Genomic DNA, 54,942 nt, shown 5'->3' with positions numbered 1-54,942 from the left:
GGAAAGCCTCTTTTCGGCCGTGGCGGCGTGACAGGTCGTGCCCTGGGCCTGCGCCTGGAATGCCAGGGTGGCAAGGCACAGGGTCAACACGGTGGCAAAGGTTTTCATCGAAGGGAGCGTGGGGGTCATGGCCTCTCCTGCCGGTGGAACAACAAGCAGCACTTTAACGGAGCCGCAGCCCGTCAGGCGACAGACGGAACACGCCCACCGCCTCGATCAGCCGGTCCGCCTGCTGCCGGAGGCTTTCGGAAGCGGCCGAGTTCTCCTCCACCAGCGCCGCGTTCTGCTGGGTGACGCGGTCCAGCTGCGCCACGGCGTCGCCAATCTGCGCGATGCCACCAGCCTGCTCGTCGCTGGCGGCGCTGATTTCGTTGATGAGCTGGGTGACACGGTGCACTTGCTCTACCATGGCCCGCACGCTGGTCCCGGCCTCTGCCACCAGGCTGGCACCCGCGTCCACCCGTTCGACGCTCAGACCGATGAGGTCCTTGATTTCCCGGGCGGCGGCGGCGCTGCGCTGGGCCAGGGCCCGCACCTCGGCAGCCACCACGGCAAAGCCGCGCCCCTGCTCGCCCGCCCGCGCCGCCTCCACCGCAGCGTTCAACGCGAGGATGTTGGTCTGGAACGCTATGCCGTCGATCACGCCAATGATGTCGGCGATCTTCTGCGAACTGCCCGCAATGTCGTGCATCGTGTTTACCACGCGCTCCACCACCTCGGCACCGCTGCTTGCCGCCTCGCTGGCCTGGGTGGCCATGCGGCTGGCCTCGCGGGCGGTGGCCACGTTCTGCCTCACGGCGGCGGTCAGTTCCTCCATCGAGGCAGCCGTTTCCTCCAGGCTGGACGCCTGCGCCTCGGTACGCTGCGACAAATCCGCCGTGCCTGCCGCTATCTGCCCCGATCCCGCAGCCACGCCCTCTGCGCCCTGGCGCACGCGCGTCACCACCGACGCCAAGCCATCGCTCATGGTCTGCAAGGCCTGCAGCAAGGCCGCAGCCTCGTCACGCCCCCGTACCTCCATGCGCCGGGTCAGGTCGCCGGCCGCCACGGCGCGTGCCAGTTCCACGGCCGCGCGCAACGGTCGCCCGATGGAACGGGTGATCAGCCACGCCAGCATGGCGCCCAGTACCAGCGCCAGCGCCGCGGCCCCCAACAGGGCCGCAACCATGCTGGCGTGCATGTCCCGGGTGCGTCCGAACTCCTCGGCGGCCCCGCTCACCTGCAGGCGCACCAGTTGCTGGATGGCCTCTTGCACCTTGGGTGCGGTGGGGCTGATACGGCCAAGGTAAAGATCCATGGTGTCATCGAAGCGCCCGCCCTTCATGGCCTCGGCCGCGGGGAGGATGGCCTCGCGCAAGTACTGATCCTTCAGCGTGGCGAAACCGTCTGCCAAGAGGGTCTCTTCCGTTGTCAGGCGTGTCTGGCGGTAGCGCCCCCACAGCGTGTCGATAGCCTCCAGGTTGCGCTGCAACTCCGCCGTGCGCTTTTCCACGTTGGCGTTGCCCGGGTCCAGCAGCATGTCCATCACCAGCACCCGGTTGCGCTGCACCAGGTAGTTCATGTCACCCAGCAGCCCCAGCGGCACGGTACGGTCCTCGTACACCGCGCGGGTGGCTTCGAAAAAACGCTGCGTGCCGCCCAGGCCAACTGCGGCCATGAGCACCATCAGCAGCAACACCACGCCAAAAGCACCGGCCAGGCGAGTACCTATGCGGACGTTCTGTAGCAGACGCATCTGTGCAAATCCAGGAAAGCGGCCCGCCGGTGCCCCCGCCCTCTCGGAAGCCCCCCTGCCACATCTGCGACGAATCTATGGCTTGCCGGTGACAAAGATGTGACAAACACCAGAATCATGTGATCTGTGCAACACAAGGAACTCGTCCAGTCACACGCCATCCAACCCTCCTGCGCGCGGATGACCGTGCGACACAACACCAGCCAAGGAGAGCCCCCATGTCCTCCACGCCAACGTCTCGCCGCCGCTGCATTGCCCTGGGTACCGCCTGGGTGGCTGGCTTGTCCGCGCCCGCCTGGCTCACGCCCGCGCTGGCACAGGGGCGTGTTCTGCGCCCCACCCCACCGCAGACGGAAGGTCCGTTCTACCCGGTTACCCTGCCTGCCGACACCGACTTCGACCTGATGCGCAACAACAGCCAGACCGATGCGCGGGGCAAGGCCGCCTGGGTGGAAGGCATCGTCACCGACACCGCGGGCGTGCCCGTTTCCGGCGCGGTGGTCGAAATCTGGCAATGCGACCACGCCGGGCATTACCACCACCCCGGCGACGGGGGGCGCGCCGACCCGGCGTTCCAGGGCTTTGGCCGAGTGACGGTAGGCCGCGACGGGCGCTACCGCTTCCGCACTCTCAAGCCCGTTCCCTACACGGGGCGCACCCCGCACATTCACGTCAAGGTCAAGCTCGACCGCATGGAACTGCTGACCACCCAGCTCTACGTGGCGGGCGAGCCGGGCAACGAACGCGACTTCCTCTGGCGCCGCCTGAACGAGCAGGACCGGCAGGCGCTGACCGTCCCCTTCCGCCAGTCCACCGACGGCCTGCGCGCCGAGTTCCCCATCGTCGTGCAGGCCTGATGGATTCGCTCACACAGATTGCGCTGGGCGCGGCTGTCGGCGTGGCCGTCATGGGGCGGCGCACCGCCGTGTGGAAGTCCGCGCTCTGGGGGGCGGTGGCGGGTACCCTGCCAGACCTTGACGCCTTCATCGACCAAGGCGACGCCATCCTGAACATGACGCGCCACCGGGCCGAAAGCCACGCGCTGTTCTACCTGACGCTGGCGGCGCCCGCCCTGGCCTGGCTGGTTTCGCGCCTGCACGGTGAAGCTGCCCTGTTCCGGCGCTGGTGGCTGGCGCTGTGGCTGGTGCTCGTCACCCACCCGCTGCTCGACACCATGACGGTGTACGGCACACAGTTGCTGCAACCCTTCAGCAGCCACCCGTTCGGCGTGGGCAGTGTCTTCATCATCGATCCGCTCTACACCTTGCCGCTCGTGGTGGGTGTGGTGGCGGCGCTGTCGCGCGCGGCGGGCAAGGGCCTGCGCTGGAACATGGCCGGGCTCGCCCTGAGCACGCTGTACCTGGGCTGGAGCGTGCTCGCACAGCAACACGTCGAGCGGCTGGCACAGGCTTCCCTTGCCGCGTCGGGCATCCAGGCGCAAGGCCTGCTCGTCACACCCGCGCCTTTCAACACGGTGCTGTGGCGGCTGGTGGCCGTCACCCCCACCCACTACCACGAGGCCTACCGTTCGCTGCTCGATGGCGACGCCCCCATCACCTGGCGTGCGCACGAACGCGGCGCCGGGTTGATCGAGGCGCATGCCAGCAACACCCACGTGGAACGCGTGGCCCGGTTCAGCCACGGCTTCTTCAGCCTGGGCAACCAGCAAGGGCGCCTGACGGTCACTGACCTGCGGATGGGGCAGGAGCCCTATTACACCTTCCGCTTTGACGTGGGGCCGCTGCCCAGCACGGCTCCCGTCCGCCCGGTCAGCCTGCCCGGCTCACAGGCGCATGCCCCCTTGCAACTGCGTGAACGCCCCGATCTGGCGAGTGCCTTGCCCTGGCTCTGGTCGCGCCTGCTGGGGCGGCACGACGATCCCCTGCCCGTGCGCCGGCAGGAGACCGTCGGCGCCGCCAACCTCACGCCCCGCCCGTTGCCTTGAACAGGGCCACGCGGGCCTGCAGCAGCGCGTAACGCGTCTGCACCAGGGCTTGTTCGGCGGCAAACTGGCTGCGCTGTGCGTCCAGCACCTCCAGTTGGCTGGCCACGCCCTGGCGCTCACGCAAGGTCGCCAGCCGCAGGCGCTCCGTCTCGGCCCGCACCAGTGCCTGTTGCGACGCCAGCTGCGCCGCCAGCGTGTCGCGCCCGGCCAGCGCGTCATTCACCTCGCGGAACGCCGTCTGGATGGCTTTCTCGTATTGCGCCAGCGTGATCTCGCGCTCGGCCTGGGCCGACGCCAGGTTGGCCCGGTTGGCCCCGGCATCAAAGATCGTCAACAAGGCCTGGGGTGCCAGCGTCCAGCCCCAGCTGCCACTCTTGAACAGGCCCGACAGCTCGCTGCTGGCCGACCCCACGCTGGCGGTGAGCGCAATGCGGGGGAAGAACGCCGCGCGCGCCGCGCCGATCTGCGCGTTGGCTGCGGCCAGCTTCTGCTCCGCCGCACGGATGTCCGGCCGCTCCAGCAGCACGCGCGACGGCAGGCCCACCGGCACCTCGGCCACCGCGTCACCGGCAGCCGTTCGCGCCGGTGTCAGCTGCGCTTCGGCCAGGGGCTGGTCCAGCGGCTGCCCCACCAGCAGCGTCAAGGCGTTCAAGTCCTGGGCGCGCTGGCGCTGCTGCTGCGCCAGGGTCACGCGGGCAGACTCCACCAGCGACTCGGCCTGCCGCAGGTCCAGCGCCGACGCCGTGCCCGCCTCAAAGCGCAGCCGCGTCAGGCGCAAGGATTCCTCGCGGGTCGCCAGCGTCTGCTGCGTCAGCCGCAGCAGTGCATCGCTGCTCTGCAGGCTCAGCCAGCCCGACGCCACACCCGCCACCAGGCCAATGCGCGTGCTGCGCAACGCCTCTTCAGAGGCCAGGTACTGCGCCCGTGCGGACTCCTGCAAGCTGGCGAGGCGGCCGAAGAAGTCAATCTCCCAGCCCGTCACCTGCAAACCAGCGGTGTAGGTGCTCTTGATCGGCTCGTCCTCGCCCGTGGTGACTCGGCTGCCCGTCACGCCCGCCGCCACCGTGGGCAAGCGCGCGGCTTCACGTATGCGGTGCTGCGCGCGCAGTTGTTCCACTTGCAACGCGGCAATGCGCGCGTCGCGGTTGTTGTCCAGCGCTTTCTGCACCAGGGCACGCAGGGCCGGGTCGGCCACAAAATCCTCCCAGGCCAACGGCGCCGTCTGGGCGCCCGCCTCACCGCCCGCCCAGGCGGCGGGCATGGGGGTGTCAGGCCGTTGGTAAGGCTGGAACTGCGAGCAACCGGCCAGCACACCAGCAGCCAACAAGGCAGCAAGCGCGGTACGCGTGGGGATCAATTTCATACGTTCACTCGTCATGGCTGTGGACTCCCAGGTGCTCGGCATCGGCGCGATGCACGGCCTGCTGGCGTGCACTGCCCTTGAACAGGCTGCGCACCACCACAAAAAACACCGGCACAAACACCACGGCCAGAACCGTGCCCGTGAGCATGCCGCCAATCACCCCCGTACCAATGGCACGCTGGCTGGCAGAACCCGCACCGCTCGAAATCGCCAGCGGCACCACACCCGCGGTGAAGGCCAGCGACGTCATCACGATCGGACGGAAGCGCAGGTGCGCGGCCTCCAGCGCTGCGGCCACAAGCGTCTTGCCCTGGGCCTGCAGGTCCTTGGCGAATTCGATGATCAGGATGGCGTTCTTCGCCGACAGGCCAATGATCGTGATCAGGCCCACCTGGAAGTACACGTCGTTGGCGTAGTTGCGCAGCCAGGTGGCCAGCAGCACGCCGACCACACCCAGCGGCACCACCAGAATCACCGCCAGCGGAATCGTCCAGCTCTCGTACAGCGCGGCCAGGCACAGGAACACCGCGAGGATGGCAAAGCCGTACACCACAAAGGCCTTGGCACCGGCCAGTTTTTCCTCGCGCGACTGGCCCGTCCACTCAAAGCCGAAGCCCTGCGGCAGCTGGGCTGCGAGCTTTTCCATCTCGGCCATGGCGTCACCCGTGCTGTAGCCGGGCGCGGCGCCGCCGCTGATGCGCATGGCCGGGTAGCCGTTGTAGCGCACGGTCTGCACCGGCCCCACCACCCAGCGCGTGCTGGCAAAGGCAGACATCGGCACGGCCTGCCCCCGGCTGTTCAGCACCGTCAGGCGCAGCAGGTCTTCAGGCTGCATGCGCGCAGGTGCATCGGCCTGTACCACCACGCGCTGCAGGCGCCCGGCGTTGGGGAAGTCGTTCACGTATGCCGAGCCCAGCGCCGTGGCCAGCACACTGGTCACACTGTCAAAGCTCACGCCCAGCGCTGCCGCGCGTTCCCGGTCAACGTCCAGCTGCAGCTGCGGCGCGTCCTCCAGACCATCCGGGCGCACCTGCGTGAGCACCGGGCTCTTGGATGCCATGCCCAGCAACTGGTTGCGCGCGGCCAGCAGAGCGTCGTGCCCCAGCCCGCCACGGTCCTGCAACCGGAAGGTGAAGCCCGATGCTGCGCCCAGCTCAGGGATGGGTGGCGGGCTCAGTGGGAAGATGAACGCGTCGCGCACGCCAGACAAGGCACCAAACGCCCGGCCCGCCAGCGCCTGGGCACTGCTGCCCTCGCCGGTGCGCTCCGACCAGTCCTTGAGAGTGACGAACGCCAGTGCGGCGTTCTGCCCCTGCCCGGAGAAGCTGAAGCCCAGCACACCCACCATGCTCTGCACTTCAGGCTGGTTGAGCATGAAGCCTTCCACCTGCTCCATCACCGAGCGGGTGCGCTCCTGCGTGGCACCCGGCGGCAACTGCACGTTCACCAGCAGCGTGCCCTGGTCCTCGTTGGGCAGGAAGGATGCAGGCAGCCGCTGATACACCACCACCGCCGCACCCACCACGGCCAAATAGACCACCAGGGTTCGCGCCGCACGAGGCAGCAGCCGTGCCAGCCAACTTTCATAGCCCTTCGCCGTGCGCGTGAATCCACGGTTGAACCAGCCAAAGAAGCCCGTCTTCGCATGGTGGTGCCCCGCCTCCACCGGCTTGAGCAAGGAGGCGCACAGCGCGGGCGTCAGCGACAGCGCGAAGAACGCCGAGAACGCGATCGACACCCCCATCACCGCCGCGAACTGGCGGTAGATGTTGCCCACCGCGCCAGTGAAGAAAGCCAGCGGCACGAACACCGAGATCAGCACCACGGTGATGCCGACGATGGCGCCCGAGATCTGCCCCATCGCCTTGCGCGTGGCTTCACGCGGCGGCAGGCCTTCCTCGCTCATGATGCGTTCGACGTTCTCTACCACCACGATGGCGTCGTCCACCACGATGCCGATCACCAGCACCATGCCGAACATGGTCAGAACGTTGATGGAGAAACCCAGCGCCAGCAGCACTCCGAACGTGCCCAACAGTGCGATTGGCACCACGATGGTCGGGATCACCGTGTAGCGCCAGTTCTGCAGGAACAGCAGCATCACCAGGAACACCAGCAGCACCGCTTCGCCCAGAGTCTCTGCCACCTGCTGGATAGAAATCTTCACGAAACGCGAACTGTCGTAGGGAATGGTCCACTTCACGCCGCTGGGGAAATAGCGCTCCAGCTCCTGCATCTTGGCGCGCACTGCGGTGGCCGTGGCCAGGGCGTTGCCGCTGGGCGAAAGCTGCACGCCAATGCCGGTGGCGGGCTGTCCGTTCAGGCGCGCGCTGGTGGCGTAGGTCTGCCCGCCCAGCTCAATGCGGGCCACGTCCTTCAGGCGCACGGTGGAACCATCGGTGTTGGCGCGCAGCAGCAACTGCCCGAAAGCCTCCACAGTACCCAGCTGCCCTTGCACCACCACCGTGGCAGAAATGCCCTGCCCCGCAATGTTTGGCAGCGCTCCGATCTCACCCGCCGACACCTGCGCGTTCTGCGCACGGATGGCGGCGGTCACGTCCGCGGCGCTCAAGCCGAAGCCTTGCAGCTTGGCCGGGTCGATCCACACGCGCATGGCGCGCTCAGTACCAAACAGCTGGGCCTGGCCCACACCGGGCAGGCGCTGCAGTTCAGGCAGCACGTTTCGCGACGCATAGTCACCCAGCGCCACCGGGTCCCAGGCCGGGTCGTCCGACGACAGCAGTGCGAACAGCAGGAAGTTGTTGCGTGCCTTGTCCACGCGCACGCCCTGCTGCGTCACGGCCGCAGGCAAACGCGGCGTGGCGCGGCTCAGGCGGTTCTGCACGTCCACCTGGGCCAGGTCGTCGTTGGTGCCCGGCTCGAAGCTCAGCGTCAGCGAACCCGTGCCGTTGGACTGCGCCACCGACTCCATGTAGATCAAACCCGGCGAGCCGTTCATCTCGCGTTCGATGACGGACAGCACGCTGTCCTCCAGCACCTGCGCCGAGGCGCCTGGGTAGGCTGCGTTGATGACGATGGACGGTGGCGCCACCGGCGGGTACTGCGACACCGGCAACTGGGTGATGGACACCACCCCCAGGACCATCACGAACAGCGCGATCACCCATGCGAAGATGGGGCGGTCAATGAAGAACTTGGCCATGCCTTGCCCCTCAGCTGCCCTGGCCCGGCGCCTGCCACGGCACGGCCTTCACGGGGGCATCGCCACGCAGCTTCTGGAAGCCGTCCACCATCACCTGCTCCCCGGCCTTGAGGCCGTCCAGCACCACCCAGTGCCCACCCTGCTGTCCACCGAGTTTCACGGGGCGCGGCGCCACCTTGCCTTCGGCATCCACCACCATCACGCTGTCGCCCTTGGGCGAACGGGTGACCGCCTGTTGCGGCAGGGTGATGGCCTGCGCGGCCTCGGCCTGCACCAGGCGCACCCGCACGTACAGTCCGGGCAGGAGCTTTCCGCCGGGGTTGGGCACCTCGGCACGCAGGGTCACCTGGCCACTGGTGCTGTCGACCGTCAGGTCGGCAAACAGCAGCTTGCCCGTCTGCGGATGCTCGCTGCCGTCTTCCAGCATCACCTTCACGGCAGCGCCGTTGCCGCGCTTTTGCAACTGCCCGGCCTCCACGGCCCGCGCCAGCTTCATGGCCTCAATGGCAGACTGGGTGAAGTTCACGTACAGCGGGTCCACCTGCTGCACCACCGCCAAAGGCGTGGCATCGCCCTGCCCCACCAGTGCGCCCTCTGTGACCAATGCCCGGCCAATGCGTCCCGCGATGGGGGAGGCGACGTCCGCATATGCCCGGTTGATGCCTGCCGTCTGCACAGCAGCACGCGCCACGGCCACGTCAGCTTCGGCCTGTTTCACCGCCATCTCGGCGTTGACGAAATCCTGCTGGCTCACGGCCCGCTCCGCCACCAGGGGGCGGTAACGCTCCAGCGTGGCCTTGGCCTGCGCCAGCGCAGCTTCCGCCTTGGCCTGCTGTCCGCGTGCGCTGGCCAGCGTGGCCTCGTAAGGGGCCGGGTCGATGCGGAACAGCGCTTGGCCCGCCTTCACGTCGCTGCCCTCGCGGAACAGCCGCTCCTGCAGAATGCCCGTGGCACGCGCACGCACCTGGGCCACACGCGACGCCTCCAGCCGGCCGGGCAGCTCCGTCACCAACTCCACCACGCCGGGCTGCACGGTCACCACCCCGACCTCGGCGGGGGGCATACCCCCGCCCGGGGCAGCCGGTGCCTGCCCGCCTTTGCCGCACGCGGCAAGAAGGGCTGCGCCCATCAAGGCGGTCAAAAACCAAGCTGCCCGCGACGGAGCGCGGGCAGCAGCGGATACGGAAGAAGATCTCTGCAGAACGTCAGGCAAAGCCATGGACCACCTCGATGAGGGCTGAAAAGCCAAAAAGAAACACGCCAAAGGCGCGACGGTTCATAATATACATACATTTTTGAATGTATGTTGACCAAATGGTCATGTTTACGCGTCATTTACACAACAGTCATGGTCAGACGAACCAAAGCCGAAGCCGAACAGACCCGCCACAAGCTGCTGGATGCCGCCGAACAGTTGTTCCTGCAGCGGGGGGTGTCACGCACCTCGCTCAACGACATCGCCACCGCCGCAGGCACCACGCGCGGCGCCATCTACTGGCACTTCCAGGACAAGGCCGACCTTTTCAACGCCATGATGGAGCGCGTCACACTGCCGCTGGAGCAGGCGCTGCAGTCGGCCGCACAACCGGGCACGGACGCACAGCCGCCCCTCAAGGCCTTGCTCGGCACCCTCATGCTCGCGCTGCGCGCCACGGTGCACGACCCGCAGACCCGCCGCGTCTTTGAAATCGCCACGCACAAAGTCGAGTACGTCGACGAACTCCATGCCGTGGCGCAGCGCCGCAACGAATGCATCCGCGACCTGCTGCTGATGACCGAACAGGCTTTGACGCTATGCTCGGCCAGACAAGGCATCACGCTGCCCATGCCCGCACGCACCGCCGCGCTGGGCCTGCACATGCTGGTGGACGGCCTGATCAACAACTGGCTGATGGACCCACAGGCGTTTGACCTGGAGGAAGTCGGTGAGCAGACGCTGCACAACTACCTGCGCGGCCTGGGTCTGGTGGAACACACATGAGCGAACACACGCAAACCTTGCCAGCGGCCGTGCCGCACACCCCTTTCGAAGACGCACAGGGCCTCTTGATCGGCCCGCTATTCGTCGCACTGGCCGTGCTGATGTTCCGCGAGGCCAGCCTGCTCACGGGCGGCACCACGGGGCTGGCCTTCCTGCTGCATTACCAGACCACCTGGCCGCTGGGGGTGGTCCTGTTCGCCATCAACCTGCCCTTCTATGTGTTCGGCCTGCGTTCACTCGGCACCACCTTCACGGTCAAGACCTTCGGCGCGGTGGCACTGCTGTCCATCTACGTGGAACTGCTGCCCAGGTGGGTAGGCTTCGACACGCTCAACCCGGTGTTCGCCGCCATCATGGCCGGGCTGCTGGCGGGCACAGGCATTCTGGTGCTCATACGCCATGGGGCCAGCCTGGGCGGCGTGGGCATCTTGGCCATCTACCTGCAAAAGCGCAAGCAGTGGCGGGCGGGCACCATACAGATGGTGGTGGACGCCGGCATCCTCATGCTGGCCTGGTGGGTCACCACGCCGATGCAGGTGCTTCTGTCGCTGCTGGGCGCGGCTGCGTTGAACCTTGTCATCGCCGTCAACCACCGCAGCGGGCGCTACTTTGGCGTGTGACTCACGCTGCCGTGCATGGCATTCGCGGCGCTAGGCCTAGAATCGTGGCACTCGCCCAAGGGGGGAGTGATTCCATCAACCATCAGGAAAGCAACCACATGGCAACAGCTAAGAAGGCCGCGCCTGCCAAGGCCGCCAAGACCGTGACCAAGAAGCCTGCCGCCAAGGCGGCGCCGAAAACTGCCGTCAAGGCAGCCGCAGCACCGGCTGTGGTCAAACCCGTCAAGGAAGTGTTCAGCAAATCCGCCCTGATCACCCATGTGGCCGCCCAGGCTGGCGTGGAACCCAAGGCCGCCAAGGCCGTCCTCGCTGCGCTGGACGCCGCCATCCTCGGGTCGGTGAACAAGAAGGGCGCGGGCGAGTTCACGCTGCCCGGCCTGCTGAAGATCGGTGTGCAGAAGGTGCCTGCCAAGAAGGCCCGCAAAGGCATCGACCCCTTCACCAAGCAGGAGCGCACGTTCGCAGCCAAACCCGCGTCGGTGAAGATCAAGGTCCGTGCGCTGAAGAAGCTGAAGGACGCCGCGCTGTAATCCGGCCCGGCGCTGCACACCGCCATGAAGTCGTTAGCCGGCCTGGGTCGCCTGGTCTACTCCACCGAAGGTGGACGCATGTGCCCAGGCTGTCGGCAACCCGTGGCGCAATGCAGCTGCCGCGAAGCCACGCCACCGCCTTCGGGTGACGGCGTGGTTCGCGTGCACCGGGAAACCAAGGGGCGAGGCGGCAAGGCCGTCACCGTCATCAAGGGCGTGCCCGCCGATGCCGCACAGGCACTGGCGCAGCAGCTCAAGGTCCGTTGCGGCAGCGGCGGCACCCTCAAGCAGGGGCAGATCGAAATCCAGGGCGATCACTGCGACCTGGTGCTGACCACACTCCAGCAGGCCGGCTACCGCGTCAAGCGCGCTGGGGGCGCGCAGTCTTCATGACGCCGCAATGCAACACCAGTTGCGCGAGCAACGCGAGCAGGGAATAGGCCAGCATCAGCCACGCCAGGTTGGCAGCGTTGTCGTGCGGCACCAGTCCGACGGAATAGCCCCCCAGGGCCCCCAGCATCTGCTGCATCAGGCCCGCCACGGCGGCGGCAGAGCCTGCCAGTGCAGGCACCACGCCCACAATGCCCGCCAGCGTCGAAGGCACCATCAGCCCGTGCCCCGCGCCAATGAACAGCAAGGGCAGCGCGAACGCCCATGAGGTCTCGATCCCGGCCAGCGCCAGACCGAGCATCAGCAACACGCCCGTGAGCGTGACCGCCTGCCCCCAGGCCATGATGCCGCGCTCACCCAGGCGCTGCACCAAGCGGCTGGCCATGAAGCTGCCCGCGATGTAGGAGACCGTCATGCACGCCACATACCAGCCCACCTGCGCGGGCCCCACACCGTAACCGGCCAGGACGATGGGTGCACCGCTGAAGAAGGCATAGAGCGTGGCGTAGGTGAAGGCCAGAATGCCCACGTACAGCAGGAAGGCAGGCTCGCGCGCCAGCCTGGCGTAGGAGCGGCCCATGTCCTGGAGCCAATGCGTCTGCGCCGGAGGACGCGCGGGCTGGGACGGCAGCCCCTGCCAAGCAAGAACCATGAGGCACAGGGACAGTATGGCCGCCAGCACAAAGTTGGCCTGCCAGCCCACCAGCTCGTGCAGTTGCCCGCCGATCAGCGTCGCCAGCGGGGGCGACATGCCCATCGCCATGCCCACGTAGGCCATGGTCCGCGTTCTGTCGGCGCCCTGGAAGAGATCCTGCACCATCGCGCGGCCCACCACCATTCCGGCAGAAGCGCCTCCGCCCTGCAGAACCCGCGCCAGGATCAAGGCAGTCATGTCGGATGCCAGTGCCGCCAGCACCGAGCCCGCACAGGCCAGCGCCAGCCCCGCCATCAGCACCCGCTTGCGGCCAAACCGGTCGGACCAGGGGCCGTAGAGCAGCTGCATGCAGCCAAAGGCCACCACGTAACCGCCGAACGTCAGCTGGACGCGCGACTGATCCTCCTGGAAGATCGCACCCCATTCCTGCATGGAGGGCAGGCACAGCGACATCACCAGCATGCCAAAGGCGATCTGGCCCAGCAGATTCAGCAGCAGCGAGGTGCCTGGCCCCGCTTGCCTGTGCGCAGCACTCATTGTTCAAAGGCCCTGTCGAGATGGTTCATGGGTTGCGGCAAGGACACGATTCAGACCGCCAGAGTTTACGTTCCGGGTGCCACGCCAGCGGGCCGGACTCAGACGTCCCCCTGGGTATGCACGGAAGGCACGTCGGCCGCCGGCATATCCTCCTGGCGACCCAGCGACAGGTAATGACAGATGCGCCAGATGTGGTTGGCCGTGCGCTCCAGCCAGCGGAAGGTGTCGGTGCGCCGCAGCGCACTGGCGGCGCTTTGCGGGCCGGAGACGGACTCCTCCAGCAGTTCGTGCCTGACCTGGCGCGACAGGCTGGCCAGCGTCACCGCGTCGAGTTCGATCTCCGCCAGCGCCCCACCCAGGGTCCGCCCTCTCAGGCCCTGACGCGCCAGCTCCAGAATATGGAAGCTGTTGTCCAAGGCCCAGTGGTAACACGTTTCCGTCAGGTCTATGCCGGCCTCCTGTATGTCCTTCAGGCGGCTGCGCAGGCGCAGCAGATGGTCGATGGCATGGAGCTGGGCAATCCTCTGCCCCGTCATGGCACCGTCACCGCCCGGCATCTCGATGCGGCTGACATACGCATAGGCATCGTCCAGGTCGCGCACGGCCTGTGCCAGCCGCGTTTCATGCGTGTCCGTGGAAACGCCCGCCAGCATCTCGCCGTAAACGTCCAGAAGCCGCAGCGCTACATGCTCCAGCGCTCTTTGCGACGCCTCCAGTGCCACGGACGGTATGGCCAGCATGGACCGGTCCAGCCTCTGGGTGGCCACCGCTTCACGCTCAGGCAACAGGCGCTCCACTGCCTGCGCGAACGGCTGCACAAAGGGCAGGAACAGCATCACGCCAACGGCGATGAACAAGGTGTGGAACGCAGCCAGGCTGGTGGCGCCGGCGTCCAACCCGCCATACACCCCCAGCCAGCCGATCACCACGAAGAAAAGCGGCAAGAGCGCAATCGCCACCAAACCCGCCGTCAGGTTGAAAAGCACATAGGCCAGTGCCGTGCGCTGCGCATGGATGGTGCCGCCGATGGCCGCCAGCGCCCCCGTCACCGTGGTGCCTATCGCCGCGCCCACCACCAACGCAGCCGCCTGGTCAAAGTTGATGGTTTCGGTGTGCAGTGCCGTCAACGTGGTCGCAATGGCGGCGGTGGACGACTGCAGCACCGCGGTCAAAGCCAGGCCAATCAGCATGGTGATCCAGCGCGCGGCGTAGCCGCCATCGGGCAACGCCGCCAGGCTGAACACGCTCGCTACACCCCGCATGCCCTCCTGCAAGGTGTTCAGGCCCAGGAACATCATCCCGAAACCCGCTGCCGCCACGCCCAGCGCCCCCCACCGGCCCTTCACAAGCAGCTTGAGCAACGCGCCTGCGCCTATCAACGGCAGGGTGTAGAAACCCAGGTTCACCTTCAGGCCCAGGCCCGCGACGATCCAGCCTGTGGCCGTGTTGCCAAGGCTCGCGCCAATCACCACGCCAATCGCCTGGGTGAAGGTGATGAGGCCTGCACTGACAAAACCGATCAGCGTTACCGTGGTGGCGGAGGAAGACTGCACCACCATCGTGGCCAGGGTGCCGGATAAGATCGCCTTGGATGGTGTTCCGGTGAACCGCGCCAGCGCCTGTTTCATCACGTCACCGCCGAAGGCAACCAGCCCGTCCGACAGCATCATCATGCCGATCAGGAACAGGCCCAAGCCGCCAACGAATGGGAAAACGATCTCTAGCATGATGGAAAAGCCTACCCGGCACCGGCCTTGCAACAGGCGTTGCAAGCCAATGTATCAGAACACCCCAGACACACCCGCCCACCCGCAGGAGTTCAGACCGTGAGCCGAGAGCCACGTCCTTTCCATGACAAGGTCGTCGTCGTCACAGGCGCCAGCCGCGGCATCGGGCGAGCCATCGCAACGGCTTTTGCCAGCGAAGGCGCCCGCGTGGTGCTCGTCGCCAGCACAGCGGCACACCTGTCGGACGCCGCCGACGCCATCGCAAAGGGCGGGGCGCGTCCTCCCGTCACCTGCGCCACGGACTTGCGCACCGAAGGCGGCTGCAACGCCGTTGCCGCGCTCGTCGAAGACACCTTCGGGCGCTGCGACATCCTCGTGAACTCGGCTGGCGCCACGCGGGCAGGCGCCTTTCTTCAGCTGGACGATGCGACCTGGTCAGACGGCTTCGCACTGAAGTTCTTCGGGTGCGTTCGCCTGTGCCGCCTGCTCTGGCCCATGCTTGCTGCGGCCCAGGGTCATGTGGTCAACATCATCGGTGGTGCCGCACGCACGCCAGACCCTGAGTTTCTGATCGGCGGGTCGGTCAACGCCGCCATGCACAACTTCACCAAGGGCCTGGCTGGGCTGGGCAAGCGCGACGGCGTGAACGTCAACGCCATCCTGCCGGGCTTGACGGAAACCGAGCGCGTTACACAGCTCTTTGAACAGCGCGCCCAGGCGACAGGCAGTACCGTGGCCGACGTTCGCAGCGCATTGATAGCCCGTGACGGCTTGACGCGCCTGGCCACACCCGAGGACGTGGCCGCACTGACCTTGTTCCTGTGCGGCCCTGCAGCCAGGCACATCCAGGGCACGGCCATTGCCTGTGACGGGGGCGCCACACCCGGGCTGTACTGAATCAGCTCAGGGAAGAATCAAATCAAACCCAAGCCACCAAGAGCAGCCCCCGCAGCCAAGACCCACAGCAGGTGAACAGAAGTTCGCCACAAAACCAATGTTGCGACGGTCACCACCAAGCCCGCCACGACCAAGTTTCCAGAAGACAGATTTGGTTCCAGCAGCAACCAGGCCGTCGCGGCCAGCAATGCGACCACCAGCGGTGTCAACCCCGCCTTGAATGCCCGCACGCCCGCACGGTTTCGGTTTTTCTGGGCCCACCGAGTGGCAACAAGCGTCAACAACGAGCTGGGAATCACGATACCCAGCAAACAAAGTGCGGCCCCCAGCGCTCCCAGATAAATACCCCCTGCGTTGATGCCGACATTCCACCCCATCAGCGCAACAAACAGCACATTGGGGCCAGGGGCTATTTGGGCCAGCGCAACAGATGACGTGAACTGCTGGTTGGTCAGCCACCCCTGCTGAACCACGAGATACCTGTGCATGTCGGGCACAACGCTGATTCCTCCGCCAACAGCCAATAGAGAAAGAGCCCCGAAGTGCAGGAACAGCCCGATCCAGTCATTCAAACCGAGTTCGGTCATTCGCCAACCCTTTCAACCGTCAGCGCAGCAGTGATGCGGAAGTACGTCCAAACACACGACAGACCGCCGACGACCAGCAACACCCAAAACAACGGGAACCGGAAAACGGCAATCGCCACAAAGGTGGCGAGAGCAGACAGCCCGCAAAATACGACGCCGCCGACATGTGTGCGTAACGCTGGCACAAGCTTGAGAGTCGTCGTCAGTATCAACGCCACCACGACCAGCCCCATCCCCTTCAAGGCACCTTGAACGAAAGGCAAATGCCGAAAGCTGGTGAAAGCCACGGCCAACAGCCCCACGATGAACAGAGGAAACAGAAACAACCCGAGCAAAGATGCCAACGCACCCTTCGTACCCAGGTACCGGTCCCCTATCAACACCGCCAAATTGGCGACGTTGGGCCCGGGCAACACCTGGGCGACAGCCCAGTCCTCAAGAAAGCCCTCTTTGGGGAACCAGCGTCTGCGCTCAACCAGCTCCCTTTGGGTAACCGCCATCACACCGCCAAACCCCTGAAGCGCGAGCATGCTGAAGCCCCAAAACAGCTCCGACAACGAGCTCGGTGGCACATAACGATCCTTGTCGCCAGTGCCGCCACGAGAAACACTTGCTTTCGCATCACTCATCTGTTCACTCCAGCGGCGCATCCGGTTTCAGGCCTGCTTGCAACACCACAGCTTGCCAACGCTCGGCCTCTGCCATCAACAAGTCATGCAACTCTCCTGGGGTGGAAAGCTGGATGCGAGCGCCAGCAGCCTCCATGCGGGCCACGATTTCAGGGTCCTGCAGCACCTGGTTGATCGAGGCATTGAGCTGACGAACGATGGATGGCGGCGTTTTTGCCGGGGCGAACAAGGCATACCACTGGCTCATTTCCACCCCAGGCACCCCCGCCTCCACAAGCGTGGGCACATCGGGCAACAGAGGAATGCGCTCCTGGCCAGCCACCGCCAAGGCCTTGAGCTTGCCACTGCGCAAATAGGGCAATGCCGTGAAAGCACTGGGGAACATGAGTTGCACCACGCCATTGGCTACCTCGGCGATGGCAGGCGCCGCACCGGAAAACTCCACCCGGTTGAGCCGCGTGCCTGTCTGCTGTTGAAACAATTCCGCAGCAAAGTGGGGCACGGTCCCTTCACCTGCCGACGCATACGCCATGCGGGGTGTAGCGTCTCGCAGCAAGCGAACCAGACCGGCCACGTCATTCACCGGCAATTCCGCTGGCACCACCAGCAACGTCGGTGAATGGCCGATGAGGCTGATCGGTGAAAAATCGGCGACGGGGTCATAACGGAGTTTCTGCAGCGCTGGGTTGGTGCCGTGGGTAGCGATGTAGCCGAACAGCAGTGTGTGCCCGTCGGGCCGTGCCGCCGCCACGTATTCGCTGGCGATCGAACCGTTCGCACCGGCGCGGTTGTCCACCACCACGGGCTGGCCAACCAACTGACCGAGCTTGCGGGTCAAGGCCCTGGCCATGGTGTCGTTCCCGCCACCGGCACTGGTGGGCACAATGATGTGCACAGGCCGTTGCGGGAACGGCCCCGAGCCTTGGCCCGTTGCGAGGGCTGCATCACGCGCCTCAGGGTTTTTCGGCGGGAACACGTAGTCCGGCAAATGCAGCAGGCCCTGCATGATCTTGCGCGCTGTCCTTACCAACGCTGCGCTCACCACCACAGCCTGCTCTCCCGCGCCTTCCAGCAGCACTTCAACGTCGATCTGGCCTGCCGGATGCAACACGGCCAAGGGGTGCTTGCCCGGCGCGCGCTCGACTCCGCTGGCCACGGTGCCGGGCAAGGCAAAGGCGGTGGTCACCCCAATCGCGCCTGTCACGGCATGCGACGCGTGGCACTTGTGGGGCGTGAAGTAACGCGAGGTGATGCTGTTGGGTGAATCGCCTTCGCTGACCAGCACCGGCTTGGGCACCACGCTGGCGCTGACGTCGCCCAACCCCATGAGCAGGCCCGCCTCCATGCGCAAGGATTCGATGCGCCGCAGCAGTTCAGTGTTGGCATCCAGCTCAGCCGGCCGCTCACGCCCGGTCAAACCGAAGTCAGCGGCACGCAGCATCATCAGCGGCATGGCTGCATCAATACAGGTGACCTCCATGCCCTGAATGCGGTCGATCCGGTTGCCTGTGGGAAACAGGTGTCCGGTCACGGCTCCCCAGGCATCCAGAAAGTTCAACAAGACTGGCGCTGCCGTACCGGCCACCCCGTCTATCCGGGCCTGCCCCTCGTAGGTCAGCTTGCCGCCGGGGGTCGAAACGGTCGCCTCGACCTTGGCTCCGGTGTTCACGTTGTGGATACGAACCGTGGTGGTGCCCTCGCGCGCGGGTATCAGCCCCTGATCAATGGCAAACGGTGCGACCCCTGCCAGCATGTTTCCACAATTGGGGCGCGTGTCCACAGACTGGTGGCCCACCCCTACCTGCGCGAACAGGTAGTCCAGATCGCAATCGGGCTGCGTGGACCGCGACACGATGGCCACCTTGCTGTTCAGCGTGCTGCCACCACCCAGGCCGTCCAGCTGCAATGGGTCGCTGGCACCGATGGCGCCAATCAACGCCTGGTTGCGCACATCTTCGGCCTCTGGCAGCCAATCCCGCAGAAAGAACGGCCCGCGCGACGTGCCGGCGCGCATCAGCACACAAGGAATGGAAAGTGTCATGTAGCGTACCCCTTGTGAATATCAGTCATCGCCCAGCGCCAAGGTATTTGGCTGGCGCCGCTCGACCGCGAAGCGGATCAAGGCAGCGGTGCGGAAGATGCCGTGTGCGAACTTGCCGTAGGGCAACGTGGCGAACAGCGCCATCACCACACCCAAATGCACAGCCAGCAACAGGGCCAGGGCATCGGTTCCTCGCGCCCACCACAAAGCCAGGCCGCTCAGGCTGGTCAGGAACAGCAAGGCAATGAAACCGTAGTCCATGGGTGCCTGCCGGGCATCACCATGCAAGGGGTGCCGGGTCTGCTTCAAGCGGAACAGCCCCGCCGTGCCGATCAACATGCTGATGCCGCCCAGCGCCCCCAACACCTTGGGCAAGCTTGGCAAGTCGTACGGCGCCTCCCAACCGAAGAAATAGTGGTAGACAGTACCCAGGCTGGTGGCGGCAAAACACAACATGAAGCCGTAGAACGTGAAGTGGTGCGCGCGCCGGCGCGACAGTGTGTAGTCATCGTCTTCGTTGTGGCACCCTTCGCCGTGCCCGCCATCCAGGTACTTGAGCGTCAACGCATCGTGTGTTGCATGGGCGACATCCCGGGGTGTAACAGGCACACCCGTGGTGGCGGGTGACACCTGCTTCAAAAAGCGGGTAACGCCAATACCCAAAGCCAGCACTGCCCAGCCAAAAACCGGAGCGAACATCAGCACCAGCAGGTTGTGAGGGAACAGGTTGTAGAAGTTGCCATTCAGCTCACCGCCCCACAAGGTACCGTTGAACGCCAAAGCCAGGATCAAGAAGAGCGACAACGCGGCGGCAAGCGACAACGCCACCGTCAAGCCGTTGCGTTTGTACAGGGCACCCATGGCCTGCGGCCAGGCGTACTCAACGTACGTCTCCCCACGGACCTGGGCCATGGCCTTGGGCACATTGACAGCAAATTCGTGCGGCGGTGCGTACTGGCAAGCGTGCAGGCAAGCACCGCAGTTGTGGCACAGGTTGGCCATGTAATGAACGTCGGCAGACGAAAACGCCAGCCGACGCGTCATGGCGGGGAACACGGCGCAGAAGCCCTCGCAGTAGCGGCAGGCGTTGCAGATGGCCATTTGCCGGGCCACCTCGCTTTCCGGATTGACAACAACCTCGCCGGCCGCCAAGGCCCGCGCATCCTGCACCAACGATTCAAGTGCCGACATGTTCCACCTCCAAGCGTTGGACTGCTCGCGCGGCTTCGCGGCCGGCAATGCGCCCAAAGGCCGTGCCAATAGACATGCCCACCCCAGCGGTATAGCCCTTGCCCAGAACGTTGCCGGCCATCATTTCGCCTGCAACGAACAGGTTCGGGCTGGGTGCGTCGTCAAACCGCACCGCTGCTGTTTCATCGGTCTTCAAGCCCAGGTAAGTAAACGTCACGCCCGGCTTCAGGGCGTAGGCATAGTACGGGGCGGTGTCAATGGGGCGTGCCCAATGCGTTTTGGCGGGGATGACCCCTTCGGTGCGGCAGTCGTCCAACGCCGTATGGTCAAAAGTACCCGGGCGGCAAGCCCGGTTGTAGTCGTTGAGGGTTTGCATGAATGTGTGCTTGTCCAATCCCAAACGGTCGGCCAGTTCGGGCAAGGTGTTTGCCTTCACACCAGGGAAGACCGGGGGCATGAAACGCCCAATGGCTTTGGCATCGATGATGGAATAGCCGATCTGCCCCGGCTGCTGGGCCACCAGCCGCCCCCAGATCGCGTAACGCTTGGGCCAGAAATCTTCGCCCTCGTCGTAGAACCGGCGGCCATTGCGGTTGACCACCACCCCCAGCGATACACAGTCGATGCGGGTGCAGATACCGCCGTCGTACAGCGGTGCGCGCGCATCGATGGCCACCATATGCGCCTGCGTTGGGTCCCCAATCACGTCAGCGCCATGGTCATTCAGCATGTGGCGCAACAACACGCCTTGGTTGAACCGCGTCCCCCGAATCAGGAAGTTGTCGGAAGGGGTCTCGCCATACTCATTCACCCCCCATGCCTCCCGCAACCAATCCCGGTTGGATTCAAAACCGCCTGCCGCCAAGACGCAACTGCGCGCCGCAATCCGCTCCTTCCCGACAAAGGCGGCCACAAAGCGGTTGCCCCTCAGCTCCAGCCTGTCCACGGGGGATTCGTACCTGATCTGGACGCCCAACCGCTCTGCGCTGCGGTAGTAAGCGTTGATCAGCGCCTTGCCCCCCCCCATGAAGAAGGCGTTGGTTCTGGCGGTGTGCAGCGCGCCCGACAGCGACGGCTGAAAGTGAACGCCGTGGCTGCGCATCCACGGGCGGCATGTGCTGGAATCACGAATCACCAGACGGGCCAACTTTTCGTTGGTCAAGCCCCCCGTCACCTTCAAAAGATCCTGCCAAAACTCTTCCTCAGGGTACGCATCGACCAACACATCTTGCGGCGCTTCGTGCATGCAGCGCAGATTTCGGGTGTGCGCCGAATTGCCCCCGCGCCATTCCCGAGGAGCTGCCTCCAACACCATCACACTGGCGCCTGCCTCGCGTGCGGTCAAGGCCGCACACAGGGCGGCGTTGCCACCGCCGATCACCAACACATCCACCATCGTGGTGTCTTTCGAGGTCGCCATGCTGCTTCAACCTCGCTTGCGCGCCGCGAGCACGCGATCCACCATCACACCGGCCTGCCCAACGTGGTTGACGGGGTTGCACAAAGACTCCAGCTGCTCGCGCGTAACATGCTTGTTGATCTCCGGGTGTTCCTCCAGAACGTCGATGAGCGGGCGGTTCTCGTTCAAGGCCTGACGGCACAGGTCGTACACCAGATCATGGGCATACTCGCGGCCCAGGTAGGGCCCCAGGCCCATCATCACCGCCTCGGACATCACCAGCCCGTTGGTGATGTCCATGTTGGCGCGCATGCGTCCGGCGTCCACTTCCAGACCTTGCAAAACAAACTTGGTCTGTTTCAACGCACCGGACATCAGGCAAAAGATCTCTGGCAGCACGACCCACTCGATTTCCCACGGGCCGGTGGATCGCTCGTGGTCCGCGACCATGGCATCCATCAGGGCCGCGGCATGCTGGCGCGCCACGGAGATGTTGGCGTGGATGTACAGACACGAGATGGGATTGCGCTTTTGCGGCATCGTGCTTGAGGAGCCGCGCCCTGGAGCGTAAGGCTCGAACACCTCCGCCACCTCGGTTTGCATCAGCAGCTTCACGTCCATGGCTATCTTGCCAAGGGAGCCTCCCACCAGGCCCAGGAAGGCACCGACCTCGGCCACCGTGTCGCGCACCGTGTGCCAGGAAATCAACGGCTGTGCCAGGCCAAGTTCTTTCATCAGCGCGGCCTGGGTTTCCATGGCGCCTGTTTCCAACGAAGACAACGTGCCCGATGCGCCACCGAACTCACCCATGAATACCCGTGGTTTGAGTTGCTGCAGACGCTCGCGATGGCGCTCAATGCCAGCCAGGATGCTGGCCATCTTGTAGCCGAAGGTGATGGGAGTGGCCTGCTGCAGGTTGGACCGGCCAATGATGGGTGTGTCGCGGTATCTGGCAGCCAACGACGCCAGTGCGTCGGAAATGTCATTCAGGTCCTGCTCGACCAGGGCAAGGCCTTCACGCATCTGCAGCACCGTGGCGGTGTCGGTGATGTCCTGGGTGGTGGCCCCCCAGTGGCAGTACTCACCCAGGCGGTCGCGGCAGTTGGCGTTGATCTGGTTGACCACGGCGATGATGGGATAACCGATCTGTTCTGTCTTGGCCTTGAGCTTGTCCCAATCGATCATGGACAGCTCGCAGTTCTTGACGATCTCGTCTGCGGCCTCCTTCGGGATCAGTCCCAGTTCGCCTTGAACCTTGGCGAGTGCGCGCTCGATATCGAGGTACTTGGCGGTTCTGTTCTCATCGGACCAGACATGGCGCATGCGCGCATCGCTGAAGATGTCGCCGAATATGCGGGAGTCAATAATGGTGGCAGCCATGGCATTCCTCTTGTATGAAAGTGAACGAATCAAAGGGGTTGATGAGCGTGGGCCAAGATGCGCTGAGCCCGCAGGAGCACCGGTTTGTCAATCATCTTTCCGTCGACCTGAGCCACACCGGCTGAGCCTCGCACCGCCCACGCATCCACCACGCTGCGCGCCCAGGCGACGGCCTCGGCTGCAGGTATCAGGGCCTTGCGCACCACCTCAACCTGTTTGGGATGGATGCAAAGCTTGGCGCCAAAACCCAGCGAACGGGCATGCAGCCAATCAGACACCAGCGGCTCGGCATCCAGGTCTGGAGTGACGCCCGCAACGGGTAAGGGCAATTCCGCGACACGCGACGCCATGGCGATGGCGCTGGCCGCGTAATCCAGCGCAAACCCAGGCCCGGGCAGGTCAAGGTCCAGCTGGTAGTCAATGGATCCAAAGGCCAGCCGCGACACTCTTGGCGTGGAAGCGATGGAGGCCAGCTCCATGACCCCCCGGGCGGTCTCGATCAATGGCAGGACCCGCCCCCCTGGTGACAGATGTGCCAGCACTGCTTCGATCTGGCTCGACGACTCGCACTTGGGCAGCATGACTTCACTCAACGGCTGGTCGCTCAGCCACTGAAGATCAGCCTGGAACCAAGGGCTTCGCGCGTCGTTGATGCGCACGACAATCACCTCCAGCGCCATCTCATCCAGGGTAGCCAGCCAACCTCCCAAGGCGGCACGTGCGGCAGCCTTGTCACTCGGCGCCACCGCGTCCTCCAGGTCGACGATGACTCGATCGGCACCGCTGAAGAACGCTTTGGCAAACCGCTCGGGGCGGTTGCCCGGCACGAACAGGTAGGTTCCCGGTATCACACCGCCCCCTGTGCACGCAACCCATCTATCTGGTCTGCGCTGTACCCCAGTTGGGAAAGAATGTCTGCCGTGTGCTGGCCAAGGGCCGGCACGGCGTCCATGCGCGGCGGCTCCAGCTCCCAAGAACCCGGTGGCAGCAAGGCCGGGACCACGCCCACCGAGGTGTCCACCTGCCTCCAGCGCTGTCGGGCTTGCAGCTGGGGATGCGACCAGACCTCGGCCATGGTGTTGACCTGCGCATTGGCGATCTGAGCGGCTTCGAGCCGCTGCACGACCTCGGCCGCCGTCAACCCGGCAAATGCCTGAACGATGATTTCATACAGCTCTTTTCGCGCTGCCACACGTTTGGGGTTGCTGACGAACCTCGCGTCCACCGCGAGTTCCGGTTGCAGCAGCACCGCCTCGCAAAACGCCTTCCATTCCCGCTCGTTTTGCAATCCCAGCATCACCGTTTTGCCATCCCCTGCCGGGAACGGCCCGTAGGGGTAGATGGTGGCATGGCTGGCCCCAGTGCGCTTGGGCGGCTCGGCACCGTCGATGCTGTAGTACAGGGGGTAGCCCATCCACTCGGTCAGGGCCTCCAGCATGGAAATGTCGATGTGCTGGCCTTCTCCGGTTTGTTGCCGGTGCAGCAGGGCCGCCAGGACGCTGGTGTAGGCGTACATGCCAGCGGCAATGTCGGCAATCGACGGCCCGGCCTTTGAGGGCGTTTCTTCCGTGCCCGTCACGGAAACAAACCCGGCTTCACTCTGGATCAGCAGGTCATACGCCTTCTTGTCTCTGTAGGGGCCGTTGTTGCCGTAGCCGGAAATATCGCAAACGATGATGCCGGGCTTGACCGCGCTCAGCGCCTCGTAGGACAAGCCCAAGCGGGCTGCCGCACCTGGCGCCAGGTTCTGCACCACAACATCCGCCTGCTCCTGAATGATCCGCTTCAGAATGCGCTGTGCCTCCGGGTGCTTCACGTCCAGCGTCAGACTTTCCTTGCTGCGGTTGGTCCACACGAAATGCGAAGCGATCCCTCGCACCCGGGTGTCATAGCCACGCGCAAAATCACCCGCGCCCGGGCGCTCGACCTTGATGACGCGCGCCCCCAGGTCAGCCAATTGGCGGGTGGCAAACGGCGCCGCAATCGCGTGCTCCAGCGTGACGACGGTAATGCCTTTGAGAGGTTGCATGTCAGCTCCTCAGCGCAGGGTGGCGACCGCATCCATGGTCAACCAGCCCTCATGGTCCTGGGCCCAGAGCTTGATGGTTTTGCCATCTGCCTGCGGTGCGCCGTTGACTCGGAAGGGGTTCAGGTCAAACGTGGGACGCACCGCCTTGAAGCTGAACGTGGCCACATCGGCATTCGGCACTTCCCTGCGGATCTGATCCATCAACAGAGTAGCGATCAAGGGCCCATGCACGATCAGTCCTGGATAGCCTTCTACTTCCGTCACGTATTTGCGGTCGTAATGGATGCGGTGCCCATTGAATGTCAAGGCGCTGTAGCGGAACAGCAATACATCGTCAGGGACGATTTCCCGTTGCCAGGTCGCGCCATGGTGTGCGGCCACGGGAGGCGGCTCCAGGTCGTTCGGCTGCTTGGCTTCGCGGTAGACGATGTCATGGAACTCGACGATGGCCGGGTCGGCTTGGCCGTTGCAGCGCACCTCGTGGCGCACCTTCACAAACACCAGCTTGCCAGTGCGCCCCTCTTTTTCGGTCACGTTGGCAATGGTGGATGTGCGCTCCACGGCGTCCCCTACACGCACTGGCATGCGGAACTCAAACTGGCTCCCTGCCCACATGCGCCGCGGCAACGGCACCGGGGGCAGGAAACCGCCTCTCTTGGCGTGACCATCGGCACCGATCTCGCTTTGGCGGTGCAGCGGCAAAAAATACAACCAATGCCACAACGGTGGCAGTGGCGTCCCCACGGGCGCGTCCATAGGAGGGTGGTCAAGTGTCGCGTTCAGCGCCTTGACGGGCGTGGCGCCAATCACATCCTGAATCACCTCCTGACGGCCGATCCAGGCACTCAGGTCATGTGCGGCATGGGTCATGCTCGACTCCTGTAAATAGTTCCGAGAGATGTCAAAGAAAACGAGCGCGTGTCACTTGAGAGGCCACGGCATTTCAACCACCCGCTGGAGCACGCCTGCCGGGAAGTCCAGTGTGAGGAAATGCCCCAACGTCACCATGAAAGCGATGCACAACGCGGCGTAGATCGCGCTACGGATCCAACCGATCTGGGTACGCAAGCCCAGAAAACTCGTGATGAAAACGGCCAGCGCAAGGATGTAGCCCACCAAAGCCGTGGCGCCGAACAGGAAAGCAAACCATGCGACGGAAGGCCACACGCTGCTACCGTCGTGTTCACCATTGGCCTGAGCAGCCAACTCCTGGTCGTAGTGGGTGTTGTGTCCTGGCGCAGCACGCCAAAGCTTCCAGACGATGAATCCGGTGAACAGAAGCATCAACACAGACGTAGACAGCGGGAACACAGCCCCCAGGAACGACAGGGGATAACTGCTCAAAGCGCCATAAGCGAAGATCGCCAGCAACCCCAGTGCGAATACCAACTGGGGCATGCGCTCGTTCAGGTTTCGTCCGCCGAGAGGGCCCTTTGTCGCAGCAGCATCACCCTTGCTGCCCTGCTCTACCGCACCGTCCTCGGACACACGGCTGCGCACGGCCATCAGCAAAGACGCCACGGCCAAGGCACCAATGATCAGCACCCCAGGACGCTGCAAGAACCCCCAGCCGTAGAACTGTAATGCCTGGTAGAGGTAGTTTTCGACCTGCCCCGACAGCACGAAGCCGATCAAAAACGCGGGACGCGGCCAGCCGAAACGGCGCAGGAATATGCCCAGAATGCCGATGGCAAACAGGACCAGCAGGTCGGTGAGATCGCGCCGCGCCTGAAACGCCGCAAAACAGATCAGCATGATCATGGCGGGCGCGATCAGGTTGAACGGAATGAACGTTATCCGGGCAATCGGCGCGGCCATCAGGAAGCAGATGAAGGCCCCCACAATGCTGGCGATAGCCAACGTCCAGGCGATGGTGTAGGTCAGATTCAGATCGGTGGTGACCATGTTGGGACCAGGCTGCAGCCCCAGCAACACCATTCCCCCAAGAAACACCGCCATCGCCCCAGAGCCCGGGATACCGAACAGCAAGGTCGGCATCAACGCCCCGCCCTGGAGGGCGTTGTTGGCAGACTCGGGGGCAATCACACCACGGATGTCGCCTTTGCCAAACTGGCTGCTGTTTTTGGTGGATTGCACCGCATGGCCGTATGCGATCCAGTCAACGACGCCTCCGCCAAGCCCCGGGATGGCACCGATGAAGGTGCCGAGAGCCGAACTGCGCAAGACCAGGAACCAGTTCCGGAACGTATCCTTGACCCCCTGGAACCAACCAGAGCCCAGCGTTGCGCCCGTGGCAATTGGCCGGTGCCTGCGCATCAGCTCCGCCAGCTCGGGAATCGCAAACAGCCCCAAGCCGATGATCACCAGCGGGATGCCGTCTTGCAGGTACTCCAGTTTCAGGTCGAAGCGGCTCTCGCCGGTCGCCGGTGCGGCGCCAATGGCGCCAAACATGATGCCCAGGCCACAGGCGGCAACGCCACGTACGATGCTGGCACCGGCAAGCACCCCCACCACCGACAAACCCAGCACGGCAAACATGAACAGCTCGGCGGTTGAGAACATGAGGATCAGCGGCTTTGCGACCACCACAAACCCCGTCAACAGGACCGCGCCGAACACCCCTCCCATCAGCGAAGCGGAGAACGCCGCACTCAGCGCCCGTGCCGCCTGGCCCTTCTTCGCCAGGGGATACCCGTCCAGTACGGTTGCCTGGCTGGCGCTGGATCCGGGAATGCCCATCAACACCGAGGTGAACGTGTCACCGGTAGGAATCACCGCGACCATCCCCACCAGCATGGCGATGGCTGACACAGGATCCATCCCATAGATGAAGGGCATCAGCAAGGACATGCCAGCAATGCCGCCCAGTCCAGGCAATATGCCCACCCCCAGACCGACCACAATGCCCAGCAACATGTATGTGAGGTGCTGCAGGCTCATCAAGCCGGTGAAAGCACTCTGCATGGATTCCAACATGTGGTACTCCTGTCTTCGGTTATCTGGGTTCTAGGTACAAATGGACGCGCGACGGCACGCCCAGCGCCGGATCACCCTTGCGCTGGGGCATCGCCGCGTCTGCGGGCAACGAATCAGAAGGTGACGTTGTAGTTCTTCGACAGGTGGTAGCGCACCCAGTCCCTGGCGTGCGCCGGAATGGTGGTGGCTTCACGGAAAAGCGATTCCGCTGCCTGATCGGTCACCTGGTCATACCCACCCAGGGCGTCTTCCAGACCCGCCTTGTAGGCGGGATCGCTGCGCATGTCCCTGAAGGCCTTGCGGTAAGCCTCGACGATTTCCCTGGGGGTGTTCTTCGGCAACACGAGGAGTTTCTGCGCGGGGAACCCTGCGATCAGAAAAGCCTTGAAGGCCTCCCATTCTCCACCTGACGGCGCCTTGCCTGTGGCGATTTGAATGGCCTCTCCGATGTGGGGGAGCGCCGGAAATGCCGGATCGCGGATGATGTTGCCGTTCACGTCGGTAACGCCCCAGCTGAACAAAGGTACCGCCTTGCCTTCCTTCACCAGCGGCAGCGAACTCTTGATGTATGCGGAGCTGGTCTGGTAATCGATGTTGGCCTCGCCGCGCTCGAAGGCCAGCCGGCCTTCGCCGCGGCTCTTCATGCCGAACACGTGGTGCACGTCGAGCCCGAGCAGGCGGAAGCCCAGCAAGGGCACCAAATCCAGGGACGTTGCGCCCTGGCTGCCGTACACCAGTTTTTGCCCACGCAGTTTTCCAATGTCCTTGACAGACTTCACACCCAGCTTGGAGCTGATATAGGCTACGCCACCCGTAGGTGAGGCCATCACCACCTCCCAGTTCTTGTAGTCATAGCGCACCCTGGGATCGCCAAGCAGATAAGGAAACTGCGTCGATCCAGACGTACCCAACAGGCTCAAGCCGTCCGGCTTCGCGTTGGACGCATACTGGTTGGTGCCCGTGATCGAGCCACCGCCAGGCACGTTCTTGACCACAACGTTCGGATTGCCAGGCAGGTACTTGGACAGGAAAGGCGCATTGAATCGCGCCCAGACATCCGAACCGCCACCCACACCAAAGGGAATAACGAGTTCAACCGTTTTTCCCGCAAAGCTGACGCCCTGCGCCATCACGGTTGAAGGAAGGCTCAAAACCATGGCCGTCGACGCGGCCAGCTTCAAGGTTGCAGAGCCGAAGCGTCGGCGGGTGAAGTGATTTGTCATTGCTTGTCTCCTGACAGATGTGCCTTGGCACTGAAGGTCCAATCGTCCGGGACGCCGTTGTTTGCTTACGGTTTGCGTTCACCGCCGATTGGACGCAATCATGACGCACGTACAAATCCAAGTAAATTGCATATTTCTTAACGATTGATCCAAAATACGCATCAATTTCACGAGTGCCACCATGAACTTCGATATCAACGATCTGCTTGCCTTCCGCGCAGTTGCGGAACTGGGCAACTTTCGCAAAGCAGCGGAATCCGTTCACATCTCGCAGCCCGCCTTCAGCCGCCGTATCGACAAGCTGGAACAGGCGTTAGGGACAAAGCTCCTGGAACGCACCACTCGAAAAGTCAACCTCACCGCCGTAGGACGCGACTTCGACAGGCAACTGCGGCAGATCCTGGATGCGCTGGACATGACATTGCTGGGCATTCGAGGCGTGGCCGCGACCCGCATGGGGGAAGTGACAGTCGCCTGCGTGCCTTCGGCGGTCAACTACTTTCTTTCCGAAGTTGTTCGTCAGTTCCACTCCCGCTACCCCAAGATACGAGTCAAGATCATCGACGACAGTGCCAACAAGGTATTGCTGGCCGTATCGCAGGGAGAGGCGGACTTCGGTCTGAACTTCATTGGCTCCCAAGAAAACGATGTCGAGTTTGTTCCTTTGGTAGAGGAGCAGTTTGTAGCTGCTTGCAGAAGAGACCACCCGCTCGCCAAATGCAAAGAAATCCGTTGGTCCGACCTTGCGGACCACGACTACATAACGGTCAGCAAAGCATCTGGAAACCGTCTGTTGTTGGACCAGGCACTTGCCGGGCTGCCAAGACAGCCTCGAAGCCTCTACGAGACCCAGCACGGCACCACAATGATCGGCCTGGTCGAAGCGGGATTGGGAATTGCGGCGGTACCTGCCATGGCCATGCCTCCGGCGGACCATCCTCTGCTGGTGAGCATCCCCTTGGTGGAACCAGTTGTCACCCGCAAAATGGGACTGATACGCCGCCGATCTGTGGTGTTGTCCCCTGCAGCCCAGCAGCTGTACGACCTGTTCCACGAGATAAGTCCTCGCAACAGCGTAAAACGGCATGAATCGAACCTAGCCAATGCCGTATAACTGGCGGCACAACACTGAGCCGGAAAAACAAAAAAGCCCTCGTTTCCGAGGGCTTCATTGACAAGCAAGGCGCTTGATTTTGTTGGTTGCGCGGGCAAGATTTGAACTTGCGACCTTTGGGTTATGAGCCCAACGAGCTACCAGGCTGCTCCACCGCGCGTCAAGCCTTGTATTCTAGCACAGATTATTCTGCTGCCTTGACTTCTTCTGCAGAAGTTTCTTCGGCACGGTCCACCAGCTCCACCAGAGCCATGGGCGCGTTGTCGCCCACGCGGAAGCCCATTTTCAGGATGCGGGTGTAGCCACCGGGACGGGCCTTGAAGCGGGGGCCCAGTTCGTCGAACAGCTTGACCACGACATCACGGTCGCGCAGACGGTCGAATGCCAGGCGGCGGTTGGCCAGCGTGGGCTCCTTCGCCAGGGTGATCATGGGCTCCACCACGCGGCGCAGTTCCTTGGCCTTGGGCAGGGTGGTCTTGATGACTTCGTGCGTGAGCAGCGAGTTCATCATGTTGCGCAGCATCGCCAGACGGTGCGATGTGGTGCGGTTGAGTTTACGAAGTCCGTGTCCGTGACGCATGATGATTCCTTTCTATATTCACCTGCGGCCGTATCAGGTACCGCAGGGGGTCAGGGGCTTACAAAAAACAGCAGATCAGTGCTTTTCCAGACCAGCGGGCGGCCAGTTTTCCAGCTTCATGCCCAGGGTCAGGCCGCGAGAGGCCAGCACTTCCTTGATTTCGTTGAGCGACTTGCGACCCAGGTTCGGGGTCTTGAGCAGCTCGTTCTCGGTGCGCTGGATGAGGTCACCGATGTAGTAGATGTTCTCTGCCTTGAGGCAGTTGGCGGAACGCACCGTGAGTTCCAGCTCGTCCACGGGACGCAGCAGGATCGGGTCGAACTGCTGGCTGCTGCGCGACGGCGTGGCACCGGCCTCGAAGGCGTTGGCGCCGTCGAGCTGCGCGAACACGGCCAGCTGTTCCACCAGGATCTTGGCGGCAGCGCGGACGGACTCCTCGGGACCCACGGCACCGTTGGTCTCGATTTCCAGGACCAGCTTGTCCAGATCGGTACGCTGTTCCACGCGGGCGTTTTCCACGGCGTAGCTCACGCGCTTGATCGGAGAGAACGACGCGTCCAGCACGATGCGGCCGATGGAACGGACGGAATCGTCATTGCGGCGCAGGTTGCCGGGCACATAGCCACGGCCCTTCTCGACCTTGATCTGCATGTCGAGCTTGGCGCCTGCGGACAGCGTGGCAATCACGTGCTCGGGGTTCAGGATCTCGACGTCGTGCGGGGTCTGGATGTCGGCAGCGGTCACAACACCTTCGCCGTCCTTGCGCAGGCTCAGCGTGACCTCGTCACGGTTGTGGAGCTTGAACACCACACCCTTGAGGTTCAGCAGGATGTTGACCACGTCTTCCTGGACGCCGTCGATGGAGGAGTACTCGTGCACCACACCCGCGATCGTCACCTCCGTCGGGGCGTGGCCCACCATGGACGACAACAGCACACGACGCAGGGCGTTGCCCAGCGTGTGGCCGTAACCACGCTCGAAGGGCTCGAGCGTCACTTTGGCACGGTTGGCCGACAGTTGCTCGACGTTGATGTTCTTGGGTTTGAGCAGGTTATTCAGCATGCGGACTTCCTTCAATACCCTCGGCTCGTTACACCGATAAGGCCGATGGAGCACAAAATCCCGGACCCCGCATGAAGCAGAATCCGGGCACTAAAGTGGATCTCGCGATCAGCGAGAGTACATTTCGACGATCAGCGACTCGTTGATGTCGGAACCGAATTCGTCGCGGTCAGGCACCTTCTTGAAGACGCCTTCGGCCTTGTCGGCGGCCACTTCAACCCAAGCCGGGAAACCGATCTGCTTGGCCAGCTCCAGGGCTTCCTTCACGCGGGCCTGGCCCTTGGACTTCTCGCGCACGGCGACCACGTCACCGGCTTTGACCAGGAATGAAGGAATGTTGACGCTCTGGCCGTTCACGACGATGGCTTTGTGCGACACCAGCTGGCGTGCCTCGGCGCGGGTGGAGGCAAAACCCATGCGGAACACAACGTTGTCCAGGCGGGATTCCAGCAGGGACAGCAGGTTGGCACCGGTGTTGCCACGGCGGCGGTCAGCCTCGGCGAAGTAGCGGCGGAACTGGCGCTCGAGCACGCCGTAGATGCGCTTGACCTTCTGCTTTTCGCGCAGCTGCAGACCGAAGTCGGAGGTGCGCTGACCAGAGGTACGGCCGTGCTGGCCGGGCTTCGAGTCGAACTTGGCCTTGTCGCTGATGGAGCGGCGTGCGCTCTTCAGGAGCAGGTCGGTGCCTTCACGGCGAGAGAGTTTGGCCTTGGGGCCGAGGTAACGTGCCACGTGGGTTTCCTTTCAAACTTCCGCCAGGGCCAACAACAGCCTCTTGCGGGAGCCGCCAGACGCATCAACTCAAAGGCTGATCCTGCCCGACGGCGGTGGTCTTAACGACAACGCCACCACAACACACGTCAATGCATTGCGGTGGCTTTCAAAACAAAAGCTTTGAATTATAGCGCGCGCAGGCGCTGCAGCGCAATCAGATGCGACGGCGCTTTTGCGGACGGCAACCGTTGTGCGGCACCGGGGTCACGTCGGAGATGGACGTGATCTTGATGCCCAGGGCGCCCAGGGCACGAACGGAGGACTCGCGGCCAGGGCCGGGGCCCTTGATCTCGACGTCCAGGTTCTTGATGCCCTGTTCCATGGCAGCGCGGCCAGCCACTTCGGAAGCCACCTGGGCTGCGAAAGGCGTGGACTTGCGGGAGCCCTTGAAACCCTGACCACCGGACGAAGCCCAGGACAGTGCGTTGCCCTGGCGATCGGTGATGGTGATGATGGTGTTGTTGAACGAGGCGTGCACGTGGGCAATACCGTCCGCGATGTTCTTGCGGACCTTCTTGCGCACGCGGGCTGCTGCGTTGCTGGAGGGTTGCTTAGCCATATCTGTCCTTTAACCGATTATTTCTTCAGCGACTGGGCGGCCTTGCGCGGACCCTTGCGGGTACGGGCGTTGGTCTTGGTGCGCTGACCACGCACGGGCAGGCCGCGGCGGTGACGGAAACCACGGTAGCAGCCGATGTCCATCAGGCGCTTGATGTTCATCGTGGTTTCACGACGCAGATCGCCTTCGATGGTGTAGGTGTTGACCTGATCGCGAACCTTTTCGAGTTCGGCGTCGGACAGCTCCTTGATCTTCTTGTCGTAAGCAATGCCGCAAGCTTCGCAAATCTTGCGAGCACGGGTACGACCGATACCGAAGATGGCGGTCAGGCCGATCTCGGCGTGCTTGTGAGGCGGAATGTTGATACCTGCAATACGTGCCATGGTGGTCCTCTAAACGTATCAGCCTTGACGCTGCTTGTGTCGCGGGTCGGTGCAGATGACTCGCACGACGCCATGGCGACGGATGATCTTACAGTTGCGGCACATTTTCTTGACCGAAGCCGAAACTCGCATGTTTCTCTCCTAGATAAATCTCAAAAACTCTTCACTTGGCGCGGAACACGATCCTGGCCCGGGTCAGGTCGTAGGGCGTGAGCTCCACCTTGACCTTGTCGCCGGGAAGAATGCGGATGTAGTGCATGCGCATCTTGCCGGAGATGTGACCCAGAACCACGTGACCGTTCTCCAACTTCACACGGAACGTGGCGTTGGGGAGGTTTTCAATGACCTCGCCCTGCATCTCAATGACGTCGTCTTTCGCCATTTTTCAAACACCTGGTGTTGCCTTGAAGTTGGCCTTTTTCAGCAACGATTCGTACTGTTGTGACATCACGTAGTTCTGAACCTGGGCCATGAAGTCCATGGTCACAACCACGATGATCAGCAGCGAGGTTCCACCGAAGTAGAACGGAACGTTGTACTTCAGGATCAGAAACTCAGGCAACAGACACACCAACGTGATGTAGATGGCACCGGCCAGGGTCAGACGCACAAGGATCTTGTCGATGTGACGCGCGGTCTGGTCCCCGGGGCGGATACCCGGAATGAACGCCCCGCTCTTCTTCAGGTTGTCGGCAGTCTCGCGACTGTTGAAGACCAACGCCGTGTAGAAGAAACAGAAGAACACGATGGCTGCGGCGTAGAACGCAACGTAGATCGGTTGCCCGGGCGACAGCGCGGCGGCGATGTCTCGCAGCCAGCGGGTGGCGTCACCGGTGCTGACCCAGCTCACCAGGGTGGTGGGCAGCAGGATGATCGACGAAGCGAAGATCGGAGGAATCACACCCGCCATGTTCAGCTTGAGGGGCAGGTGGGACGACTGGCCGCCGTACACCTTGTTGCCCACCTGACGGCGTGCGTAATTCACCAGGATCTTGCGCTGTCCGCGTTCGACAAAGACCACGAAGTAGGTGACCAGGACCACCAGTGCCACGATGAAGACGGACACCAGAATGTTCATGGCACCGGTACGAACCAGCTCCAGCAACCCACCGACGGCGTTGGGCAAACCGGCAGCAATACCTGCAAAGATCAGGATAGAGATGCCGTTACCCAAACCACGCTCGGTGATCTGCTCCCCCAGCCACATCAGGAACATCGTCCCTGCGACCAGGCTCACCACCGCCGTGAAGCGGAAGGCAAAACCGGGATCGATCACCAGACCAGGCGAGCTTTCCAGTGCCACGGCAATGCCGAGCGCCTGGAAAATGGCCAGACCCAGTGTCCCGTAGCGGGTGTACTGCGTGATCTTGCGACGGCCGGCCTCGCCTTCCTTCTTCAGCTGCTCGAACGTGGGAACCACGTAGGTCATCAACTGCATGATGATCGAGGCCGAGATGTAGGGCATGATCCCCAACGCGAACACGGTGAAGCGCGAAAGCGCACCGCCCGAGAACATGTTGAAGAGGCTCAGGATACCGCCCTGCTGGCCCTTGAAGAGCTGTTCCAGCTGGGCGGGATCGATCCCCGGCACAGGAATGTGCGCGCCAATGCGGTAAACCACCAAGGCCAGGAGCAGGAACACAAGACGGCGACGCAAATCGCCGAACTTGCCTGTCTTGGCTAGGGTTGCTGCGTTCGTGGCCACAAGCGTTTCCGTGTGTTATGCCAGATCAGGCCAGCGAGCCGCCAGCGGCTTCGATGGCTGCCTTCGCACCAGCGGTGGCACCGATGTTGGACAGCTTGACGGCGATGCTGAGCTCGCCAGTCTTGATGACCTTGACCTTCTTGGCCAGCTCGGGCACCAGGCCTGCCTGCTTCAGCACCAGGACGTCCACTTCGGACGCGCCCAGAACCTGCAGATCAGCCAGGGTGACTTCCGCGTTGAACTTCAGGCTTTGAGATTTGAAACCGCGCTTGGGCAGACGGCGCTGCAAAGGCATCTGACCGCCTTCGAAGCCGACCTTGTGGTAGCCACCGGCACGGGACTTCTGGCCCTTGTGACCGCGGCCGGCGGTCTTGCCCAGACCGGAGCCGATGCCACGGCCCACGCGACGCTTGGCGTGCTTGGCACCAGCTGCGGGCTTGAGAGTGTTGAGTTCCATGTCTTGACTCCGATCAGATCACTTTGACCAGGTAGCTGATCTTGTTGATCATGCCGCGCACTGCGGGGGTGTCCTGCAGTTCGCTGACGCTGTTGAGCTTGCGCAGACCCAGGCCACGCACGGTGGCGCGGTGGGACTCTTTGCAACCGATGGGGCTGCGCACGAGTTGCACTTTGATGGTGTTGGTGGTCGTCATGATCGTTCCAATCAACCCAGGATGTCTTCCACCGACTTGCCACGCTTGGCGGCCACTTCGGCAGGAGTCGTCGAGTTCTTCAGGGCGTCCAGCGTGGCGCGCACCAGGTTGTAGGGATTGCTCGAGCCATGGCTCTTGGCCACGACGTCGGTCACACCCAGCACCTCGAACACAGCACGCATCGGGCCGCCGGCGATGATGCCGGTACCTTTGACGGCGGGCAGCATCATCACGTTGGAGGCGCCGTGGCTGCCTTGCACCGCGTGATGCAGGGAGCCGCTCTTGAGCGCCACCTTGAACATGTTGCGGCGGGCTTCGTCCATGGCTTTTTGCACGGCCACGGGCACTTCGCGGGCCTTGCCCTTACCCATACCGACGCGGCCATCGCCATCACCGACCACGGTCAGCGCGGCGAAACCCATGATGCGGCCGCCCTTGACCACTTTGGTCACGCGGTTGACCGCAATCATCTTCTCGCGCAAGCCGTCGTCGTTGGCTTCGCTCTTCACATTTGCTTGCATCTTTGCCATTTGCATTTCCCCAATCAGAACTGCAGGCCGGCTTCACGCGCGGCATCTGCCAGGGCTTTGACACGGCCGTGGTAAGCAAAACCGGAACGGTCGAAGGCCACTTTCTCGATGCCGGCGGCTTTCGCCTTTTCGGCAATGCGCTTGCCGATCAGCTCGGCAGCGGCTTTGTTGCCACCTTTACCGGAGGCACCCAGCTGTGCACGCACTTCGGCTTCGGCGGTGGACGCAGAGGCCAGCACCTTGGAGCCGTCGCCAGAGATGACGTTGGCATAGATGTGCAGGTTCGTGCGGTTCACGGTCAGACGCACGGCGCCTTGCTGTGCAATGCGGATGCGGGTCTGACGGGCACGGCGCAAACGCTGTTCTTTTTTCGTCAACATGTTCGCAGTCCTTATTTCTTCTTGGTCTCTTTGATGACGACCTTCTCATCCGCATAACGGATGCCCTTGCCCTTGTAAGGCTCGGGGGGACGCACGGCACGGATCTCAGAAGCGATCTGGCCCACGCGCTGACGGTCGGCGCCCTTGACCACGATTTCGGTCGGGGTCGGGGTGGCGACGGTGATGCCAGCAGGCATCACGAAGTCGACGGGGTGGGAAAAGCCCACAGCCAGGTTCAGCTTGTTGCCGGAAGCGGCGGCCTTGTAGCCCACGCCCACCAGGCTCAGCTTCTTCTCAAAGCCCTTGCTCACGCCCAGGACCATGTTGTTGACCAGCTGGCGGATGGTGCCGCTCATGGCGTTCGCATCGCGCGAATCGTCCACCGGGGTGAACGACAGCTTGGAGTCGGCGTTCACGACCTTGACCAGCGGGTTCAGGGCCAGGTCCATCGCACCGAGAGCACCCTTGACACTGATGCTTTCCGGCTTGACGGTCACTTCCACGCCTTGCGGAATGGCCACAGCCAATTTACCTACACGAGACATTTCAGATTCTCCTCAATGCCCGCGTCAGGCGACGTAACACAAGACTTCACCGCCGACACCGGCAGCGCGGGCTTTGCGATCGGTCATCACACCCTTGGGCGTGGTGACGATGGCAACCCCCAGACCGTTCTGGACCTGGGGAATGGATTTAGCACCCTTGTAGATGCGCAGGCCAGGACGGCTAACGCGCTCGATACGCTCGATCACGGGGCGGCCGGCGTAGTACTTCAGGGCGATCTCGAGCTGGCTCTTGCCGCCCTCGACCTTGACTTGGAAACCGTCGATGTAACCCTCGTCCTTCAGCACTTGCGCGATGGCGGCCTTCACTTTGGAAGAAGGCATGGCCACGGTGGCCTTGTCGACCATCTGCGCGTTGCGGATGCGGGTCAGCATATCGGCGATAGGATCACTCATGCTCATTTCGTTACTCCTACGGCTTACCAGCTGGCCTTGGTCACGCCGGGAATTTCACCGGCAAAAGCCATTTCGCGGACTTTCATGCGGCCGAGGCCGAACTGCTTGAAAGTGCCACGGGGGCGACCGGTGATTTCACAACGGTTGCGCTGGCGGGTCGGGTTGGCGTTGCGGGGCAGTTTCTGCAGGGCCAGACGGGCGGCGTCACGTTCCTCGTCGGAACGCTGCGCATCCTTGGAGATGGCCTTCAACTCGTTGTATTTGTTGGCAAACTTGGCGGCGAGTTTTTCGCGCTTGAGTTCACGCTGGAGCAAAGCTTGTTTAGCCACACGCCACCTCAGTTCTTGAACGGGAAACGGAAACCAGCCAGCAGAGCCTTGCACTCTTCGTCGCTCTTGGCCGTCGTCGTGATGCTGATGTTCAGACCACGCAGTGCATCCACCTTGTCGTATTCGATTTCGGGGAAGATGATCTGCTCTTTCACGCCGATGTTGTAGTTGCCGCGGCCGTCGAAAGCCTTGCCGGAAATACCACGGAAGTCACGCACGCGGGGCAGAGCCACGGTCACGAAACGGTCCAGGAATTCGTACATCTGGGCACCACGCAGGGTCACCATGCAGCCGATGGCCTGGCCTTCGCGGATCTTGAAACCGGCGATGGCCTTGCGAGCCTTGGTCACGACGGGCTTCTGGCCGGCGATCTTGGTCAGGTCGCCCACGGCGTTGTCCATGACCTTCTTGTCGGCCACGGCTTCGCTGACGCCCATGTTCAGGGTGATCTTGGTGATGCGCGGCACTTCCATCACGGAGGTGTAGCCAAACTGCTCCTTCAGAGCAGGCGCAATCTTGTCGCGGTAGATTTGTTGGAAGCGTGCCATGGTCATGCCACCTTGATTTCTTCGCCGCTGGACTTGTAGACGCGCACTTTCTTGCCGTCAGCCAGCACTTTCACACCCACGCGGTCGGCTTTGCCGGTGGCCGCGTTGAAGATGGCCACATTGGACTGGTGGATGGGCATGGATTTCTCCACGATGCCACCGGCCACACCCTTCATGGGGTTGGGCTTGGTGTGCTTCTTCACCAGGTTCACACCTTCGACCAGCACGCGCTCTTCGTCTGCACGCTGGACCACGGTGCCACGCTTGCCCTTGTCGCGGCCAGCGATGACGATCACTTCGTCGCCTTTACGGATCTTGTTCATGACGATTCCTTACAGGACCTCGGGCGCCAGGGACACGATCTTCATGAACTTCTCGGTACGCAGCTCGCGCGTCACGGGTCCGAAGATGCGGGTGCCGATGGGCTCCAGCTTGGCGTTCAGCAACACAGCGGCGTTGCCATCGAACTTGATCAAGGCACCGTCGCCACGGCGGATGCCCTTGGCGGTGCGAACGACCACAGCGTTGTAGACCTCGCCTTTTTTGACGCGGCCACGCGGTGCGGCTTCCTTGATGCTCACTTTGATGATGTCGCCCACGCTGGCGTACCGGCGCTTGGAACCACCCAGCACCTTGATGCACATCACGGACTTGGCACCCGTGTTGTCAGCAACATCGAGTCGAGATTGCGTTTGGATCATTTGATTTAAGTCCCAACTTGAATCCCAGCCACCACCACGGCAGCAGGCGATCAGTCTTGGGCCCGTCGTCACCAGCGCGTTTTCACTAGGAAAACACCCAGGCTTCGGTGGGCAGAAATACTTCACCCACGAGGGCGAAGCTGCGCATTGTGGCACATCGGAATCAGCGAGTCAAGTACCCCCGGCGGCACAAGTTGTGGCCCGGGCACCACAAATCTCAACGGAAACGGTGACAATGCTTGGCCATGAACACCAGCACCCTCCCTTCAGGTACCCGCCTGGCCTTCATCGGCGGCGGGAACATGGCCAGCGCGATCATTGGCGGGCTGATCCGCCAGGGTCTGCCTGCGACACAGATCGACGTGGTCGAACCCTTTGCCGCCCAGCGGGACAAGTTGCGCGCCGAATTCGGGGTGCAGACTTTCGAGCAGGCTGACCCCGCACTGGGTACGGCACACGCCGTGGTTTGGGCGGTGAAGCCCCAGACGTTCAAGGATGCTGCACTGGCCTGCGCCGCCCACACGCACAATGCGCTGCACCTGAGCGTGGCCGCAGGTATCCGCAGCGACAGCATGGTTGCCTGGTTGGGCACCGAGCGCATTGTGCGCGCCATGCCCAACACCCCAGCGCTTGTCGGGCTTGGGATGACGGGGCTGTATGCCCGCCCAGCGGCAAGCCCGGAGGACCGGAGATTGGTGGATGCCGTGGTCGGCACCACCGGGCGTTTCGTCTGGCTCAACGCGGAGTCGGATCTGGACGCCGTGACCGCCCTGTCCGGCTCCGGCCCTGCCTATGTGTTTTACTTCCTGGAGGCCATGCGCCGTGCGGGCACCGAGATGGGGCTGAGCGGGCAGACCGCCACCGAGTTGGCGATTGGCACATTTGTGGGTGCTGCGACCCTGGCGCAATCGTCTGACGAACCACCCGAGGTGCTGCGGGAGCGCGTGACCTCCAAGGGCGGCACGACCTACGCTGCGCTCACGTCGATGGCGGACAGCGGCGTGGCCGACGCCTTCGTCAAGGCCATGCACGCCGCACGCGAACGCGCCCGCGAACTGGGCGACGAATTCGGCCGCTGAGACCCGCTCACCCCAATGCCAGCTGGAGCGCCAGCCCGGCAAACAGGGTGAAGCCCAGCCAGTGGTTCAGCCGGAAGGCGCGGAAGCACCCCTCGCGGGTGCGTCCGCGGATCATGGAGTAGTGCCAAACCACTTGCACCAGTGCCAGCACCAGCCCCAGACCGAACAGCCAGCCCCCGGCCAACGGCCACAGCAAGGCACCCCACAAGCCCAGGTGAACCAGATAGAAAGACGTGACGGCCAGCACGTCCCAGCGGCCCAGGGTGATGGCCGAGGTCTTCATCCCGATCTTGAGGTCGTCGTCGCGGTCCACCATGGCGTATTCGGTGTCGTAGGCCAGCACCCAGAACAGGTTGGCCACCAGCAGCGCCCAGGCCTGCCACGGCACCTGGCTCTGCACCGCAGCGTAGGCCATGGGTATGCCAAAGCTGAAGGCCACGCCCAGCACCGCCTGCGGCATGGACACCACGCGCTTGGCGTAGGGGTAGACCAGCGCCACGGCCAGCGCCGGGAACGACCAGGCCACGGCCGCCGCCGTGGTGGTCAGCACCAGCAAAAAGGCAACGAAGGCCAGCACCGCGCCGACGGCCAGCGCCTCCTTCACCGAGATGCGGCCGCTGGTCACCGGCCGCTGGGCGGTGCGCTTGACGTGGCGGTCGAAGTCGCGGTCGGCCACGTCATTCACACAACACCCGGCACTGCGCATGAGGATGGTGCCCAGCACGAACACCGCCAGCAGGTGCCAGCCCGGCCAGCCGCCCGAGGCCACCCAGAGCGCGGACAGGCTGGGCCACAGGAGCAACAGCCAGCCCGCTGGGCGGTTCCAGCGGATCAGATCGAGATAGAGGGAGAGCTTGTCGCGCACAGTGGAAAGAGCCGAGGATAAGGGGAAAATCAGGTCAGGACGACAGGCGTTTGACGCCCGGCAGTTCACAGGCGTAGATGGCGTTGCGCAGGGCAGCGATGGCCTCGTAGCGGGTGAAGCTGCGCCGCCAGGCCAGCACCACGCGACGCGTGGGCGGGTCCCCCGCGAACGGCAGGTAGCGCACATAGGAGCTGTCGCCCGGTCCAGAACCAGGTGGCAGGGTCTTGGCACCTGGCTCCAGTGCAGACGCGGGCACGCTCAGGCGCGGCACCAGGGTGATGCCCATGCCCGCAGCCACCATGTGCTTGATGGTCTCCAGCGACGACCCCTCGAAACTCTTGCGGATGCCCTCGGCGTCGTTGGAAAAACGGGCGAACTCGGGGCAGACCTCCAGCACATGGTCGCGGAAGCAGTGCCCGGTGCCCAGCAGCAGCATGGTCTCCTGCTTCAGTTCTTCGGCGGTGATGTTGTCGCGCTGGGCCAGCGGATGCGTGACGGGCACCACGGCAACAAAAGGCTCGTCGTACAGCGGGGCAATGGCCAGGTTGGTGTCGGGGAAGGGTTCGGCAAGCACGGCGGCGTCGATTTCGCCCAGGCGCAGTTGCTCGAGCAGCTTGGCCGTGAGGTTTTCCTGCAGCATCAGCGGCATCTGCGGCGTGTGCTCGATCACCTGGCGGACCAGGTCGGGCAGCAGGTAGGGGCCGATGGTGTAGATGACACCCAGCCGCAACGGCCCGGCCAGCGGGTCCTTGCCGCGCTTGGCAATCTCTTTGATGGAAGCGGCCTGCTCCAGCACGACCTGGGCCTGACGCACGATCTCCTCGCCCAAGGGCGTGACCGCCACTTCACTGGCGTTGCGCTCGAAGAGCTTGAGTTCCAGCTCTTCTTCCAGCTTCTTGATGGCCACGCTAAGCGTGGGCTGCGAGACGAAGCAGGCCTCAGCCGCCTTGCCGAAGTGCTTCTCGCGCGCCACGGCGACGATGTATTTGAGTTCGGTCAGGGTCATGGCTGCTATCGGTTCAGGCTTTCAGATAGTCGGATTTTCCACCCAACCAGCGATCCACGTGTTTTTGCGCCATATCGGGCCATTTGGCAAGCATTCTGGGCGCCCAGGCCCGCGCCCATTCCAGCAGGTGGGTATCTGTGTTGAGGTCAGCGAAGCGCAGCATGGCCGCGCCGGACTGGCGCGCACCCAGGAATTCGCCTGGGCCGCGTATCTCCAGATCGCGCCGGGCGATTTCAAAGCCGTCGTGGGTCTCCGCCATGGCGCGCAGGCGCTCGCGCGCGGTCTCGCTGACCCGCCCGCCCTCGTTGGTGGCGTAAAGCAGCACGCAGGCAGAGGCCGCCGCACCGCGCCCCACCCGGCCGCGCAGCTGGTGCAACTGGCTCAAACCAAAGCGCTCGGCATGCTCGATGACCATGAGCGAGGCGTTGGGCACATCCACCCCCACCTCAATGACGGTGGTGCTGACCAGCACGCCCATGGCCCCGCTGCTGAAGAGCGCCATGACGGCCTTCTTCTCGGCCACCGGCATGCGGGAATGCAACAGCCCCACCAGCACGGGTGAACCATCCGGCCCGGTGATGCCCGTCATGGCCGCACTCAACTCGGCATGGGTCGCGGTGGCGTTGTTCAGGTCCAGCGCCTCGCTTTCCTCGATGAGCGGACACACCCAATAGACCTGCCGTCCCTGCGCCACCTGGGCACGGATGCGCTCGATCACCTCGTCGCGGCGGCTGTCGGCCACGACCTTGGTGACGATGGGCGTACGCCCCGGCGGCAACTCGTCGATGGTGGATACATCCAGATCGGCGTAGTAGCTCATGGCGAGCGTGCGCGGGATGGGGGTGGCGCTCATCATCAGCAGGTGGGGCTCCAGGCCAGCGTCCTGCATCTTCTCGCGCAGGGCCAGGCGCTGGGCCACGCCGAAGCGGTGTTGCTCGTCGATGAGCGCCAGCGCCAGCCGCTGAAAACGCACCTGCTCCTGGATGACGGCGTGTGTGCCCACCACCAGGGCGGCACGGCCGCTTTCGATGCGATCGAGCATCTCCTTGCGTTCTTTCTTTTTCTGACTGCCGGTAAGCCAGGCCACTTCCTTTCCCAAGGGTTCCAGCAAGGGCGTGAGCCAGCCAACCAATTTGGCAAAGTGCTGCTCTGCCAGGATCTCGGTAGGCGCCATCAGCGCACACTGCCAGCCAGCGTCGATGGCCAGCGTGGCGGCCAGTGCGGCCACCACCGTCTTGCCGCTGCCCACGTCGCCCTGCAACAGGCGGTGCATGGGTACCGGGCGGGCCAGGTCCTGGGCAATTTCATCGCCCACACGGCGTTGCGCGTGGGTGAGCTGGAACGGCAGCGCGGCCAGCAACTGCTCATGCAGCCCCCCGGTGCGCGCAGCCAGCGCGGGAGCGCGCAGCCGGTCGCGCTCCAGCTTGGCCTGGTGCTGGGACAGTTGCTGGGCCAGCAACTCTTCGGCCTTGAGTCGCTGCCACGCTGGGTGCGAACGGTCTTCCAGCGCGGCCAGCGAAACGTCCGGCGCGGGATGGTGCAGAAAGCGCAGCGCCTGGCGCAGCGTCCAGCCACGCACGCCAGGGCATTCGGCCACGGCTTCGGGCGGCACGGTGTCGCCCAGGTCGGCACGCTCCAGCCCCGACACCACGGCGCGGCGCAGATAGGCCTGCGGCAAACCCGCGCTGGTGGGATACACCGGCGTGAGCGCATCGGGCAGCTCCCCACCCGCCGCGTGAAAGCTGGGGTGCATCATGGTCCAGCCCAGGAAGCCGCCGCGCAGTTCACCCCGCGCCCGGATGCGCGCGCCCGGGACCAGGGTCTTCTGGTGCGAGGGGTAGAAGCTGAAGAAGCGCAGCGTGCAGGTGTCGCTGCCGTCGTCCAGGGTGACGAGCAACTGGCGGCGCGGACGAAAGCTCACCTCGCTGGCGGTGACAGTGCCCTCGATCTGCACGGCCCCGCCCTCGCGCGCGTCAGCCAGCCGGACGATGCGCGTTTCGTCCTCATAACGCAGGGGCAGGTGCAAGGCCAGGTCGATGGCGCGCACCAGACCGAGCTTGCGCATCGCCTTCTGCGGCGCGGACAGCGGCTTGCGCTCGGCGGCGGCCGGTGGCGGATGGGACACGGCGTCGGGCATGGCGGCATTGTGCCGCAGCCCGGGCGCCCATCAGGACGCGGAAGGTGATTTCTGACGCAGCAGCACCACCACAAAAGTCACGATGGTCAAGGGCACCACGAAGCCCATCATGGTGGCGGAATAGGCTGGCAAAGCGGCGTGCTGCTGCGCTGCCAGGATCAGATAGACCACGTAGGCCACGTAATAGCCAAGGAAGACCCCGCCTTCCCAACGGGCGATCTCCCGCCCCGTCAGGAACACGGGCAAGCAGGCGAACAGCGCCGCAAGCATCACCCAGATGTCAAACGTGAGCACGGACGAAGCCAGCGGCAAACCGAGCGCTCCGGACGCCACGCCGCCCAGGCCCACGCACCCCAGGATGTTGAAGGTATTGCTGCCCACCACGTTGCCCACGGCAATGTCACGCTCCCCCTTGAAGGCGGCCGTCAGAGAGGTGGCGACCTCGGGCATGGACGTCCCGGCGGCCACGATCGTCAGGCCGATGACCAGGTCACTCACACCCAGCGCCTTGGCAAACGCCACCGACGACGACACGAGCCAGTCGGAGCCGAGCACAAGCATGCCCAGGCCAGCGGCGATCAGCGCCACTTGCACCGGCCAGCGCGCGTCCCAGGCATTGACGGGCGACGGCTGGAGCTCTGCTTCGAATTCGCTGGCCGCGGCCGCCGACTCCCGGCGTGACTGCACGATGAGGAAGACGGTGTACAACACCATCAGCACCAGCAGCAGGGCGCCGTCGACCCAGCTGATGCTGCCGTCCAGGCCGAGCACCAGCATGAGCAGCGCCGCCCCCAGCATGATGGGGACCTCCTGGCGGATCAGCTGCACGTGCACCACCAAAGGCGCGATGAGCGCGCTGGCCCCCAGGATGAAGAGGACGTTGAAGATGTTGCTGCCCACCACGTTGCCGATGGCGATATCGCTCTGGCCGTTGAGGACGGCCCCAGTCGACACGGCCATCTCGGGCGCGCTCGTGCCAAAGGCAACGATGGTCAGCCCGACCACCAGAGGGGAAATCCCCAGGGAAAGGGCCAGTTTCGAGGCGCCCCGGACCAAGGCATCGGCCCCGATGATCAGGGCGGCCAGTCCGGCAATGAAAAACATGAGGTGGGTCAGCATCGGGATCAGTCGAAAATTTCGCTCAGCCAGGATTTGTATTTGCGCTTGCCATGCCCGGTATACCCGTACCCGGAATCGACGAAACCGGGGCGGCGAGGCGGCACGGCAGGGGCGCTTGCTGCGGGCGCGGCACTGCGCTCAATCAGCTTGTCGAGTTCGCCTCTGTCGAGCCAGACACCTCTGCACTGCGGACAGTAATCGATTTCGACGCCTTGTCGCTCCGTCATCACCAGCACGACATCGACACAGTGTGGACACTTCATCGGGCAACCTTTCGCAAAACGGCAAGAGTCGACATGCTAGGGATTGTCAGATTTCGGAAGAAGCAGAATATGACTGAAGCAAACTCCTGCTTTATCTGAAATTTTGCCACTACCGTCATTCCCGGCCCGTGTGGCGCGTGATGCCGTGCGCCTGCGTGAGCAGGTGCTGCTGGAACACGCGTGCCAGCGGCGACAGCTGTTTGCCGCGGAGGTGAACGATGTACCAGCTGGCGTGGATGGGGAAGTCCTCCACGTCGAGCACACAAAGCCCCTCGCCGGCAACGTCCGGCGCCAGCGCATGGCGTGACAGCACCGACAGCCCCATGCCGCCCGCGACCGCCTGCTTGATGGCCTCGTTGCTGCCCAGCGCCAGACGGACCTGCGGCGTGAAGGCGTGTGCGCGGAAGTGGGCTTCCGCCGCCATGCGCGTGCCCGACCCCGGTTCACGCAAGATGAAACGCTCGCCAGCCAGCTCTGCCAGCGGGATGGCTGGCCTGCCAGCCAGCGGGTGCCCGCTGGGCGCCACCACCACGAGCGGGTTGGGCAGGAACTCGCGCTGCTCGATGTCCAGGTCCTTTGGCGGTATGGACATGATGGAGATGTCGTCCTGGTTGCGCCGCAGGCGCTGGACGACCCCGTCGCGGTTGAGGATTTCCAGGGCGATCTCGACTTCGGGGTAGGCCTTGCAGAACGCACCCAGCCAGCGCGGCACGAAGTACTTGGCGGTGCTCACCACCGCCACCCGCAGCTGGCCTTGGTGCAGCCCCTTCATGGCGGCCACCTGCTGCTCGAACAGCGACCATTCCCCCACCATGGCCCTGGCCGTGCTGGCCAGCGCCTCACCCGCCGCCGTGAGGTACACCTTCTTGCCAATGACTTCGTGCAAGGGCAGGCCCACGGCGTCGGCCAGCTCACGCAACTGCATGGAGGCCGTGGGCTGGGTGACGTGGGTGGCCCGCGCGGCGGCGCTCACGCTGCCCAGGTCGGCCAGCGCCAAGAAGAGCCGCAACTGTCGAAAGGTGGCATTCATAGATAAATACCTATACATATTCTGCAATAAATCGATTTTACTTAATTGATGGTTTTCCCTAGCATCGGGTCCAGTTGAACCTTGGACCGCCATGCAAAACCTCATCGACCCCGCCATCCTCTTTTTCGTCTTCGGCGTGCTGGCCGGCACCGTGAAGTCCAACCTGGAGATTCCGGCACCCATTTCGCGCTTCCTGTCGCTGTACCTGCTGATGGCGCTCGGCCTGAAGGGCGGCTTTGCGCTGGCAGCATCCGGCTTCACGCTGGACGTGGCCCGCAGCCTGGGCGCCGCCGTGGCGCTGGCAGTGCTGGTCCCGCTGCTGGGCTACTGGCTGTTGCGCCGCGTGCTGGCGCCACTGGACGCTGCCGCCGTGGCGGCCACCTACGGCTCGGTGAGTGCCGTCACCTTCATCACGGCAGTGCAGACGCTGGAAAGCCAGGGCCTGGCCTACGGCGGCTACATGGCTGCGGCCATGGCGCTGATGGAGTCCCCCGCGATCATCATGGCCGTGGTGCTGGCCAACGCGTTGCGCCAGCGCGCTGCCGCCAGCCAGACCGCAGGCATCCAGACAGGGGGCGTAGCGATCCTCGGCGGCCCCTCGGGTCAGAGCGGCAACGGCTTCTCGCTGGGCAAGGTGCTGCACGAGTCCTTCACCGACGGCGCCCAGCTCCTGCTGCTGGGTGCGATAGTCATTGGCCTGACCACGGGTGAATCGGGCCACACCGCCATGAAGCCGTTCACCGGTGACCTGTTCAAGGGCATGCTCGCCTTCTTCCTGCTGGACATGGGGCTGCTGGCCGCCCGCAACATGCCCAAGGTGCGTGGCCAGTCGCCCTGGCTGATCGCGTACGCCGTGCTGGGGCCGCTGGTGCATGCCACCCTGGCGCTTGGCCTGTGCGCACTGCTGGGCATCGGCGCGGGCGACGCCTCGCTGCTGATGGTGCTGGCGGCCAGCGCCTCTTACATCGCCGTGCCCGCCGTGCTGCGCCACGCCATCCCCGAAGCCAACCCCTCGCTCTACTTCGGCCTGTCGCTGGGGGTGACCTTCCCGCTCAACATCCTGTTCGGTATCCCGCTGTACCTGCAAGCGGCCCACTGGGCGCTGGGCTGAGCCCGGCCGGCAAGTTCAGAGCCGGGCGTGCAGTTCCACCAGCGCCTGGGTCAGCTTGTGGCGGGGTTCCAGGTGGATCATGGGGCGCGAGAGCTGGTGCGACTCGCGCACCTTCACCGATGAGGGCAGGTAGGGCTCCAACACCGGTAGCCCTTCGTCCAGCAGATCCTGCACCAGGCGCTTTGGCAAGTTGGCACGCGGCTGGAACTGGTTGACGACAATGCCCTTGACCTGCAGCTCCGGGTTGTGGTCGGCGCGGATTTCCTGCACGTTTTCCAACAGGATATAGAGCGCTTGCCTAGAGAAATCGTCGCAATCGAAGGGGATGAGACAGCCGCTGGCCCCCATCAGCGCCGAGCGGGTGTAGAAGTTCAGCGCGGGCGGGGTGTCGACGTAGATGCGGTCGTAGCTCTCCGTCAACTGCTGCAGAGCCTCGCGCAACTTGTAGATCTTGTGGCGCGACTCCAGCTTGGACGCCAGTTCGTCCAGCCGGGGGCTGGCAGCCATGAGGTGCAGACCCTCGAACGGCGTGGCCAGGACGAAGTCGGTGGGCGGTACCGGTCGGAAACTGAAGCTCAGCGTCTGCTCGAAGAAGGTGGCCACCGTGGGCTGGTCGTCGGCCACCTGCCCGCCCACCAGGTAATGGGTGGAGTTGCCTTGCGGGTCCAGGTCGATCACCAAAGTGCGCAGCCCCTGCGCCGCGCTGATGGCCGCCAGGTTGCAGGTGATGGTGGACTTGCCCACCCCGCCTTTCTGGTTGAAAACGACGAGCGGCATGAGGGACTTCCTTCCGGTGCTTGGGTGATACTGATGGTTTCGCCACCCGATGGTACGGCATTTGCTGCGGCGCAGCAAATTACACTCCAAGACCCTCCGGCCGCCACGAAAGACACACCATGCCTGCCCTGTCCGACCACGAACACATGTTCGAACTGGCCCCCGTTTCGCTGTGGCTGGAAGACTACAGTGGCCTCAAGGCGCTCTTTGAACGCTGGCGCGCCCTGGGCGTGACCGACCTGCGCGCCCATCTGCGCCAGGACCCGGCCCGTGTGGGCGAGTGCACGGCCTGCCTGAAGGTGCTGCAGGTGAACCGGCGCACCCTGGAGCTGTTCGGCGCGGCCACGCAGGAAGAACTGGTGGCCAACCTGGACAAGGTGTTCTCGCGCGACATGCACCACACGGTCGTCGAGGAGCTTTGCGCCCTGTGGGACGGCGCCCTGGAATTCGCCAACCAGACTGTGAACTATGCCCTGGACGGCCGCCGCCTGGACGTGGATGTGCGTGCACGCATGCTGCCCGGACACGAAGGCGACTGGAGCCGGATGCTCGTCTCGCTGGAAGACATCACCGAACGCGTGCAGGCTGCCGCCGGACTGCAGCGCAGCGAGCAATACGCCCGTGATCTGTTCGAACGCTCCCCCGTCTCCCTGTGGGTGGAGGATTTCCAGGCCGTCAAGCAGCTGGTGGACGAAGTGCGCGCCCAGGGCATTCAGGACTTCCGCGTGTTCCTGAAGGTGCACCCGGAGTTCGTGACCCGCTGCATGCAGGAAATCCGCGTCATCGACGTGAACCGCCTGACGCTGCGCATGTTCAGCGCCAGCGACAAACACCACCTGCTGCGCGACCTGGGGCAGGTCTTCCGTGACGAGATGCACGACTCCTTCGCCGAGCAGCTCATCGACCTGTGGGAAGGCAAGCTCTTCCAACAGCGCGAGGTGGTGAACTACTCGCTCAACGGCGAGTTGCTGCACATCCACATGCAGTTTTCGGTGCTGGACGGCCACGAAGCCGATTGGGGCCTGGTGCTGGTGTCGCTGGTCGACATCACCGCCCGCAAGAAGGCCGAGGCCTACCTGGAATACCTGGGCAAGCACGACGTGCTCACCAAGCTGCGCAACCGCGCCTATTACGCCGACGAGATCAACCGCCTCACGCGCAAGGGGCCGTGGCCAGTGAGCGTGCTGGCCATCGACCTCAACGGGCTGAAGCAGGTGAACGACGACGAGGGCCACGGCGCCGGTGACGAGATGCTACGTCGCGTGGGCGAGGTGCTGTCCAAGGCGGTGGACGCGCCGGCCTGCGCTGCACGCATCGGCGGCGACGAATTCGCCGTGCTGCTGCCCGCCACGGACGCGGCTGGCGCCACAGCCGTCCAGGACCGCATCCTCTCCGTGCTGGAGCTGAACAACCAGTTCTACACGGGGCACCCGCTGAGCCTGTCCATCGGCCAGGCCACCTGCCAGGCCGGGGAGTCCCTGAGCACCGCGCTGCAGCAAGCCGATCTGGCGATGTACCAGGCCAAGGCACGCTATTACGAGGAAAGCGGCATCGAGCGCCGCCGCAACAACCGCGCCCCGGTCAAGCCTTGAGCCGTCTGGACGCACCAAACTGGCACAATCACGGCTTTTCAACTTGGAACGGGCCCGTCCGGCCCTCAAGCACCATGACGCATGCCTTGCCAGGCGCTCCGCGCGCCTTCACCCTCAGCGACTTCGACTTCTCGCTGCCCCCCGAACTCATTGCGCAACACCCGGCGGCCGAACGCAGTGCTTCCCGCCTGCTCGACGGCACCGGCCCCGCGCCACAGGACCGCATCTTCCGTGATCTGCCTGGCCTGCTGCGCGAAGGCGACCTGCTGGTGTTCAACGACACCCAGGTGATCAAAGCCCGTCTGTACGGGGAGAAATCCTCCGGCGGCAAGGTGGAGCTGCTGGTGGAGCGCGTGCTGCCCGGTCCCGGCCACGAGGTGGTGGCACACATGAAGGTCAGCAAGAAGCCGCCAGTGGGCGCGACGCTGCGCATGTACGCGGGCGGCACCACGGAAATGGCCTTCACCGCCACGCTGCTGGGCCGCTGGCCGAATGACGACGGCCCGCTGTTCCGCTTTGCCTTCAGCGGCGAGCCGCACGCGCTGATGGCCGCCCACGGCCATGTGCCGCTGCCTCCTTACATCGAACACGGCGATACCGCCGAGGACGAGCGCCGCTACCAGACCGTGTTCGCCAAGCACCCCGGCGCGGTGGCTGCGCCCACTGCCGCCCTGCACTTCGACGAAGGCGTGCTGGCCGAACTGGACGCCCGCGGCGTGCAACGCGCCAGCGTCACGTTGCACGTGGGTGCAGGCACCTTCCAGCCCTGCAAGACCGAAAACATTGCCGAGCACGTGATGCACAGCGAGTGGTACCAGGTGCCCGAAGCCACGCAGCAGGCCGTGCGCGACACCCAGGCCCGTGGCGGGCGCGTGGTGGCCGTGGGCACCACCAGCGTGCGCACGCTGGAGAGCTGGGCACGCACGAGCCAGGCCAGCGGCGACACCGACATCTTCATCACCCCCGGCTTCCCGTTCCGCGCAGTGGACGTGCTCATCACCAACTTCCACCTGCCCAAGAGCACGCTCATGATGTTGGTGAGCGCCTTTGCCGGATACGAGCAGGTGATGGCGCTGTACCGCCACGCCATCTCGCATAACTACCGTTTTTTCAGCTATGGTGATGCCATGCTGCTAAAGAAGGCCGCCTGAGGGCGGCCAAGTCCGTCAACCCAACGAGAAAACGATATGGCTGCTGACCGTTCCGAAGTCATCTTCGACACCGAAGACCTGCTGATGAGCCTGTGCAATTCCGTGACCAAGGTGCTAAACGCGGCCACCCACAGCGACATCACCTACTCCGGCATGGTGCAGCGCATCCAGAAGACCTGCCTGAAGCCGGACATTGGCTGCTTTGTGCTGTTCGACGGCGGGTTTTCGGGTCTGGTGATCCTGAATTTCACCGCGCCCGCCGCCATGGAGCTGTACCAGAGCTACCTGCTGAGCATGGGCATGTCCAAGGAGGACTTGGCCAGCTCCTACACCTCGGACGAGGTGGCCAACGTGATGGGCGAGCTGATGAACCAGGTGCTGGGGGACTTCACCAGCAAGATCCGGCGCGAACTGCACACCCACATCACCCAGAACCAGCCCAAGATGCTGGTGCTGAACAAGCAGGTGGTGCTGAGCGTGGACGCCAACCTGGACCACCCCGAAGCGCGCCGCGTGACCTTCTACACCGGCCGCAACAACATCTTTTACCTGGAACTGGCGATCGACCGCACCGAGTTCGTCAAGCTCTACGACTTCGAGCCGCAGGAAGCCCCCGACCCGGATGCGCTGATGGCGCAGGTCTCCAGCCCGGCCGCCAGCCCCGCGCCCGCCCAACCAGCTGCAGGCGCCAAAGGCGGCGACAGCGATACCGACGAACTGCTGCGATCCCTGGGCATGTGAGCCCCCCGACACCCACCATGTTGAAGTTCGACCTCCTCAAGAACGACCCCGACAGCCACGCCCGCCGTGGCACGCTCACGCTCAACCACGGCGTGGTGCAGACCCCCATCTTCATGCCCGTGGGCACCTACGGCACCGTCAAGGGCATGATGCCGCAAAGCCTGCACGACATGGGCGCGCAGATCATCCTGGGCAACACCTTCCACCTGTGGATGCGCCCGGGGCTGGACATCATGAAAGGCTTTGGCGGCCTGCACCAGTTTGAAAAGTGGAACAAGCCCATCCTCACGGACTCGGGCGGCTTCCAGGTGTGGAGCCTGGGCGCCATGCGCAAGATCACCGAGGAAGGGGTGCACTTCGCCTCACCCGTGAACGGCGACAAGCTGTTCATGTCGCCCGAGGTGAGCATGCAGATCCAGACCATTCTGAACAGCGACATCGTGATGCAGCTGGACGAGTGCACACCGTACTGGCAGGGTGAAAAGGGCAGCGGCCACATCACCACCGAGGCCGAGGCGCGCAAGAGCATGGAGATGAGCCGCCGCTGGGCCTTGCGCTCCAAGAACGAATTCGAGCGTCTGGGCAACCCCAACGCGCTGTTCGGCATTGTGCAGGGAGGGATGTTCGAGCACCTGCGCCAGGAGTCGCTGGAGGCGCTGGTGGAAATGGACTTCCCCGGCTACGCCATTGGCGGCGTGAGCGTGGGCGAACCCAAGGACCTGATGCTGCAGATCATGGCGCACACGCCGCACCGCCTGCCCGCACACAAGCCACGCTACCTGATGGGCGTGGGCACGCCGGAAGACCTGGTGGACGGCGTGGCCTGCGGCGTGGACATGTTCGACTGCGTGATGCCCACGCGCAACGCGCGCAACGGCACCATCTTCACCCGTTACGGCGACCTGAAGATACGCAACGCCCGCCACAAGGCCGACCCGCAGCCGCTGGACACCACCTGCACCTGCTACGCCTGCGCGGGTGCCAGCGGCGTGAGCTGGGACGCCGGTGGTCGCGAAGGCTTCAGCCGTGCCTACCTGCACCACCTGGACCGTTGCGGCGAGATGCTGGGCCCCATGCTCACCACCATCCACAACCTGCACTACTACCTGAACCTGATGCGCGAGGTGCGCGAGTCTCTGGACGCGGGGACCTTCAGCGCCCTGCGCGCACGTTTCAAGGCCGACCGGGCACGCGGGGTCTGACGCGGCTCAACCCGCCGGGGGCTGCGCGGCGGCCTGTTCCCCGCAGCTCTGGCAGTAACGCGTGAACGCGCTCTTGCGCGTGTGGCAGCCACCGCAGCGGCTGAACAGGCACAGGCCGCAGTGGGCACAGAAGTCGACGTTGCCGTCCTTCAGGTCCACTGGCCGCTCGCAACCCGGGCACACGCTCTTGGCCAATCGGGCCTGTGCCAGGTCGTAGTCCAGCTCTTTGCGGCGCTGGGCGTCGGGCAGGGTTTCGGCGGCCTTCTGCCGCTCCAGGTAGCGGTTGAGCGCCACGATGGCGTACCGCCCCACCAGAACCGTCACCACAATGCCCACGGTGTAGCGCACGTAACCGCCGTAGCTGGGCAGGTAGGGCACCAGCTCCACGAAGAAGGTGAAGACCGCGAAGATGATGAAACCCCAGACAAAGGGCCACCAGGTGCTCTTGCGCTGGCGTGCGAACAGCCAGCCCGCCACCGCCAGCAGCGGCAGCGTCAGGGCCAGACGGTAGCCGAACACGCGAAGCTCCTGGGCACGCAGCGCGGCCTGCCACGCCTCGCGGGCGCCCTCCTCCATCTGCCGCAGTTGCGCATGCGCGCGGCCTTCGGCCTGCCGGGCGTCCAGCATGGCCTGCTGCTGCGCCTCCACCGCAGCCAGGGCGTCGCGCTCGGCCTGGCGCAAACCGTCCAGCTCGGCGGTCCGGCGCACCAGCTCCGGGTCTTGCTCGGGGCGTTCAGTGGCACGGCGTGTGGCCAGCCAGTTGCCGAAGGTGTCGCGCGCTGCGCGGTGGTCGGATTGCGCCACCTGGTGCTTCAGCTGCGCCTGCTCCAGCGCCTGCTGCGCGTCGCGTGCCTGCGCCTGTGCGGTCTTGGCGGCGTCACGCAGGCGCCTGGCCTGGGCCGCGTCCATGAAGTCGTCCAGGCTCTGGCGCTGCTCCACCTTGGGCAGGTCCCCCACGATGGTCCCGCCCAAACCCACCAGAAAGCTGGCAAACACCAACGCCACCAGCCACAGGCCACGGCGGAACCACTTTTCTGACAAACGCAAGGCTTTGCTCATGGTCTTTCCTCCTTCGTTCTACAGGGCGAATGCTCTCCGCAGTCGCCGCATCCTGGCCCGGCACAGGCCCGCACGGCGCACTTACGCCAGCAAACCCGCCACACGCTCGCGCAAGGCTTCCGGCGTCACGCCATCGACCTTCAGCGGTTCACCTGCATTCAGTCCCACGCGGCTGAACAGTCCCCGCCGGAACGGCCGCACCATGGCCACGCGCTGGCCGTTGCGCAGCTCGATGCGGCTGAAGAACGAGCCCCACAGGTTGGTCAGCGCCATGGGCACCACGGGCACATCCAGCCCGTCGGCGCGGGCGCGCTCCAGAATCTTCATGATGCCGCCCTTGAACGGCTGCAACGTCCCATCCTGGGTGATGCCGCCCTCAGGGAAGATGGCCAGCAGATCGCCCTCGCGCAGCACCTGCGCGGCGGCATCGAACGCGGCCTCGTAGGTGGCAGGGTCATCCTTCTGCGGTGCGATGGGAATGGTCTTGGCCAGGCGGAACAGCCAGGCTCTATGCCGTTTTGTGTGGAAACGCTTCGCGTCATGTCGGCATGGCTGGCGCGAACGGACTGGCCGG

Annotated in this window: 59 protein-coding genes and 1 tRNA gene (1 of these 60 only partly in view); 14 read left to right on the top strand and 46 right to left on the bottom strand. The window is 64.1% G+C overall.

Features of this window, described 5'->3' with window-relative positions; genetic code table 11:
- Together ACYVHH_RS13625 and ACYVHH_RS13620 are read right to left on the bottom strand one after the other, a co-directional pair.
- Positions 1 to 129: the beginning of a hypothetical protein gene (locus ACYVHH_RS13625; RefSeq protein ID WP_460565724.1), read on the bottom strand. 150 nt of this gene lie to the left of the window's left edge; the window shows 129 of its 279 coding nt (coding positions 1-129); its start codon is at positions 127 to 129; the stop codon falls past the left edge of the window.
- Positions 130 to 163: 34 nt separating this feature from the next.
- Positions 164 to 1,735 (bottom strand): methyl-accepting chemotaxis protein, encoded by a 1,572-nt coding sequence (locus ACYVHH_RS13620; RefSeq protein ID WP_460565723.1) that lies wholly within the window; start codon positions 1,733 to 1,735, stop codon positions 164 to 166.
- A gap of 218 nt (positions 1,736 to 1,953) precedes the next feature.
- Between ACYVHH_RS13620 and ACYVHH_RS13615 the strand changes: the two genes are divergently transcribed.
- Both ACYVHH_RS13615 and ACYVHH_RS13610 read left to right on the top strand, forming a co-directional pair.
- Complete coding sequence (locus tag ACYVHH_RS13615; RefSeq protein WP_460565722.1) at positions 1,954 to 2,592, top strand: dioxygenase family protein; 639 nt, start codon at positions 1,954 to 1,956, stop codon at positions 2,590 to 2,592.
- Entirely contained in the window at positions 2,592 to 3,680 is a 1,089-nt protein-coding gene (locus ACYVHH_RS13610) for a metal-dependent hydrolase (protein ID WP_460565721.1), read from the top strand. The genes ACYVHH_RS13615 and ACYVHH_RS13610 overlap by 1 nt, the downstream gene beginning before the upstream one ends.
- Here the strand turns inward: ACYVHH_RS13610 and ACYVHH_RS13605 are convergent.
- From ACYVHH_RS13605 to ACYVHH_RS13595, 3 genes are read right to left on the bottom strand one after another with little or no spacing between them, the layout of a single operon-like run.
- A complete protein-coding gene (locus ACYVHH_RS13605; RefSeq protein WP_460565720.1) occupies positions 3,658 to 5,043 on the bottom strand; it encodes an efflux transporter outer membrane subunit in 1,386 nt (461 codons plus the stop codon). The two genes, ACYVHH_RS13610 and ACYVHH_RS13605, sit on opposite strands and share 23 nt — an antisense overlap.
- A gap of 4 nt (positions 5,044 to 5,047) precedes the next feature.
- Positions 5,048 to 8,206, bottom strand: coding sequence for an efflux RND transporter permease subunit (locus ACYVHH_RS13600; RefSeq protein ID WP_460565719.1), 3,159 nt, complete (start codon positions 8,204 to 8,206; stop codon positions 5,048 to 5,050).
- Between the two features lie 10 nt (positions 8,207 to 8,216).
- Positions 8,217 to 9,335 (bottom strand): efflux RND transporter periplasmic adaptor subunit, encoded by a 1,119-nt coding sequence (locus ACYVHH_RS13595; protein ID WP_460565718.1) that lies wholly within the window; start codon positions 9,333 to 9,335, stop codon positions 8,217 to 8,219.
- A 219-nt stretch (positions 9,336 to 9,554) separates the two neighbouring features.
- Between ACYVHH_RS13595 and ACYVHH_RS13590 the strand changes: the two genes are divergently transcribed.
- From ACYVHH_RS13590 to ACYVHH_RS13575, 4 genes are all read left to right on the top strand, one after another.
- Entirely contained in the window at positions 9,555 to 10,187 is a 633-nt protein-coding gene (locus ACYVHH_RS13590; RefSeq protein WP_460565717.1) for a TetR family transcriptional regulator, read from the top strand.
- Positions 10,184 to 10,807, top strand: a complete 624-nt coding sequence (locus ACYVHH_RS13585; protein ID WP_460565716.1) for a YitT family protein — start codon at positions 10,184 to 10,186, stop codon at positions 10,805 to 10,807. Before ACYVHH_RS13590 ends, ACYVHH_RS13585 begins: the two co-directional genes overlap by 4 nt.
- 98 nt (positions 10,808 to 10,905) lie before the next feature.
- Positions 10,906 to 11,337, top strand: coding sequence for an HU family DNA-binding protein (locus ACYVHH_RS13580; RefSeq protein ID WP_460565715.1), 432 nt, complete (start codon positions 10,906 to 10,908; stop codon positions 11,335 to 11,337).
- A 24-nt stretch (positions 11,338 to 11,361) separates the two neighbouring features.
- Entirely contained in the window at positions 11,362 to 11,730 is a 369-nt protein-coding gene (locus ACYVHH_RS13575) for a translation initiation factor Sui1 (protein WP_460565714.1), read from the top strand.
- Here ACYVHH_RS13575 and ACYVHH_RS13570 read toward each other — a convergent pair.
- Positions 11,699 to 12,919 carry a multidrug effflux MFS transporter gene (locus ACYVHH_RS13570; RefSeq protein WP_460565713.1) on the bottom strand — a complete coding sequence of 407 codons (1,221 nt, stop codon included), beginning with the start codon at positions 12,917 to 12,919 and terminating at the stop codon, positions 11,699 to 11,701. The two genes, ACYVHH_RS13575 and ACYVHH_RS13570, sit on opposite strands and share 32 nt — an antisense overlap.
- Positions 12,920 to 13,017: 98 nt before the next feature.
- Entirely contained in the window at positions 13,018 to 14,646 is a 1,629-nt protein-coding gene (locus ACYVHH_RS13565; RefSeq protein ID WP_460565712.1) for a Na/Pi cotransporter family protein, read from the bottom strand.
- Between the two features lie 99 nt (positions 14,647 to 14,745).
- Between ACYVHH_RS13565 and ACYVHH_RS13560 the strand changes: the two genes are divergently transcribed.
- A complete protein-coding gene (locus ACYVHH_RS13560) occupies positions 14,746 to 15,543 on the top strand; it encodes an SDR family oxidoreductase (protein WP_460565711.1) in 798 nt (265 codons plus the stop codon).
- A gap of 17 nt (positions 15,544 to 15,560) precedes the next feature.
- Here the strand turns inward: ACYVHH_RS13560 and ACYVHH_RS13555 are convergent, their stop codons facing one another.
- The 11 genes from ACYVHH_RS13555 to ACYVHH_RS13505 form a co-directional block, all read right to left on the bottom strand.
- A complete protein-coding gene (locus ACYVHH_RS13555; protein WP_460565710.1) occupies positions 15,561 to 16,130 on the bottom strand; it encodes a chromate transporter in 570 nt (189 codons plus the stop codon).
- Entirely contained in the window at positions 16,127 to 16,759 is a 633-nt protein-coding gene (locus ACYVHH_RS13550) for a chromate transporter (RefSeq protein WP_460565709.1), read from the bottom strand. Before ACYVHH_RS13550 ends, ACYVHH_RS13555 begins: the two co-directional genes overlap by 4 nt.
- 4 nt (positions 16,760 to 16,763) lie before the next feature.
- On the bottom strand, positions 16,764 to 18,800 hold the full coding sequence (locus ACYVHH_RS13545; protein ID WP_460565708.1) for a 4-oxalomesaconate tautomerase: 2,037 nt from the start codon (positions 18,798 to 18,800) through the stop codon (positions 16,764 to 16,766).
- 21 nt (positions 18,801 to 18,821) lie between these two features.
- A complete protein-coding gene (gene tcuB, locus ACYVHH_RS13540; RefSeq protein ID WP_460565707.1) occupies positions 18,822 to 19,991 on the bottom strand; it encodes a tricarballylate utilization 4Fe-4S protein TcuB in 1,170 nt (389 codons plus the stop codon).
- Entirely contained in the window at positions 19,978 to 21,387 is a 1,410-nt protein-coding gene (tcuA, locus tag ACYVHH_RS13535) for an FAD-dependent tricarballylate dehydrogenase TcuA (protein WP_460565743.1), read from the bottom strand. The genes tcuB and tcuA overlap by 14 nt, the downstream gene beginning before the upstream one ends.
- A gap of 30 nt (positions 21,388 to 21,417) precedes the next feature.
- Entirely contained in the window at positions 21,418 to 22,770 is a 1,353-nt protein-coding gene (locus ACYVHH_RS13530; RefSeq protein ID WP_460565706.1) for a class-II fumarase/aspartase family protein, read from the bottom strand.
- 29 nt (positions 22,771 to 22,799) lie between these two features.
- On the bottom strand, positions 22,800 to 23,621 hold the full coding sequence (locus tag ACYVHH_RS13525) for an HpcH/HpaI aldolase/citrate lyase family protein (RefSeq protein ID WP_460565705.1): 822 nt from the start codon (positions 23,619 to 23,621) through the stop codon (positions 22,800 to 22,802).
- Positions 23,618 to 24,799 (bottom strand): CaiB/BaiF CoA transferase family protein, encoded by a 1,182-nt coding sequence (locus ACYVHH_RS13520; protein ID WP_460565704.1) that lies wholly within the window; start codon positions 24,797 to 24,799, stop codon positions 23,618 to 23,620. Before ACYVHH_RS13520 ends, ACYVHH_RS13525 begins: the two co-directional genes overlap by 4 nt.
- A 9-nt stretch (positions 24,800 to 24,808) precedes the next feature.
- Entirely contained in the window at positions 24,809 to 25,669 is an 861-nt protein-coding gene (locus tag ACYVHH_RS13515) for an HTD2 family dehydratase (RefSeq protein WP_460565703.1), read from the bottom strand.
- Positions 25,670 to 25,720: 51 nt separating this feature from the next.
- Positions 25,721 to 27,736, bottom strand: a complete 2,016-nt coding sequence (locus ACYVHH_RS13510; RefSeq protein WP_460565701.1) for a tripartite tricarboxylate transporter permease — start codon at positions 27,734 to 27,736, stop codon at positions 25,721 to 25,723.
- A gap of 113 nt (positions 27,737 to 27,849) precedes the next feature.
- Positions 27,850 to 28,917, bottom strand: coding sequence for a Bug family tripartite tricarboxylate transporter substrate binding protein (locus tag ACYVHH_RS13505; protein WP_460565700.1), 1,068 nt, complete (start codon positions 28,915 to 28,917; stop codon positions 27,850 to 27,852).
- Between the two features lie 223 nt (positions 28,918 to 29,140).
- Here ACYVHH_RS13505 and ACYVHH_RS13500 point away from each other — a divergent pair, with 223 nt between their 5' ends.
- Positions 29,141 to 30,073: a LysR family transcriptional regulator gene (locus ACYVHH_RS13500; protein ID WP_460565699.1), complete on the top strand. Its 933-nt coding sequence runs from the start codon at positions 29,141 to 29,143 to the stop codon at positions 30,071 to 30,073.
- Positions 30,074 to 30,156: 83 nt separating this feature from the next.
- Here the strand turns inward: ACYVHH_RS13500 and ACYVHH_RS13495 are convergent.
- The 19 genes from ACYVHH_RS13495 to rplN form a co-directional block, all read right to left on the bottom strand.
- A tRNA-Met gene (locus ACYVHH_RS13495) sits at positions 30,157 to 30,233 on the bottom strand.
- A gap of 24 nt (positions 30,234 to 30,257) precedes the next feature.
- Positions 30,258 to 30,653, bottom strand: coding sequence for a 50S ribosomal protein L17 (rplQ, locus tag ACYVHH_RS13490; protein ID WP_460565698.1), 396 nt, complete (start codon positions 30,651 to 30,653; stop codon positions 30,258 to 30,260).
- Positions 30,654 to 30,728: 75 nt separating this feature from the next.
- A complete protein-coding gene (locus tag ACYVHH_RS13485) occupies positions 30,729 to 31,715 on the bottom strand; it encodes a DNA-directed RNA polymerase subunit alpha (protein WP_460565697.1) in 987 nt (328 codons plus the stop codon).
- Between the two features lie 108 nt (positions 31,716 to 31,823).
- A complete protein-coding gene (gene rpsD / locus ACYVHH_RS13480; protein ID WP_460565696.1) occupies positions 31,824 to 32,447 on the bottom strand; it encodes a 30S ribosomal protein S4 in 624 nt (207 codons plus the stop codon).
- A gap of 196 nt (positions 32,448 to 32,643) precedes the next feature.
- Positions 32,644 to 33,048 carry a 30S ribosomal protein S11 gene (rpsK, locus tag ACYVHH_RS13475; protein WP_460565695.1) on the bottom strand — a complete coding sequence of 135 codons (405 nt, stop codon included), beginning with the start codon at positions 33,046 to 33,048 and terminating at the stop codon, positions 32,644 to 32,646.
- A 17-nt stretch (positions 33,049 to 33,065) separates the two neighbouring features.
- Positions 33,066 to 33,431: a 30S ribosomal protein S13 gene (gene rpsM, locus ACYVHH_RS13470; protein ID WP_460565694.1), complete on the bottom strand. Its 366-nt coding sequence runs from the start codon at positions 33,429 to 33,431 to the stop codon at positions 33,066 to 33,068.
- A gap of 18 nt (positions 33,432 to 33,449) precedes the next feature.
- Positions 33,450 to 33,563, bottom strand: coding sequence for a 50S ribosomal protein L36 (gene rpmJ / locus ACYVHH_RS13465; RefSeq protein ID WP_072242940.1), 114 nt, complete (start codon positions 33,561 to 33,563; stop codon positions 33,450 to 33,452).
- Between the two features lie 31 nt (positions 33,564 to 33,594).
- Positions 33,595 to 33,813: a translation initiation factor IF-1 gene (gene infA, locus ACYVHH_RS13460; protein ID WP_043700245.1), complete on the bottom strand. Its 219-nt coding sequence runs from the start codon at positions 33,811 to 33,813 to the stop codon at positions 33,595 to 33,597.
- A 3-nt stretch (positions 33,814 to 33,816) separates the two neighbouring features.
- Entirely contained in the window at positions 33,817 to 35,136 is a 1,320-nt protein-coding gene (gene secY / locus ACYVHH_RS13455; RefSeq protein WP_460565693.1) for a preprotein translocase subunit SecY, read from the bottom strand.
- Positions 35,137 to 35,161: 25 nt separating this feature from the next.
- The gene (gene rplO, locus ACYVHH_RS13450) at positions 35,162 to 35,593 is read right to left on the bottom strand and encodes a 50S ribosomal protein L15 (protein WP_460565692.1); all 432 of its coding nucleotides are present in this window, start codon (positions 35,591 to 35,593) and stop codon (positions 35,162 to 35,164) included.
- Positions 35,594 to 35,606: 13 nt separating this feature from the next.
- On the bottom strand, positions 35,607 to 35,789 hold the full coding sequence (gene rpmD, locus ACYVHH_RS13445; protein ID WP_460565691.1) for a 50S ribosomal protein L30: 183 nt from the start codon (positions 35,787 to 35,789) through the stop codon (positions 35,607 to 35,609).
- An 11-nt stretch (positions 35,790 to 35,800) separates the two neighbouring features.
- On the bottom strand, positions 35,801 to 36,319 hold the full coding sequence (rpsE, locus tag ACYVHH_RS13440) for a 30S ribosomal protein S5 (RefSeq protein WP_460565690.1): 519 nt from the start codon (positions 36,317 to 36,319) through the stop codon (positions 35,801 to 35,803).
- 14 nt (positions 36,320 to 36,333) lie between these two features.
- A complete protein-coding gene (rplR, locus tag ACYVHH_RS13435) occupies positions 36,334 to 36,699 on the bottom strand; it encodes a 50S ribosomal protein L18 (RefSeq protein WP_460565689.1) in 366 nt (121 codons plus the stop codon).
- 11 nt (positions 36,700 to 36,710) lie between these two features.
- On the bottom strand, positions 36,711 to 37,244 hold the full coding sequence (gene rplF / locus ACYVHH_RS13430) for a 50S ribosomal protein L6 (protein ID WP_460565688.1): 534 nt from the start codon (positions 37,242 to 37,244) through the stop codon (positions 36,711 to 36,713).
- 24 nt (positions 37,245 to 37,268) lie between these two features.
- Positions 37,269 to 37,664, bottom strand: coding sequence for a 30S ribosomal protein S8 (gene rpsH / locus ACYVHH_RS13425; RefSeq protein WP_460565687.1), 396 nt, complete (start codon positions 37,662 to 37,664; stop codon positions 37,269 to 37,271).
- Between the two features lie 17 nt (positions 37,665 to 37,681).
- Positions 37,682 to 37,987 (bottom strand): 30S ribosomal protein S14, encoded by a 306-nt coding sequence (rpsN, locus tag ACYVHH_RS13420; RefSeq protein WP_460565686.1) that lies wholly within the window; start codon positions 37,985 to 37,987, stop codon positions 37,682 to 37,684.
- A gap of 8 nt (positions 37,988 to 37,995) precedes the next feature.
- A complete protein-coding gene (gene rplE / locus ACYVHH_RS13415) occupies positions 37,996 to 38,535 on the bottom strand; it encodes a 50S ribosomal protein L5 (protein ID WP_460565685.1) in 540 nt (179 codons plus the stop codon).
- Between the two features lie 2 nt (positions 38,536 to 38,537).
- On the bottom strand, positions 38,538 to 38,858 hold the full coding sequence (gene rplX, locus ACYVHH_RS13410; protein WP_460565684.1) for a 50S ribosomal protein L24: 321 nt from the start codon (positions 38,856 to 38,858) through the stop codon (positions 38,538 to 38,540).
- Between the two features lie 9 nt (positions 38,859 to 38,867).
- Entirely contained in the window at positions 38,868 to 39,236 is a 369-nt protein-coding gene (rplN, locus tag ACYVHH_RS13405; protein ID WP_101049622.1) for a 50S ribosomal protein L14, read from the bottom strand.
- 245 nt (positions 39,237 to 39,481) lie between these two features.
- On the opposite strand from rplN, the gene proC reads away from it, so the two are divergent.
- Positions 39,482 to 40,315: a pyrroline-5-carboxylate reductase gene (gene proC, locus ACYVHH_RS13400; RefSeq protein ID WP_460565683.1), complete on the top strand. Its 834-nt coding sequence runs from the start codon at positions 39,482 to 39,484 to the stop codon at positions 40,313 to 40,315.
- A 7-nt stretch (positions 40,316 to 40,322) separates the two neighbouring features.
- On the opposite strand, the gene ubiA is transcribed toward proC, so the two are convergent.
- From ubiA to ACYVHH_RS13370, 6 genes are all read right to left on the bottom strand, one after another.
- Positions 40,323 to 41,180 (bottom strand): 4-hydroxybenzoate octaprenyltransferase, encoded by an 858-nt coding sequence (ubiA, locus tag ACYVHH_RS13395; RefSeq protein ID WP_460565682.1) that lies wholly within the window; start codon positions 41,178 to 41,180, stop codon positions 40,323 to 40,325.
- Positions 41,181 to 41,214: 34 nt separating this feature from the next.
- Positions 41,215 to 42,186 (bottom strand): LysR substrate-binding domain-containing protein, encoded by a 972-nt coding sequence (locus ACYVHH_RS13390; RefSeq protein ID WP_460565681.1) that lies wholly within the window; start codon positions 42,184 to 42,186, stop codon positions 41,215 to 41,217.
- A gap of 13 nt (positions 42,187 to 42,199) precedes the next feature.
- Positions 42,200 to 44,323 (bottom strand): ATP-dependent DNA helicase RecG, encoded by a 2,124-nt coding sequence (gene recG / locus ACYVHH_RS13385; protein WP_460565680.1) that lies wholly within the window; start codon positions 44,321 to 44,323, stop codon positions 42,200 to 42,202.
- A 30-nt stretch (positions 44,324 to 44,353) separates the two neighbouring features.
- Positions 44,354 to 45,442 (bottom strand): calcium/sodium antiporter, encoded by a 1,089-nt coding sequence (locus tag ACYVHH_RS13380; RefSeq protein WP_460565679.1) that lies wholly within the window; start codon positions 45,440 to 45,442, stop codon positions 44,354 to 44,356.
- 5 nt (positions 45,443 to 45,447) lie between these two features.
- On the bottom strand, positions 45,448 to 45,705 hold the full coding sequence (locus ACYVHH_RS13375) for a TFIIB-type zinc ribbon-containing protein (RefSeq protein WP_460565678.1): 258 nt from the start codon (positions 45,703 to 45,705) through the stop codon (positions 45,448 to 45,450).
- Between the two features lie 115 nt (positions 45,706 to 45,820).
- Positions 45,821 to 46,735: a LysR family transcriptional regulator gene (locus tag ACYVHH_RS13370; RefSeq protein ID WP_460565677.1), complete on the bottom strand. Its 915-nt coding sequence runs from the start codon at positions 46,733 to 46,735 to the stop codon at positions 45,821 to 45,823.
- Between the two features lie 91 nt (positions 46,736 to 46,826).
- Here ACYVHH_RS13370 and ACYVHH_RS13365 point away from each other — a divergent pair, with 91 nt between their 5' ends.
- Positions 46,827 to 47,846: a sodium-dependent bicarbonate transport family permease gene (locus ACYVHH_RS13365; RefSeq protein WP_460565676.1), complete on the top strand. Its 1,020-nt coding sequence runs from the start codon at positions 46,827 to 46,829 to the stop codon at positions 47,844 to 47,846.
- Between the two features lie 15 nt (positions 47,847 to 47,861).
- Here ACYVHH_RS13365 and ACYVHH_RS13360 read toward each other — a convergent pair whose 3' ends face one another.
- Positions 47,862 to 48,623: a ParA family protein gene (locus tag ACYVHH_RS13360; RefSeq protein ID WP_460565675.1), complete on the bottom strand. Its 762-nt coding sequence runs from the start codon at positions 48,621 to 48,623 to the stop codon at positions 47,862 to 47,864.
- A 119-nt stretch (positions 48,624 to 48,742) separates the two neighbouring features.
- Between ACYVHH_RS13360 and ACYVHH_RS13355 the strand changes: the two genes are divergently transcribed.
- The 4 genes from ACYVHH_RS13355 to tgt all read left to right on the top strand — a co-directional run bounded on the left by ACYVHH_RS13355 (position 48,743) and on the right by tgt (position 53,309).
- Complete coding sequence (locus tag ACYVHH_RS13355) at positions 48,743 to 50,215, top strand: sensor domain-containing diguanylate cyclase (RefSeq protein ID WP_460565674.1); 1,473 nt, start codon at positions 48,743 to 48,745, stop codon at positions 50,213 to 50,215.
- A 74-nt stretch (positions 50,216 to 50,289) separates the two neighbouring features.
- Complete coding sequence (queA, locus tag ACYVHH_RS13350; RefSeq protein WP_460565673.1) at positions 50,290 to 51,366, top strand: tRNA preQ1(34) S-adenosylmethionine ribosyltransferase-isomerase QueA; 1,077 nt, start codon at positions 50,290 to 50,292, stop codon at positions 51,364 to 51,366.
- A gap of 36 nt (positions 51,367 to 51,402) precedes the next feature.
- Complete coding sequence (locus ACYVHH_RS13345) at positions 51,403 to 52,107, top strand: DUF3334 family protein (protein WP_460565672.1); 705 nt, start codon at positions 51,403 to 51,405, stop codon at positions 52,105 to 52,107.
- A 17-nt stretch (positions 52,108 to 52,124) separates the two neighbouring features.
- The gene (tgt, locus tag ACYVHH_RS13340; RefSeq protein WP_460565671.1) at positions 52,125 to 53,309 is read left to right on the top strand and encodes a tRNA guanosine(34) transglycosylase Tgt; all 1,185 of its coding nucleotides are present in this window, start codon (positions 52,125 to 52,127) and stop codon (positions 53,307 to 53,309) included.
- 6 nt (positions 53,310 to 53,315) lie between these two features.
- Here the strand turns inward: tgt and ACYVHH_RS13335 are convergent, their stop codons facing one another.
- Together ACYVHH_RS13335 and ACYVHH_RS13330 are read right to left on the bottom strand one after the other, a co-directional pair.
- Complete coding sequence (locus tag ACYVHH_RS13335) at positions 53,316 to 54,368, bottom strand: serine endopeptidase (RefSeq protein ID WP_460565670.1); 1,053 nt, start codon at positions 54,366 to 54,368, stop codon at positions 53,316 to 53,318.
- 81 nt (positions 54,369 to 54,449) lie between these two features.
- Positions 54,450 to 54,942: lysophospholipid acyltransferase family protein (locus ACYVHH_RS13330; RefSeq protein ID WP_460565669.1), on the bottom strand; the 493-nt coding region annotated here is incomplete at its 5' end.

It is taken from the genome of Hydrogenophaga aquatica (assembly GCF_054780915.1).
The sequence above is the reverse complement of the archived record's forward strand: the minus strand, read 5'-3'. Positions and strand labels throughout refer to the sequence as shown.

What these genes read in the sequence shown, in the direction of transcription:
- ACYVHH_RS13620 (WP_460565723.1), bottom strand. Translation starts at nt 1,735, where the DNA reads ATGCGTCTGCTACAGAACGTCCGCATAGGTACTCGCCTGGCCGGTGCT.
- ACYVHH_RS13615 (WP_460565722.1), top strand. Translation starts at nt 1,954, where the DNA reads ATGTCCTCCACGCCAACGTCTCGCCGCCGCTGCATTGCCCTGGGTACC.
- ACYVHH_RS13610 (WP_460565721.1), top strand. Translation starts at nt 2,592, where the DNA reads ATGGATTCGCTCACACAGATTGCGCTGGGCGCGGCTGTCGGCGTGGCC.
- ACYVHH_RS13605 (WP_460565720.1), bottom strand. Translation starts at nt 5,043, where the DNA reads ATGAAATTGATCCCCACGCGTACCGCGCTTGCTGCCTTGTTGGCTGCT.
- ACYVHH_RS13600 (WP_460565719.1), bottom strand. Translation starts at nt 8,206, where the DNA reads ATGGCCAAGTTCTTCATTGACCGCCCCATCTTCGCATGGGTGATCGCG.
- ACYVHH_RS13595 (WP_460565718.1), bottom strand. Translation starts at nt 9,335, where the DNA reads ATGGGCGCAGCCCTTCTTGCCGCGTGCGGCAAAGGCGGGCAGGCACCG.
- ACYVHH_RS13590 (WP_460565717.1), top strand. Translation starts at nt 9,555, where the DNA reads ATGGTCAGACGAACCAAAGCCGAAGCCGAACAGACCCGCCACAAGCTG.
- ACYVHH_RS13585 (WP_460565716.1), top strand. Translation starts at nt 10,184, where the DNA reads ATGAGCGAACACACGCAAACCTTGCCAGCGGCCGTGCCGCACACCCCT.
- ACYVHH_RS13580 (WP_460565715.1), top strand. Translation starts at nt 10,906, where the DNA reads ATGGCAACAGCTAAGAAGGCCGCGCCTGCCAAGGCCGCCAAGACCGTG.
- ACYVHH_RS13575 (WP_460565714.1), top strand. Translation starts at nt 11,362, where the DNA reads ATGAAGTCGTTAGCCGGCCTGGGTCGCCTGGTCTACTCCACCGAAGGT.
- ACYVHH_RS13570 (WP_460565713.1), bottom strand. Translation starts at nt 12,919, where the DNA reads ATGAGTGCTGCGCACAGGCAAGCGGGGCCAGGCACCTCGCTGCTGCTG.
- ACYVHH_RS13565 (WP_460565712.1), bottom strand. Translation starts at nt 14,646, where the DNA reads ATGCTAGAGATCGTTTTCCCATTCGTTGGCGGCTTGGGCCTGTTCCTG.
- ACYVHH_RS13555 (WP_460565710.1), bottom strand. Translation starts at nt 16,130, where the DNA reads ATGACCGAACTCGGTTTGAATGACTGGATCGGGCTGTTCCTGCACTTC.
- ACYVHH_RS13550 (WP_460565709.1), bottom strand. Translation starts at nt 16,759, where the DNA reads ATGAGTGATGCGAAAGCAAGTGTTTCTCGTGGCGGCACTGGCGACAAG.
- ACYVHH_RS13545 (WP_460565708.1), bottom strand. Translation starts at nt 18,800, where the DNA reads ATGACACTTTCCATTCCTTGTGTGCTGATGCGCGCCGGCACGTCGCGC.
- tcuB (WP_460565707.1), bottom strand. Translation starts at nt 19,991, where the DNA reads ATGTCGGCACTTGAATCGTTGGTGCAGGATGCGCGGGCCTTGGCGGCC.
- tcuA (WP_460565743.1), bottom strand. Translation starts at nt 21,387, where the DNA reads ATGGTGGATGTGTTGGTGATCGGCGGTGGCAACGCCGCCCTGTGTGCG.
- ACYVHH_RS13530 (WP_460565706.1), bottom strand. Translation starts at nt 22,770, where the DNA reads ATGGCTGCCACCATTATTGACTCCCGCATATTCGGCGACATCTTCAGC.
- ACYVHH_RS13520 (WP_460565704.1), bottom strand. Translation starts at nt 24,799, where the DNA reads ATGCAACCTCTCAAAGGCATTACCGTCGTCACGCTGGAGCACGCGATT.
- ACYVHH_RS13515 (WP_460565703.1), bottom strand. Translation starts at nt 25,669, where the DNA reads ATGACCCATGCCGCACATGACCTGAGTGCCTGGATCGGCCGTCAGGAG.
- ACYVHH_RS13510 (WP_460565701.1), bottom strand. Translation starts at nt 27,736, where the DNA reads ATGTTGGAATCCATGCAGAGTGCTTTCACCGGCTTGATGAGCCTGCAG.
- ACYVHH_RS13500 (WP_460565699.1), top strand. Translation starts at nt 29,141, where the DNA reads ATGAACTTCGATATCAACGATCTGCTTGCCTTCCGCGCAGTTGCGGAA.
- rplQ (WP_460565698.1), bottom strand. Translation starts at nt 30,653, where the DNA reads ATGCGTCACGGACACGGACTTCGTAAACTCAACCGCACCACATCGCAC.
- ACYVHH_RS13485 (WP_460565697.1), bottom strand. Translation starts at nt 31,715, where the DNA reads ATGCTGAATAACCTGCTCAAACCCAAGAACATCAACGTCGAGCAACTG.
- rpsK (WP_460565695.1), bottom strand. Translation starts at nt 33,048, where the DNA reads ATGGCTAAGCAACCCTCCAGCAACGCAGCAGCCCGCGTGCGCAAGAAG.
- rpsM (WP_460565694.1), bottom strand. Translation starts at nt 33,431, where the DNA reads ATGGCACGTATTGCAGGTATCAACATTCCGCCTCACAAGCACGCCGAG.
- rpmJ (WP_072242940.1), bottom strand. Translation starts at nt 33,563, where the DNA reads ATGCGAGTTTCGGCTTCGGTCAAGAAAATGTGCCGCAACTGTAAGATC.
- infA (WP_043700245.1), bottom strand. Translation starts at nt 33,813, where the DNA reads ATGGCGAAAGACGACGTCATTGAGATGCAGGGCGAGGTCATTGAAAAC.
- rplO (WP_460565692.1), bottom strand. Translation starts at nt 35,593, where the DNA reads ATGGAACTCAACACTCTCAAGCCCGCAGCTGGTGCCAAGCACGCCAAG.
- rpmD (WP_460565691.1), bottom strand. Translation starts at nt 35,789, where the DNA reads ATGACGACCACCAACACCATCAAAGTGCAACTCGTGCGCAGCCCCATC.
- rpsE (WP_460565690.1), bottom strand. Translation starts at nt 36,319, where the DNA reads ATGGCAAAGATGCAAGCAAATGTGAAGAGCGAAGCCAACGACGACGGC.
- rplR (WP_460565689.1), bottom strand. Translation starts at nt 36,699, where the DNA reads ATGTTGACGAAAAAAGAACAGCGTTTGCGCCGTGCCCGTCAGACCCGC.
- rplF (WP_460565688.1), bottom strand. Translation starts at nt 37,244, where the DNA reads ATGTCTCGTGTAGGTAAATTGGCTGTGGCCATTCCGCAAGGCGTGGAA.
- rpsH (WP_460565687.1), bottom strand. Translation starts at nt 37,664, where the DNA reads ATGAGCATGAGTGATCCTATCGCCGATATGCTGACCCGCATCCGCAAC.
- rplE (WP_460565685.1), bottom strand. Translation starts at nt 38,535, where the DNA reads ATGGCACGCTTCCAACAAATCTACCGCGACAAGATTGCGCCTGCTCTG.
- rplX (WP_460565684.1), bottom strand. Translation starts at nt 38,858, where the DNA reads ATGAACAAGATCCGTAAAGGCGACGAAGTGATCGTCATCGCTGGCCGC.
- rplN (WP_101049622.1), bottom strand. Translation starts at nt 39,236, where the DNA reads ATGATCCAAACGCAATCTCGACTCGATGTTGCTGACAACACGGGTGCC.
- proC (WP_460565683.1), top strand. Translation starts at nt 39,482, where the DNA reads ATGAACACCAGCACCCTCCCTTCAGGTACCCGCCTGGCCTTCATCGGC.
- ACYVHH_RS13390 (WP_460565681.1), bottom strand. Translation starts at nt 42,186, where the DNA reads ATGACCCTGACCGAACTCAAATACATCGTCGCCGTGGCGCGCGAGAAG.
- recG (WP_460565680.1), bottom strand. Translation starts at nt 44,323, where the DNA reads ATGCCCGACGCCGTGTCCCATCCGCCACCGGCCGCCGCCGAGCGCAAG.
- ACYVHH_RS13380 (WP_460565679.1), bottom strand. Translation starts at nt 45,442, where the DNA reads ATGCTGACCCACCTCATGTTTTTCATTGCCGGACTGGCCGCCCTGATC.
- ACYVHH_RS13375 (WP_460565678.1), bottom strand. Translation starts at nt 45,705, where the DNA reads ATGAAGTGTCCACACTGTGTCGATGTCGTGCTGGTGATGACGGAGCGA.
- ACYVHH_RS13370 (WP_460565677.1), bottom strand. Translation starts at nt 46,735, where the DNA reads ATGAATGCCACCTTTCGACAGTTGCGGCTCTTCTTGGCGCTGGCCGAC.
- ACYVHH_RS13365 (WP_460565676.1), top strand. Translation starts at nt 46,827, where the DNA reads ATGCAAAACCTCATCGACCCCGCCATCCTCTTTTTCGTCTTCGGCGTG.
- ACYVHH_RS13360 (WP_460565675.1), bottom strand. Translation starts at nt 48,623, where the DNA reads ATGCCGCTCGTCGTTTTCAACCAGAAAGGCGGGGTGGGCAAGTCCACC.
- ACYVHH_RS13355 (WP_460565674.1), top strand. Translation starts at nt 48,743, where the DNA reads ATGCCTGCCCTGTCCGACCACGAACACATGTTCGAACTGGCCCCCGTT.
- queA (WP_460565673.1), top strand. Translation starts at nt 50,290, where the DNA reads ATGACGCATGCCTTGCCAGGCGCTCCGCGCGCCTTCACCCTCAGCGAC.
- ACYVHH_RS13345 (WP_460565672.1), top strand. Translation starts at nt 51,403, where the DNA reads ATGGCTGCTGACCGTTCCGAAGTCATCTTCGACACCGAAGACCTGCTG.
- tgt (WP_460565671.1), top strand. Translation starts at nt 52,125, where the DNA reads ATGTTGAAGTTCGACCTCCTCAAGAACGACCCCGACAGCCACGCCCGC.
- ACYVHH_RS13335 (WP_460565670.1), bottom strand. Translation starts at nt 54,368, where the DNA reads ATGAGCAAAGCCTTGCGTTTGTCAGAAAAGTGGTTCCGCCGTGGCCTG.